Source organism: Pseudomonas sp. OV226, assembly GCF_003148705.1.
GTDB lineage: Bacteria > Pseudomonadota > Gammaproteobacteria > Pseudomonadales > Pseudomonadaceae > Aquipseudomonas.
On sequence record NZ_QGGS01000021.1, the window covers coordinates 56,195 to 113,491 of the forward strand.

At 59.5% G+C, this 57,297-nt stretch carries 51 protein-coding genes and 1 tRNA gene (1 of these 52 running past the window's edge); 40 read left to right on the forward strand and 12 right to left on the reverse strand.

Annotated features, from left to right (window positions below):
• Positions 1–46: 46 nt before the first annotated feature.
• Positions 47–1,024, reverse strand: a complete 978-nt coding sequence (locus tag C7534_RS25280) for a Bug family tripartite tricarboxylate transporter substrate binding protein (protein WP_046029492.1) — start codon at positions 1,022–1,024, stop codon at positions 47–49.
• 39 nt (positions 1,025–1,063) lie between these two features.
• Complete coding sequence (locus tag C7534_RS25285) at positions 1,064–2,353, reverse strand: OprD family porin (RefSeq protein WP_109787394.1); 1,290 nt, start codon at positions 2,351–2,353, stop codon at positions 1,064–1,066.
• A 237-nt stretch (positions 2,354–2,590) separates the two neighbouring features.
• Here C7534_RS25285 and C7534_RS25290 point away from each other — a divergent pair, with 237 nt between their 5' ends.
• Both C7534_RS25290 and C7534_RS25295 read left to right on the forward strand, forming a co-directional pair.
• The gene (locus tag C7534_RS25290) at positions 2,591–3,262 is read left to right on the forward strand and encodes a response regulator (RefSeq protein WP_007944085.1); all 672 of its coding nucleotides are present in this window, start codon (positions 2,591–2,593) and stop codon (positions 3,260–3,262) included.
• A complete protein-coding gene (locus C7534_RS25295; RefSeq protein WP_109787395.1) occupies positions 3,255–4,643 on the forward strand; it encodes a sensor histidine kinase in 1,389 nt (462 codons plus the stop codon). Before C7534_RS25290 ends, C7534_RS25295 begins: the two co-directional genes overlap by 8 nt.
• Before the next feature lie 56 nt (positions 4,644–4,699).
• On the opposite strand, the gene C7534_RS25300 is transcribed toward C7534_RS25295, so the two are convergent.
• Both C7534_RS25300 and ygfZ read right to left on the reverse strand, forming a co-directional pair.
• Entirely contained in the window at positions 4,700–5,521 is an 822-nt protein-coding gene (locus tag C7534_RS25300; RefSeq protein ID WP_046029500.1) for an HDOD domain-containing protein, read from the reverse strand.
• Positions 5,522–5,556: 35 nt separating this feature from the next.
• Positions 5,557–6,498, reverse strand: coding sequence for a CAF17-like 4Fe-4S cluster assembly/insertion protein YgfZ (gene ygfZ, locus C7534_RS25305; RefSeq protein WP_046029503.1), 942 nt, complete (start codon positions 6,496–6,498; stop codon positions 5,557–5,559).
• A gap of 148 nt (positions 6,499–6,646) precedes the next feature.
• Between ygfZ and C7534_RS25310 the strand changes: the two genes are divergently transcribed.
• A complete protein-coding gene (locus C7534_RS25310; protein WP_046029504.1) occupies positions 6,647–6,901 on the forward strand; it encodes an FAD assembly factor SdhE in 255 nt (84 codons plus the stop codon).
• Complete coding sequence (locus C7534_RS25315; protein WP_109787397.1) at positions 6,885–7,337, forward strand: protein YgfX; 453 nt, start codon at positions 6,885–6,887, stop codon at positions 7,335–7,337. The genes C7534_RS25310 and C7534_RS25315 overlap by 17 nt, the downstream gene beginning before the upstream one ends.
• Here C7534_RS25315 and nadB read toward each other — a convergent pair.
• Entirely contained in the window at positions 7,306–8,922 is a 1,617-nt protein-coding gene (nadB, locus tag C7534_RS25320) for an L-aspartate oxidase (protein ID WP_109787398.1), read from the reverse strand. The two genes, C7534_RS25315 and nadB, sit on opposite strands and share 32 nt — an antisense overlap.
• A 561-nt stretch (positions 8,923–9,483) precedes the next feature.
• Between nadB and rpoE the strand changes: the two genes are divergently transcribed.
• The 4 genes from rpoE to C7534_RS25340 all read left to right on the forward strand — a co-directional run bounded on the left by rpoE (position 9,484) and on the right by C7534_RS25340 (position 13,255).
• Positions 9,484–10,065: an RNA polymerase sigma factor RpoE gene (gene rpoE / locus C7534_RS25325; protein ID WP_007944079.1), complete on the forward strand. Its 582-nt coding sequence runs from the start codon at positions 9,484–9,486 to the stop codon at positions 10,063–10,065.
• A gap of 30 nt (positions 10,066–10,095) precedes the next feature.
• Entirely contained in the window at positions 10,096–10,683 is a 588-nt protein-coding gene (locus C7534_RS25330) for a sigma-E factor negative regulatory protein (protein WP_046029509.1), read from the forward strand.
• An 8-nt stretch (positions 10,684–10,691) separates the two neighbouring features.
• Positions 10,692–11,648, forward strand: coding sequence for a MucB/RseB C-terminal domain-containing protein (locus C7534_RS25335; RefSeq protein WP_109787399.1), 957 nt, complete (start codon positions 10,692–10,694; stop codon positions 11,646–11,648).
• Between the two features lie 182 nt (positions 11,649–11,830).
• The gene (locus tag C7534_RS25340) at positions 11,831–13,255 is read left to right on the forward strand and encodes a DegQ family serine endoprotease (RefSeq protein ID WP_109787400.1); all 1,425 of its coding nucleotides are present in this window, start codon (positions 11,831–11,833) and stop codon (positions 13,253–13,255) included.
• A gap of 70 nt (positions 13,256–13,325) precedes the next feature.
• Here C7534_RS25340 and C7534_RS25345 read toward each other — a convergent pair whose 3' ends face one another.
• Entirely contained in the window at positions 13,326–14,759 is a 1,434-nt protein-coding gene (locus C7534_RS25345; protein WP_109787401.1) for a M48 family metalloprotease, read from the reverse strand.
• A gap of 98 nt (positions 14,760–14,857) precedes the next feature.
• On the opposite strand from C7534_RS25345, the gene C7534_RS25350 reads away from it, so the two are divergent.
• Both C7534_RS25350 and C7534_RS25355 read left to right on the forward strand, forming a co-directional pair.
• A complete protein-coding gene (locus tag C7534_RS25350; protein ID WP_046029515.1) occupies positions 14,858–15,097 on the forward strand; it encodes a sulfurtransferase TusA family protein in 240 nt (79 codons plus the stop codon).
• A 31-nt stretch (positions 15,098–15,128) separates the two neighbouring features.
• Positions 15,129–16,199 carry an AI-2E family transporter gene (locus C7534_RS25355; protein WP_046029516.1) on the forward strand — a complete coding sequence of 357 codons (1,071 nt, stop codon included), beginning with the start codon at positions 15,129–15,131 and terminating at the stop codon, positions 16,197–16,199.
• 133 nt (positions 16,200–16,332) lie between these two features.
• Here C7534_RS25355 and C7534_RS25360 read toward each other — a convergent pair whose 3' ends face one another.
• Together C7534_RS25360 and C7534_RS25365 are read right to left on the reverse strand one after the other, a co-directional pair.
• Entirely contained in the window at positions 16,333–16,806 is a 474-nt protein-coding gene (locus C7534_RS25360; RefSeq protein ID WP_046029517.1) for a peroxiredoxin, read from the reverse strand.
• Between the two features lie 10 nt (positions 16,807–16,816).
• Positions 16,817–17,377 carry a glycine cleavage system protein R gene (locus C7534_RS25365; protein ID WP_027925530.1) on the reverse strand — a complete coding sequence of 187 codons (561 nt, stop codon included), beginning with the start codon at positions 17,375–17,377 and terminating at the stop codon, positions 16,817–16,819.
• 328 nt (positions 17,378–17,705) lie between these two features.
• Here C7534_RS25365 and dapA point away from each other — a divergent pair, with 328 nt between their 5' ends.
• The 8 genes from dapA to C7534_RS25420 all read left to right on the forward strand — a co-directional run bounded on the left by dapA (position 17,706) and on the right by C7534_RS25420 (position 26,709).
• Entirely contained in the window at positions 17,706–18,584 is an 879-nt protein-coding gene (gene dapA, locus C7534_RS25375) for a 4-hydroxy-tetrahydrodipicolinate synthase (RefSeq protein ID WP_007979774.1), read from the forward strand.
• 17 nt (positions 18,585–18,601) lie between these two features.
• Positions 18,602–19,717: an outer membrane protein assembly factor BamC gene (gene bamC, locus C7534_RS25380; RefSeq protein ID WP_077430729.1), complete on the forward strand. Its 1,116-nt coding sequence runs from the start codon at positions 18,602–18,604 to the stop codon at positions 19,715–19,717.
• A gap of 4 nt (positions 19,718–19,721) precedes the next feature.
• Positions 19,722–20,480, forward strand: a complete 759-nt coding sequence (locus tag C7534_RS25385; RefSeq protein ID WP_077430728.1) for an MBL fold metallo-hydrolase — start codon at positions 19,722–19,724, stop codon at positions 20,478–20,480.
• Between the two features lie 28 nt (positions 20,481–20,508).
• Positions 20,509–21,222 (forward strand): phosphoribosylaminoimidazolesuccinocarboxamide synthase, encoded by a 714-nt coding sequence (gene purC / locus C7534_RS25390; protein ID WP_007944067.1) that lies wholly within the window; start codon positions 20,509–20,511, stop codon positions 21,220–21,222.
• A gap of 84 nt (positions 21,223–21,306) precedes the next feature.
• Positions 21,307–21,396 (forward strand) — tRNA-Ser (locus C7534_RS25395).
• Positions 21,397–22,141: 745 nt separating this feature from the next.
• Positions 22,142–24,361, forward strand: coding sequence for an EAL domain-containing protein (locus C7534_RS25405; protein WP_109787402.1), 2,220 nt, complete (start codon positions 22,142–22,144; stop codon positions 24,359–24,361).
• A 45-nt stretch (positions 24,362–24,406) separates the two neighbouring features.
• Positions 24,407–25,996 carry a methyl-accepting chemotaxis protein gene (locus tag C7534_RS25410; protein ID WP_109787403.1) on the forward strand — a complete coding sequence of 530 codons (1,590 nt, stop codon included), beginning with the start codon at positions 24,407–24,409 and terminating at the stop codon, positions 25,994–25,996.
• Positions 25,997–26,376: 380 nt separating this feature from the next.
• Positions 26,377–26,709, forward strand: coding sequence for a hypothetical protein (locus tag C7534_RS25420; RefSeq protein WP_046029554.1), 333 nt, complete (start codon positions 26,377–26,379; stop codon positions 26,707–26,709).
• Positions 26,710–26,730: 21 nt separating this feature from the next.
• On the opposite strand, the gene C7534_RS25425 is transcribed toward C7534_RS25420, so the two are convergent.
• A complete protein-coding gene (locus C7534_RS25425) occupies positions 26,731–27,330 on the reverse strand; it encodes a cupin domain-containing protein (protein WP_109787420.1) in 600 nt (199 codons plus the stop codon).
• Positions 27,331–27,396: 66 nt separating this feature from the next.
• Positions 27,397–29,358 (reverse strand): oxidoreductase, encoded by a 1,962-nt coding sequence (locus C7534_RS25430; RefSeq protein WP_109787404.1) that lies wholly within the window; start codon positions 29,356–29,358, stop codon positions 27,397–27,399.
• 216 nt (positions 29,359–29,574) lie between these two features.
• On the opposite strand from C7534_RS25430, the gene C7534_RS25435 reads away from it, so the two are divergent.
• From C7534_RS25435 to C7534_RS25500, 14 genes are all read left to right on the forward strand, one after another.
• Positions 29,575–30,624, forward strand: a complete 1,050-nt coding sequence (locus C7534_RS25435; protein ID WP_046029562.1) for an ABC transporter substrate-binding protein — start codon at positions 29,575–29,577, stop codon at positions 30,622–30,624.
• A gap of 73 nt (positions 30,625–30,697) precedes the next feature.
• Entirely contained in the window at positions 30,698–31,480 is a 783-nt protein-coding gene (locus C7534_RS25440) for a class II aldolase/adducin family protein (protein ID WP_109787405.1), read from the forward strand.
• Between the two features lie 248 nt (positions 31,481–31,728).
• The gene (locus C7534_RS25445; protein ID WP_077430723.1) at positions 31,729–32,376 is read left to right on the forward strand and encodes a TetR family transcriptional regulator C-terminal domain-containing protein; all 648 of its coding nucleotides are present in this window, start codon (positions 31,729–31,731) and stop codon (positions 32,374–32,376) included.
• Between the two features lie 92 nt (positions 32,377–32,468).
• Positions 32,469–33,185: a response regulator gene (locus C7534_RS25450; RefSeq protein ID WP_077430722.1), complete on the forward strand. Its 717-nt coding sequence runs from the start codon at positions 32,469–32,471 to the stop codon at positions 33,183–33,185.
• Between the two features lie 5 nt (positions 33,186–33,190).
• Positions 33,191–33,964, forward strand: a complete 774-nt coding sequence (locus C7534_RS25455) for a substrate-binding periplasmic protein (protein ID WP_109787406.1) — start codon at positions 33,191–33,193, stop codon at positions 33,962–33,964.
• The gene (locus tag C7534_RS25460) at positions 33,961–36,222 is read left to right on the forward strand and encodes an ATP-binding protein (RefSeq protein WP_077430720.1); all 2,262 of its coding nucleotides are present in this window, start codon (positions 33,961–33,963) and stop codon (positions 36,220–36,222) included. The genes C7534_RS25455 and C7534_RS25460 overlap by 4 nt, the downstream gene beginning before the upstream one ends.
• A gap of 193 nt (positions 36,223–36,415) precedes the next feature.
• Positions 36,416–37,828, forward strand: a complete 1,413-nt coding sequence (locus tag C7534_RS25465) for an amino acid permease (RefSeq protein ID WP_109787407.1) — start codon at positions 36,416–36,418, stop codon at positions 37,826–37,828.
• Positions 37,829–38,171: 343 nt separating this feature from the next.
• Complete coding sequence (locus C7534_RS25470) at positions 38,172–38,963, forward strand: enoyl-CoA hydratase/isomerase family protein (protein ID WP_109787408.1); 792 nt, start codon at positions 38,172–38,174, stop codon at positions 38,961–38,963.
• Positions 38,964–39,004: 41 nt separating this feature from the next.
• Positions 39,005–40,165 (forward strand): acyl-CoA dehydrogenase family protein, encoded by a 1,161-nt coding sequence (locus tag C7534_RS25475; RefSeq protein ID WP_077430717.1) that lies wholly within the window; start codon positions 39,005–39,007, stop codon positions 40,163–40,165.
• An 18-nt stretch (positions 40,166–40,183) separates the two neighbouring features.
• The gene (locus C7534_RS25480) at positions 40,184–42,283 is read left to right on the forward strand and encodes an acetate--CoA ligase family protein (RefSeq protein WP_109787409.1); all 2,100 of its coding nucleotides are present in this window, start codon (positions 40,184–40,186) and stop codon (positions 42,281–42,283) included.
• A 10-nt stretch (positions 42,284–42,293) separates the two neighbouring features.
• Positions 42,294–43,901, forward strand: coding sequence for a 5-guanidino-2-oxopentanoate decarboxylase (locus tag C7534_RS25485; RefSeq protein WP_109787410.1), 1,608 nt, complete (start codon positions 42,294–42,296; stop codon positions 43,899–43,901).
• Positions 43,902–43,928: 27 nt separating this feature from the next.
• Positions 43,929–45,119 (forward strand): pyridoxal phosphate-dependent aminotransferase, encoded by a 1,191-nt coding sequence (locus C7534_RS25490; RefSeq protein ID WP_077430714.1) that lies wholly within the window; start codon positions 43,929–43,931, stop codon positions 45,117–45,119.
• Entirely contained in the window at positions 45,112–46,527 is a 1,416-nt protein-coding gene (locus tag C7534_RS25495) for an aldehyde dehydrogenase family protein (protein ID WP_109787411.1), read from the forward strand. Before C7534_RS25490 ends, C7534_RS25495 begins: the two co-directional genes overlap by 8 nt.
• Before the next feature lie 65 nt (positions 46,528–46,592).
• Entirely contained in the window at positions 46,593–47,297 is a 705-nt protein-coding gene (locus C7534_RS25500) for an NAD(P)H-dependent oxidoreductase (RefSeq protein WP_046029594.1), read from the forward strand.
• Between the two features lie 185 nt (positions 47,298–47,482).
• Here C7534_RS25500 and C7534_RS25505 read toward each other — a convergent pair whose 3' ends face one another.
• On the reverse strand, positions 47,483–47,674 hold the full coding sequence (locus C7534_RS25505; RefSeq protein ID WP_046029596.1) for a YegP family protein: 192 nt from the start codon (positions 47,672–47,674) through the stop codon (positions 47,483–47,485).
• A 231-nt stretch (positions 47,675–47,905) separates the two neighbouring features.
• On the opposite strand from C7534_RS25505, the gene C7534_RS25510 reads away from it, so the two are divergent.
• From C7534_RS25510 to C7534_RS25535, 6 genes are all read left to right on the forward strand, one after another.
• Entirely contained in the window at positions 47,906–48,919 is a 1,014-nt protein-coding gene (locus tag C7534_RS25510) for a glycosyltransferase family 2 protein (RefSeq protein WP_109787412.1), read from the forward strand.
• Positions 48,920–48,922: 3 nt separating this feature from the next.
• Positions 48,923–49,633: a class I SAM-dependent methyltransferase gene (locus tag C7534_RS25515; RefSeq protein WP_109787413.1), complete on the forward strand. Its 711-nt coding sequence runs from the start codon at positions 48,923–48,925 to the stop codon at positions 49,631–49,633.
• Entirely contained in the window at positions 49,630–50,016 is a 387-nt protein-coding gene (locus C7534_RS25520) for a GtrA family protein (RefSeq protein WP_109787414.1), read from the forward strand. Before C7534_RS25515 ends, C7534_RS25520 begins: the two co-directional genes overlap by 4 nt.
• On the forward strand, positions 50,013–52,139 hold the full coding sequence (locus C7534_RS25525) for a DUF6311 domain-containing protein (protein ID WP_109787415.1): 2,127 nt from the start codon (positions 50,013–50,015) through the stop codon (positions 52,137–52,139). Before C7534_RS25520 ends, C7534_RS25525 begins: the two co-directional genes overlap by 4 nt.
• A gap of 72 nt (positions 52,140–52,211) precedes the next feature.
• Complete coding sequence (locus tag C7534_RS25530; protein WP_046029608.1) at positions 52,212–53,138, forward strand: LysR substrate-binding domain-containing protein; 927 nt, start codon at positions 52,212–52,214, stop codon at positions 53,136–53,138.
• Positions 53,139–53,213: 75 nt separating this feature from the next.
• Positions 53,214–53,579 carry a 5-carboxymethyl-2-hydroxymuconate Delta-isomerase gene (locus C7534_RS25535; protein ID WP_109787416.1) on the forward strand — a complete coding sequence of 122 codons (366 nt, stop codon included), beginning with the start codon at positions 53,214–53,216 and terminating at the stop codon, positions 53,577–53,579.
• A 3-nt stretch (positions 53,580–53,582) separates the two neighbouring features.
• Here the strand turns inward: C7534_RS25535 and C7534_RS25540 are convergent, their stop codons facing one another.
• Complete coding sequence (locus C7534_RS25540) at positions 53,583–54,518, reverse strand: LysR family transcriptional regulator (RefSeq protein ID WP_109787417.1); 936 nt, start codon at positions 54,516–54,518, stop codon at positions 53,583–53,585.
• 413 nt (positions 54,519–54,931) lie between these two features.
• On the opposite strand from C7534_RS25540, the gene C7534_RS25545 reads away from it, so the two are divergent.
• Positions 54,932–56,314 carry a glutamine synthetase family protein gene (locus tag C7534_RS25545; RefSeq protein WP_077430711.1) on the forward strand — a complete coding sequence of 461 codons (1,383 nt, stop codon included), beginning with the start codon at positions 54,932–54,934 and terminating at the stop codon, positions 56,312–56,314.
• A gap of 168 nt (positions 56,315–56,482) precedes the next feature.
• A protein-coding gene (locus C7534_RS25550) for a phosphoethanolamine transferase (RefSeq protein ID WP_077430710.1) crosses the window boundary here: on the forward strand, positions 56,483–57,297 show its beginning. Its footprint extends 835 nt past the window's final position; 815 of the gene's 1,650 nt are visible here — the first part of the coding sequence; it begins with the start codon at positions 56,483–56,485; its stop codon lies off the right edge, out of view.

The following is a 57,297-nucleotide window of genomic DNA, read 5'->3' on the forward strand; positions in this document are numbered from 1 at the left end:
TGCCGCGACCCCGCGAAACGGGGCCGCAGCCGCTAGACAGAGGCGATCACTGGATCAGGCCGAACTCTTTGGCCAGCACTTTGTAGTCCGCAACCTGCTTCTTCACGTAGGTGTCCAGCTCCGGGCCGGTCATGGCGAACGGGAACAGTTCACGCTGATCGCGCAGCTTGGCGAAGTCTTCGGAAGCCAGGAGCTTGTCGAAGGCAGCTTTCCACCAGGCGTAGTCTTCGTCGCTGACTTTCGGCCCGAGGTAGAAGCCGCGAACCACTGGCCAGACAATGTCGTAGCCTTGTTCTTTGGCGGTCGGGATGTCTTTCATTTCCGGCTCGTCCAGACGCTTTTCGGCGAACACGGCCAGCAGGCGCATGTCGCCGCTCTGGATGTGCGGCATGGAGTCGGAGATGTCGGTGCTGCCGACCTGGATGTGGCCGCCGAGCAGGGCGGTGGCGATTTCACCGCCGCCTTCGAGCGCCACGTAACGCAGGTCACGCGGGTTGATCCCGGCGGCCTTGGCGATCAGTGCGGTTTGCATCCAGTCCTGGCTGCCGACGGTGCCGCCGGAACCGATCACCACTTTGCTCGGATCTTTTTTCAGCGCCTGAACGAGGTCGTCCAGAGTCTTGTAAGGCGAATCGCTTTTAACCGCGATGGCGCCATAGCTGGTGCCAACGGCGGCGAGCCAGCGCACGTTGGTTTCATCAAAACGCCCGAACTTGCCTTGGGCCAGGTTCAGCAACGAACCGCTGGACCAGGCCACCAGCGTGCCGGCATCGGCGGGACGCTGGGCGACCACCGCGTTGTACGCTACCGCGCCGACACCGCCGGGCATGTAGGTCACGCGCATCGGTTTGGTCAGCAGCTTTTCGTTGACCAGCGCGCTCTGCGCCAGTTTGCACGTGAGGTCGAAACCACCGCCCGGCGAGGCCGGGGCGATGCATTCCGGACGCTTGGGTTCGGCCATCAATTGACCGGCAAACAGCATGCAACTGGCGGCGAGAGCAACTTTACGCATTGATAGGTTCATTCAAGTCTCCTTGGGAGTTGTTGTTATGGACGTGCTGAATTACCAAAGGGCAACGCTATAGCTCACCAGCAGACGCACTTCGTCGGCATCGCGAGCGGAGTAGTTGGAGCGGTAGGTGGCATTACGCAGGCGCACGGCGACATCCTTGAGAGCGCCGCTTTGTACTACATATTTAATCTCGGAGTTGCGTTCCCACTCTTTGCCTTCGTCACCGTTCTTGAGCTTGATGTTGTCACCGCTCACGTAACGGCTCATGAAGGTCAGGCCGGGAATGCCGAGCCTGACGAAGTCGAAGTCATAACGTGCTTGCCAGGAGCGTTCTTCGGCACCGGCAAAGTCGTTGATCTGTACAAAGTTGACCAGGTAAGGGTCGGCGCCATCGACATAAGGGAACGCGCTGTCACCGGACATGTGCTGATAACCGGCGCTGAACTTGTGCCCACTCAAGGCGTAGCTCACCAGGCCATTGAGGGAGGTGTTGTCGATCTTGCCGCCACGGGCTTCGCCGTCATCATCACTGATGGCCAGGCGCAGGTCGGTGCCAAAAGTGCCGGGGCCGAATTTTTCCGAGGCCACCATGCCGAGGAAGTGCTGGCTGTAGACGTTATCGAGTTGCGCGAAGTAGTAACTGCCGGTGATTTTGTCGGTGAGCTTGTAGTCCACGCCGCCAAAGTCGAAGTGGTTGCCGGTGACGGTGCCGGCAAAACGGCTGTTCTTGTTGTTGAGGGCGATGTCCTGGTAGTCAGTGCTGTCGCGATCCTTGGCTTTGTCGAGACGCCCGCCGGTGAAGCTCAGGTTCTTCAGCTCTTTGGAGTTCAGCAGCCCGCCTTCAAAGGTCTGCGGCAGGATGCGCCCGTCGTTGGGCTTGAGGATCGGCATTTCCGGAATCAGGCTGCCGATTTTCAGTTCCGTGGCGGAGATTTTCACTTTGCCGGTCAGGCCCAGCTTGGAGTACTCGCCAACCGCGCGCCCGTCATCGGTCGGCAGCAGGCCGGTGCCGGTACGGTCGGGGCTCGAATCGAGCTTGATCCCCAGCATGCCCAATGCATCCACCCCGAACCCTACGGTGCCATCGGTGTAGCCCGATTGCAGATTGAGCATGAAGCCTTGTGCCCATTCGTCTCGCTTGGATTGCTGGGCGCTGGTGCCATCGCGAAAGTCGCGGTTGAAATACATGTTGCGGGTTTCAAGTGTTGCCGTACTGTCTTCGAAGAAGGCAGCCTGGCTCAACGGCGAAAAGCCGGCAAGAGCGGCGGCACTGGCAAGCGCGGTGTGGCTGAAACGGGAGAGGCGGGCAGGCGCAAGAGCCTGGGTCTGCAAGGACTGCATGGGTGTCGTACTCCGTTTATTGTTCTTATTTGTCGAAAACGCTTCGAGGCGTTTTTCGGATCGCTGTGTGGCAGCAGCGACGGCAGTCGAAACTGTCCGTGACTCGACTCTAACGGGCTAACCTTTCGCTAGCCTTTCAGCAGACTTTCACGGTTTTCGGGCTTCACAGCAGCGGTTGCGGCTGTAAACTCCGCGCCAAAGAATGGCGTCGACCATCCCTGAATGAGGAAAAGATCCATGCGTGTTCTGCTCGTCGAAGACCATTTGCAGTTAGCCGAAAGTGTCGCCCAGGCGCTCAAGAGCACAGGGCTGACCGTGGATGTGCTGCACGATGGCGTGGCCGCAGACCTGGCCTTGAGCAGCGAGGAGTACGCCATGGCCATTCTCGATGTCGGCCTGCCGCGCATGGATGGTTTTGAAGTGCTCGCGCGCTTGCGTTCGCGGGGGAAAAACCTGCCGGTGCTGATGTTGACCGCTCGCAGTGACGTCAAGGATCGGGTTCATGGCCTGAACCTTGGCGCTGACGATTACCTCGCCAAACCCTTTGAACTGACTGAGCTCGAAGCGCGGGTCAAAGCCCTGTTGCGCCGCAGTGTGCTGGGCGGTGAGCGTCAGCAGCGTTGCGGTGTGCTGGCCTATGACCTGGACACCCGGCGTTTCACGCTGGGCGAAGAGTTGCTGACCCTGACCTCGCGTGAACAGGCTGTCCTGGAAGCGTTGATTGCCCGGCCGGGTCGGGTGATGAGCAAAGAGCAGTTGGCCTCCCAGGTGTTTGGTCTGGACGAAGAAGCCAGCCCGGACGCCATCGAAATCTATGTGCATCGCTTGCGCAAGAAACTCGATGGCCAGCCGGTCGCCATCGTGACCTTCCGTGGTCTTGGCTACTTGCTGGAAAGCCGCGATGCATAAGCCCAGCAGCCTGCGCTGGCGGTTGCTGTGGAACCTTGCGCTGTTGCTGGTGGTGTTAATGCTGGCCAGCGGCTTGAGTGCGTACTGGAATGGTCGCGAAGCGGCCGACACCGCCTATGACCGTACGTTGCTGGCGTCGGCGCGAACGATCGCGGCAGGTGTCTCCCAGCGTGATGGAACGCTTAGCGCCGACGTGCCTTACGTGGCGTTGGATACGTTTGCCTACGACAGTGCCGGGCGCATTTTTTACCTGGTCAATGACATCCACCAGAATTTGATTTCCGGTTACGAGAACCTGCCCGCGCCGCCTCCGGGAACGCCTCGCACTGATGACTACCCGGCGCTGGCACGTTTTTACAACGCCACGTATCGGGGGCAGAACGTGCGGGTGGTCAGCCTGCTCAAGCCGGTCAGCGAGCCGAACATGAATGGCATGGCGGAAATTCGTGTGGCGGAAACCGATGAGGCGCGGGTCAGCATGGCGCGCAGTCTGGCCGCCGACACGTTGCTGCGCCTTGGCATGCTGGCGATTGGTGCGCTGCTGTTGGTTTGGTTTGCGGTGAGTGCGGCGTTGCGTCCGCTGGAGCGCTTGCGCACGGCCGTGGAGGAGCGCCAGCCCGACGATTTGCGACCGTTGCCGTTGGTGGAAGTGCAGCGCGAGTTGTGGCCGCTGGTGCGCGGGCTCAATCACTTTACCGAGCGGTTGCGCGAGCAGTTTGAGCGCCAGGCCCAGTTCATCGCCGATGCCGCCCATGAGCTGCGTACGCCGCTGGCGGCGCTCAAGGCGCGCCTTGAGCTTGGCCTGCGCACGAATGAACCTGAAACCTGGCGCAGCACCCTGGAAAGCGCCGCCCAGGGCACGGATCGCCTGACTCACCTTGCCAACCAATTGCTCTCGTTGGCTCGGGTCGAAAACGGTGCCCGGGCGATTGCCGAGGGCGGTGCCCAGTTGCTGGATTTGAGTCAGTTGGCGCGCGAATTGGGCATGGCCATGGCGCCGTTGGCCCACGCGCGCGGTGTTGCCCTGGCACTGGAAGCGGACGAGCCGGTGTGGCTGCGCGGTGAGCCGACGCTGTTGAACGAGCTGCTGAGTAATCTGCTGGATAACGCCCTGGCTCATACGCCGTCGGGCGGCAATGTGATTTTGCGGGTCATGACGCCGGCGGTGCTGGAGGTCGAAGATGATGGCCCGGGGATTCCGGTCGATGAGCGGGATCGAGTGTTCGAGCGCTTTTACCGGCGCAATCAGCAGGTGGCCGGGTCGGGGCTGGGCCTGGCGATTGTCGGCGAGATCTGCCGTGCGCATTTGGCGCAGATCAGCCTGCACGATGGTGAACCGTCAGGATTGAAGGTTCGGGTGAGTTTTATTGCAGGAGAGTGAACACATCGTGTGTGGTGAAGGGGAGCAATGGAGGTAAGCCCCCCTCGCTATATAGGCTAGTAAAACATCGAACGCGACTCTTCCAGTTCCTTGCACATCGCCTCGTTCTGCGGATCAATCCCAAGCTTCTTGAATGAAGGCACGTTGAACGCATCGATTTTTGCGAGTGGATGGTCGGTGTCCTTGTGGCAGTACAGGCTGGCCACTTGCACCAGATCGACATAATCGACCTGCCCGGATTGACGGTTGAAGTCCAGGTACATCCCCGGCAGCTTCGCCAGCAATTCCGGAAACTCCCAGACCTTGAGCAGTTTTACGCCGATCAAAGGGTGAATGTGGTCGATCACATGGTTGAGGCTGACCGGGTCGGACAGCAGTTCATAGTGATCTTCGGCGTACGTCAAAATCGGCAACACGCCAATCTGATGCACCAGGCCGCCGAGTGCCGCCTGGTCGGGTTTGAGTTGTGTGTAACTGCGGCACAGCGCATAGCTGACCCCGGCGATTTCCAGGCTTTTGCGCCAGACATCGCGCATTTTCTGTGCGACCACCTCGGAGCGGGCGTGGAAAATCTGTTCCATCACCAGGCCGATCGCCAGATTGCTGCTGTAATTGATGCCCAGCCGCGTGATGGCGGTGTGCAGGTCGTTCACTTCCTGAGTGGCGCGCAGCAGCGGGCTGTTGACCACTTTGATCAGGCGCGCCGACAGCGCCGTATCGCGGCCAATTACTTTGCTCAGGGTGCTGACACTGATTTCCGGGTCTTCAGCGGCCTTGCGAATCTGCAGGGCCACTTCCGGTAATGTTGGCAGAACCAGGTCATCGTTATCGATGGCCTCAACCAAATCCTGTTGGACCTTTTCCGCCAGATCGCTCATTTCTTTTCTCTAGGGTGTTGCAACAAATGCTGCGGTTAGCGCTGGATTTCTAGATCGCGATCCAGTGAGTAAGGCAGGTCGAGCAAGTTCAGTGCAGGTCCTTCCAGGGCACCGAGATGAATGTCCCCGCCCTCGGCCGCTTCGGCTTGCAGCACGGCCAGGAGTTCAATGGTGTGTTCAGCATTGGCAGCCAGGACTACTTCGCCGATGGAACTGCCGTGGCTCGGGGAAAACAACGGCGTGCCAGGGGCCGGCAGTTCGCTGGCCTCCAGGGTCAGACGATACAAGCGACGCTTGAGTTTGCCCAGGTACTGCATGCGCGCGACGATTTCCTGGCCGGTGTAGCAGCCTTTCTTGAAGCTCACGCCGCCGACGGCTTGCAGATTGAGCATCTGCGGAATGAACAGCTCGCGTGTTTCCGGCATGACCTGACCGATCCCTGCGCGGATCTGGCCCAGCAGCCATTGGTTCAGATTGCCTTCGGCCAACAGGGTGGACAGCTTGCCTTTGATTGCGTCGGCTTGATCGGCGGCGACCCACAGTTCAGCGCGATCCGGCGAGACGCGGATGGCGATCAGGCCTTCGTGACGCACGACACTGTCGGTGTCTGCCGGTAATTCAAGACCGAGACTGCTCAGCGCGGTATCGCCATGGTCGATCCCGAAACGGACCCAGGCGGCGCTTTCGTCGGTCAATTTGGATTTGGAGAACACGGCGTACTTTTTCAGGTCAGCCAACTGCGGTTCCAGCAGTTCGGTAGCCATGGCCAGCACAACGCCGTCGCTTTCCAGCAGGATGCGGAAACTCGACTGCATCCGGCCTTTTTGCGTGCAGCGTGCGCCAAGGCTGGCCTGGGTATCGCTCAAGTAATTGAGGTTGCAGGTCAATTGGCCTTGCAGGAATTTACCAGCATCCACGCCGCGGACCGCGAGAACGCCTTCGTGAGACAGGGTGCAGAAAAAAGCAGAATCGGCCATGAGTCATCGCAGGGTAAAGAGTCTGGGGGACATCATAAGGTGGCGCCCTGGAAATGGGTAGTTCACAAAAGGAGGTGGTGCCCGACCAAAGCCGACTGTTCGACGCTGTCCGGGGCTGTATACTTGCCGCCTATTTGAGGAGCGCTCCATGGTCGAAGATGTTGAACTGAATCGCCTCTACTGGCACAGCCGCCGCGGCATGCTTGAGCTGGACGTGTTGCTGGTGCCGTTTGTGAAAGAAGTTTATGCGCACCTCAACGAAGTAGATCGTGCCTGTTACGTCCGGCTGCTCGAATGCGAAGATCAGGACATGTTCGGCTGGTTCATGGAACGCACCGAATCGGAAGATCCAGAGCTTCAGCGCATGGTTCGCATGATCCTGGACCGTGTCCAGCCCAAGTAATATGTTCGAATGCCGCTGGCATGCCTCTCGGCAGTTGCTGGCGGCGTATGGTGTGGCCCAGCTGTTCGCGCTGGGTTCGTTGATTCTTCTATCCATACCGGCCTGGGCCAGCCTGCTCGGCATTGCGCTGTGCGCGGCTCACGGTTTTTGGGTGTTACCCAGACAGATCTTGCTCAAACACCCACAGGCCTTCTGCGGCTTGCGCCGGGTCGCCGATGGCTGGCAATTGTGGAATCGGGCCGCGGGTTGGCAAGCCGTGCAGTTGCGCCCGGACAGCTTGGCGCTGCCATTGATCGTGGTGCTGCGGTTTCGCCTGCGTGGCGAACGGCGGATCAGGTCGATCTGCGTACCCCGCGACTCGCAGGCGGCGGATGTGCACCGACGCCTGCGGGTTCGCCTCACGTTCAGTCGGCGTAGGTGGGCGGCACCAGAATAGTGTCCAGGGCAACCGGGAGCATGTTGGGGTAGTCGAGGGTGTAATGCAGGCCCCGGCTTTCCTTGCGCGCCATGGCTGACTGGATCATCAGTTCCGCTACCTGAGCCAGGTTACGCAATTCGATCAAATCACGGCTGACCTTGTAGTTGCTGTAGAACTCGTCAATTTCGTCCAGCAATAGCTGCACACGGTGCTGGGCTCGTTGCAAGCGCTTGTTGGTGCGCACGATGCCGACGTAGTCCCACATGAATCGCCGCAGTTCATCCCAGTTGTGCGCGATGATCACGTCTTCATCGGAATCGGTCACCTGGCTCGCATCCCAAATGGGCAGGGCGACTGGAATCGACACGTGCGGCAACTGCTCAAGAATGTCCGCTGCCGCCGAACGGGCATAAACGAAGCACTCCAGCAACGAGTTGCTGGCCATGCGGTTGGCGCCGTGCAGTCCGGTAAAACTGGTTTCGCCAATGGCATACAGCCCCGGTACGTCGGTGCGACCGTTTTGATCAACCATCACGCCGCCACAGGTGTAGTGCGCCGCTGGCACTACCGGAATCGGTTGCTTGGTGATGTCGATGGAAAACTCGAGGCAGCGTTCGTATACCGTCGGGAAGTGGGTCTTGATGAACGCTTCGGGCTTGTGGCTGATGTCCAGATAGACACAATCGACACCCAGGCGCTTCATTTCATGGTCGATGGCCCGGGCCACGATGTCCCGTGGTGCCAGTTCTGCGCGCGGGTCGAAGCGTTGCATGAAGCGATCGCCATTGGGCAGCTTCAAGTGCGCACCTTCGCCGCGCAGGGCTTCGGTGACCAAGAAGCTTTTTGCCTGCGGATGGTAAAGGCAGGTGGGGTGAAACTGGTTGAATTCCAGGTTCGCCACCCGGCAGCCAGAGCGCCAGGCCATGGCGATGCCGTCGCCGCAGGCTCCGTCGGGGTTGCTGGTATACAGGTAGACTTTGGCCGCGCCGCCGGAGGCGAGGATGACGAAGCGCGCGCCGTAGGTATCGACTTCGCCGGTCCCGCGATTGAGGACATAGGCGCCGAGGCAGCGGTCGCCCTCAAGGCCGAGACGTTTTTCGGTGATCAGGTCCACCGCGACCCGCTGTTCCAGCAATTCGATGTTCGGGCGTTGCCTGGCTTGGGCCAGTAGTGTTCTGAATATCGCAGCACCCGTTGCATCCGCAGCATGAATAATGCGCCGATGACTGTGGCCACCCTCGCGGGTCAGGTGAAACTCGAAGCCGCCGTCTTCGGTGCCGGATTGTTCATCGCGGGTAAAGGGCACGCCTTGGTCGATCAACCATTGGATCGCCTCTTTACTGTGCTCGACGGTAAAACGCACAGCGTCTTCATGGCACAGGCCACCGCCGGCGTTGAGGGTGTCATCGACGTGGGACTCGACGGTATCGGAGTCATCCAGAACGGCTGCAACGCCGCCCTGGGCCCAGAATGTCGAGCCGTTGGCGAGGTCGCCTTTGCTCAGTACCGCAATGCGCAAATGACCAGGCAAGGTCAGAGCAAGGCTCAAACCGGCAGCACCGCTGCCAATGACCAGAACATCGTGTTGAAACTGTTGGCTCATTTCAGGATTCCGCTCAAAGCGACCCGGGTCGGGGTTGGCGCGAGACTGCTGTAACGGCGAGTCAGGGCGGCCACACAGCCCACTAGTATATAGAGGGGTGGGGCGGCACAATACCCGTGCACACATGGCATTGTGAAACTACTGTGACGGGAAAAACCTGACGCTTCGTCGGATGGTTTTTTGAACGGTTCGACGACAAGACGACTGTATCGTCGATTTAACAGTATTTTTCTATTCACGGTTGCACAATGTCGGTGCCGTCTGGTTATAAATATTTGGAACTTTTGCCAAGGGCTCAAGATCAATAGACGGTTGCCTGATTCAAGGGACAGTGTCGGCTTCAGGTGCAGGATCTGCGGGTTGGATCCTTGCCGGCGAATCCGATGACAAGATTATTCGCGCAGCCGGGGAATCTCGCGCTGCGTTTTTCGTGCGTGCCGAATCAGAGCGCGCAGGAAACTTGCTTGGAGGGGGAGAACTTTTGCGAAAAGCCCGAGTCTATGTTTGCAAGTCCGGTCGTTTAGTAATGCAAGCCTCCTCCGAGCTTATCGAGGAGTGTTCATGCTAACCCAGGAAGAGGATCAGCAGCTGGTCGAGCGCGTTCAACGCGGCGACAAGCGTGCTTTCGATCTGCTAGTGCTGAAATACCAGCACAAAATTCTCGGGTTGATCGTGCGTTTCGTGCACGACACCCATGAAGCCCAGGATGTGGCACAAGAAGCCTTTATCAAGGCATACCGTGCACTTGGAAATTTTCGCGGGGACAGCGCGTTTTACACGTGGCTTTACCGCATCGCCATTAACACGGCGAAAAACTATCTGGTTTCACGCGGCCGCCGGCCGCCGGATAGCGATGTCAGTTCCGAGGATGCAGAGTTCTACGATGGCGATCATGGCCTCAAGGATCTCGAGTCGCCAGAACGCGCGTTGCTGCGGGATGAGATCGAAGGCACCGTCCATCGAACCATCCAGCAACTGCCAGAAGATTTACGTACGGCATTAACTTTACGTGAATTCGATGGTCTGAGTTACGAGGACATTGCGGCGGTCATGCAGTGTCCGGTGGGTACCGTGCGCTCCCGGATTTTCCGCGCCCGGGAGGCCATCGATAAAGCCCTGCAGCCGTTGTTGCAGGAAAACTGAGACAGCGGCGATAGCCAAGAGAGGAACGCCATGAGTCGTGAAGCCCTGCAGGAATCGCTGTCCGCAGTGATGGATAACGAAGCGGACGAACTGGAATTGCGTCGGGTACTGAATGCCTTTGACGATGTTGAAACCCGTGAAACCTGGGCTCGTTACCAAATCGCTCGGGCAGTCATGCACAAGGACTTGTTGCTTCCACGCCTGGATATCGCTGCGGCAGTATCGGCTGCATTGGCCGATGAAGCCGTGCCGGCAAAAGCTTCCCGTGGTCCTTGGCGCAGCCTGGGTCGTCTGGCAGTCGCTGCATCGGTAACACTTGCTGTGCTGGCTGGCGTTCGTTTGTACAATCAGGACGAGATCGCTGGTGTAGAACTGGCTCAGCAATCCAATCAACCGGGTCTGGCCGTTCCTCAGGTCAAGGGTCCAGCTGTATTGGCAGGCTACAATGAGAGTTCGGAAGCCACTGGCCCTATGGCCAACGGCGTATTGCAAGGTCAGCCAGGCTGGCACGATCAGCGTCTGCCAAGCTACTTGCGCCAACATGCTCAACAGGCTGCATTGAAAGGCACTGAAAGTGCGCTGCCTTATGCTCGTGCAGCAAGCCTGGAAAACCGTTAAGGAGGATCATGCGCTCCATACCTCTACTTTCGCTTCTGCTCGCAGGCTGGATTGTTGTTCCAGCCCACGCTGATGAAGCCCAGGACTGGTTGACCCGCTTGGGTCAGGCCGAGCAACAGCAAAGCTTTCACGGCACATTCGTTTACGAGCGTAACGGTAGTTTTTCTACCCATAACATCTGGCATCGCGTCCAGGATGGCAAAGTCCGAGAGCGTTTACTCCAGCTTGACGGCTCCGCACAGGAAGTCGTACGCATTGATGGGCATACTCAATGCGTTAGCGGCACCCTGATAGCAGGACTTGGGGATACTCCCAACTCCGCTGCTCGTGCACTGGATCCCCAAAAGTTAAAGAATTGGTATGACCTTGCCGTCATTGGCAAGTCGCGTGTGGCTGGGCGTGCCGCGGTGATTGTTTCACTGACGCCACGTGATCAGCACCGATACGGTTTTGAGCTTCATTTGGATAAAGAGACCGGCCTGCCGCTCAAGTCATTGCTACTCAATGACAAAGGGCAGTTGCTGGAGCGATTCCAGTTCACGCAACTGGACACCGCCGAAGTGCCATCAGACCAGGATTTACAGCCCGGCGCCGAATGTAAGGCCATCACTTTTGACAGTGACAAGGCTTCCGCCGTTAAAGTGGCTCAAGTCTGGCATTCGGACTGGTTACCACCCGGTTTCGAGTTGACCAGCAGCAGTGCTAGAAAGGATCCGCAGACCAAGACCCAGGTCAATAGCCTGATGTATGACGACGGTCTGGCGCGGTTCTCGGTATTTCTCGAGCCATTGAATGGCGCAACTGTGACGGACACTCGCACACAATTGGGACCAACCGTTGCTGTATCCCGGCGCCTGACCACGCCTCAAGGCGAAATGATGGTGACCGTGGTCGGTGAGATTCCGATTGGCACAGCTGAACGGATCGCGCTCTCCATGCGCAACGATGCCACTGCAACCCAGTAGTGAGCCGATTTCGAAATGTTTGGTGAGCATTTCAAGTTGCAAACAAACCAGAATTTTTCTATAGGTCAGAGCCTCACGGCTCTGGCCTTGTTTTGTTGTTCCCGGAACAAAAATACCGGCGTATTGTTCCCGGTGTTCCTTGCTCCATATCGCTTAACCATGCTCGTCGTAACGGGAGCCGTATGTCGATACCACGCTTGAAGTCTTACCTTTCCATTTTTGCCACCGTGTTGGTCCTCGGTCAGGCGGCTGCTGTTCAAGCAGTCGAGTTGCCTGATTTCACCCAGCTCGTCGAGCAGGCCTCGCCTGCCGTGGTGAATATCAGTACCACCCAGAAACTGCCGGACCGCAAAGTGTCCGGGCAAATGCCGGACCTTGAAGGCCTGCCACCAGCGCTTCGCGAGTTCTTCGAGCGGGGCATGCCTCAGCCGCGCTCCCCTCGCGGTGATCGCCAGCGTGAGGCGCAGTCTCTGGGCTCGGGTTTCATCATCTCGCCTGATGGCTACATTCTGACCAACAACCATGTGATCGCCGATGCCGACGAAATCCTCGTCCGTCTGGCTGATCGCAGTGAGCTGAAGGCCAAACTGGTCGGCACTGATCCGCGCTCCGACGTGGCGCTGCTGAAAATCGAAGGCAAAGACCTGCCGGTCCTTAAACTCGGTAAATCCCAGGACCTGAAAGCCGGTCAGTGGGTTGTCGCCATCGGTTCGCCGTTTGGTTTCGACCACACCGTGACCCAAGGCATCGTCAGCGCCATCGGGCGCAGCCTGCCGAACGAAAACTATGTGCCGTTCATCCAGACCGACGTGCCGATCAACCCGGGTAACTCCGGTGGTCCGCTGTTCAACCTGAATGGCGAAGTGGTCGGGATCAACTCGCAGATCTACACCCGCTCCGGGGGCTTCATGGGGGTATCGTTCGCGATCCCTATCGATGTCGCGATGGATGTTTCCAACCAGTTGAAAGACGGCGGCAAAGTCAGCCGAGGCTGGTTGGGTGTGGTGATTCAGGAAGTGAACAAGGACCTGGCCGAGTCGTTTGGTCTAGAGAAACCGGCCGGTGCGCTGGTGGCTCAAATCCAGGATGACGGCCCGGCGGCCAAGGGTGGTCTGCAAGTCGGCGACGTCATTCTGAGCATGAACGGTCAGCCGATCATCATGTCGGCCGATCTGCCACACTTGGTGGGTGCGCTGAAGGCGGGCGCCAAGGCGAATCTTGAAGTCATTCGCGAAGGTAAGCGCAAAAACGTCGAGCTGACGGTTGGCGCGATTCCTGACGAAGGCAAAGAGCTGGATGCAACGCCTAAATCGGGCGTTGAAATCAGCAGTAATCGTTTGGGTGTTTCCGTCGCCGAGCTGTCTGATGAGCAGAAGAAAACCTACGACCTCAAAGGTGGTGTGGTGATCAAGGAAGTGCAGGAAGGCCCTGCCTCCCTGATTGGCTTGCAACCGGGTGACATCATCACTCACCTGAACAACCAGGCCATCGGCTCCAGTAAGGAGTTCACCGAGATTGCCAAGGCACTGCCGAAGAACCGTTCGGTATCGATGCGGGTTCTGCGTCAAGGTCGTGCCAGCTTCATCACCTTCAAACTGGCTGAATAAACCGGTTGTCGACTGAATAAAAAACCGCCTCGAAAGAGGCGGTTTTTTTGTGCCTGGATTTTGCTGAGCGTCAGCCCATCATGTCCTTGATCATGCGCTCCTGTTCCATCAGCTCGCGTTGACGTGCATCGATACGCGAAGAAAGCGGGAAGTTGCTGCCGGCCTTACGCTTGGCGAAATCGAGCTGTTGAATGGCCTGGCGATAGTCGCCAACCAGCGCAAAGTACTCTGCGCGAGCCTGATGCAAGCCGATGATGTTGCCCGACAGGCCGCGAGTCTCCGCCACCTGATACCAAACATCCGGATCGTCCGGGCGCGACTTGAGCAGGCCTTCCAGGGCCTTCTCAGCATCGGCGGTGCGGTTCTGTTTCAGCAGCAAATCGACACGTATCTGATTCAGCGGGTAGTTGCCGGGGTATTGCGTGAGCATCCGGTCGACGCGTGATTGAGCGTCCGGCAGTCGATTGTTGGTGATGTCCAAATCGACCTGCGCCAGATTGTAGATGATCTCATTCGGTGATTTTGCCAGTAGCAGCTTGAGGTTCTCCCGAGCTTCATTGAGCTGGCCACCCTTGATTTGCGCGATCGCCAAACCGTAGCGCGCGACATCGTTTTTCGGGTTTTCCTCAAGCAAGGCACGGAAGCGCTTGGCGCCCAGGCCTGGGGTTTCTTCATAAATCAACTGGACCCGCGCACGAATCAGCTGATAACGCATCGTGTCTTCAATGCCGCCCTGTGGGGCTTGTTCGGCACGGTTGCGGGTGTCGGCGATCCGCGATTCGGTAACCGGGTGAGTCAGCAGAAATTCTGGTGGCTTGGCGTCATAGCGGTATTGGCGCCCCAGGCGCTCGAACATGCTCGGCATTGAGCGTGGGTCGTAACCGGCTTTTTCCAGATTGAGGATACCGATCCGGTCGGCTTCCTGTTCATTCTGACGCGAGAAACGCCGCTGTTCCTGAATCGCCGCCGCTTGCGTACCGGCAATGGTCGCAATCCCCGCATCGCCAGCACCGGCCGCCGCAATCACGATCCCGGCCAGCAGGGCGGCCATCATCGGCACCTGCATACGCTTTTGGGCTTCAACGCCACGGGCAAAGTGGCGTTGCGACAAGTGAGCCAATTCGTGAGCCAGTACTGACGCGTATTCGCCCTCGGTCTGCGCATTGAGGAACAAGCCGCCATTGACCCCGACAATCCCGCCGGGCGCCGCGAAGGCGTTGAGCTGTGGACTGTTGATCAGGATGAACTCCAGGCGCCGGTCATTGACCTGGCTGGTTTCCACCAGTCGGTAAACGCTGGATTCGACGTAATCCTTGAGTTGTGGGTCGTTGAGCTGCGCGACCTGGCTGCGCAACAGCGCCAGCCAGGCACGGCCCAACTGATATTCCTGTTGCGGCGAGACGATGGCAGAACTGGCGTCGCCGAGTGACGGCAGGTCGTCGGCAAAGCCCGGTGAGGCGAGCAGGCAAGCGAGCGTCAGCAGGGTAGGGCGCAAAAAAGTCATGCACAAAGCCTTAGTCGACAAAGACCTTACTGTAGCCGGACACTTGGCTTGCGACCAGATATTCTAGGCAACTCAACCACCAGACCCGGAGTGAAGCAATGACTGACACAGTAGCCCATGACGCCGAACTGGACGCCAGCGGCCTGAATTGTCCATTGCCGCTGCTCAAGGCCAAGATGGAGCTCAATCGCCTGGCCAGCGGCGCGGTGCTCAAGGTCATCGCCACGGATGCAGGTTCTCAGCGCGATTTTCGCACCTTTGCCCGATTGGCCGGTCATACGCTGCTTCGCGAAGAAGATGAGGCGGGTGTTTACCGCTACTGGTTAAAAAAAGCCTGAAACCGGCTGCGTTCGTTTCTAAGGAATATCGATGTTCAAGGTGTTACGCGACTGGATTCAGCGCTATTTTTCCGATGAAGAAGCCGTGGTGCTGGCCGTGCTGCTGGTTCTGGCATTCACGGCTGTCCTCACCTTGGGTGGCATGCTCGCGCCGGTGCTCGCCGGGATGGTGCTGTCGTATCTCATGCAAGGTCTGGTGGTCACCCTCGAACGTCTGCGTATACCCGGCGCCGTGGCGGTGGGGCTGGTCTTTGCGCTGTTCATGGGGGTGTTGCTGGTTTTCATTGTTGTCGTCGTGCCGCTGCTCTGGCATCAACTGATCACGCTGTTCAACGAGTTGCCCGGCATGCTCGTCAAGTGGCAGTCGCTGTTATTGCTGCTACCCGAGCGCTATCCGCATCTGGTGTCCGATGAGCAGGTGTTGCGGGCCATTGAAGTGGCGCGCGGCGAAATCGGCAAATTCGGCCAGTGGGCGCTGACGTTCTCTCTGTCGAGTTTGCCGCTGCTGGTCAACATCATGATCTACCTCGTCCTGGTGCCGATCCTGGTGTTCTTCTTCTTGAAGGACCGGGAGATGATCGGCCAGTGGGTGCGGGGCTACCTGCCCCGTGAACGGGCGCTGATCACCCGCGTCGCTCACGAAATGAACCGGCAAATCGCCAATTACATTCGCGGCAAGGTCATCGAGATTTTCATTTGCGGGGGCGTGACCTACATCGGTTTTGTGGTTCTTGGGCTGAACTACGCAGCGCTGTTGGCCTTGTTGGTGGGCGTGTCGGTGGTGGTGCCGTACGTCGGTGCCGTGGTGGTGACTGTGCCGGTCATGCTGATTGCCCTGTTCCAGTGGGGCTGGAGTGATCAGTTCATCTACTTGATGGCGGTCTACGGGATTATCCAGACGCTGGACGGCAACGTGCTGGTGCCGTTGCTGTTTTCGGAAGCGGTCAACCTGCACCCGGTTGCAATCATTTGTGCGGTGCTGTTGTTTGGTGGGTTGTGGGGGTTTTGGGGGGTGTTCTTCGCGATTCCGCTGGCGACGCTGTTCAAAGCCGTGCTGGATGCGTGGCCACGCAAAGAGCCGGAAGTCGCGCCGCTGCTTTAATTCTTTAGTGAGGCTGATGGCCTCTTCGCGAGCCGGCTCGCTCCCACATTAGATCGCGTCAGTCAAAACAACTCGGCCAACTAATGTAGGAGTGAGCCTGCTCGCGATAGCGTCGGAACAGGCGCCAGATGAATCAGGCCTTGTTCAGCGCTTGAGCAGCAGCCAGCACGGCATCCACATGCCCCGGCACCTTTACGCCGCGCCATTCCTGACGCAGCACGCCGTCCTTGTCGATCAGGAACGTGCTGCGATCAACGCCCATGTACTCCTTGCCATAAAGCTTTTTCAGTTTGATCACGTCAAACAGTTGGCAAAGCGCTTCTTCCTTGTCGCTGATCAGCTCGAAGGTGAACGCCTGCTTGGCCTTGAAGTTTTCATGGGATTTGAGGCTGTCACGCGACACACCGAACACTTCGGTGTTGGCCGTTTTGAACGCTTCAAGCTGATCGCGAAAGCCCTGGCCTTCAGTGGTGCAACCCGGCGTGCTGTCCTTCGGATAGAAGTAAATCACCACCTGCTTGCCTTTCAGGCCCGCGAGGCTGACGGTCTGCCCATTGGTGGCGGGTGCTTCGAAGTCGGCAACCGGTTGGTCGATGGCAACGGCCATGAAAGCTTCCTTACATTGGGTTTTGTGGGCGCCACGGCTCGATCAGGGCATCCAGGTTCAGCGCGTCGGCGAAATCCAGGAACTGATCGCGCAACCAGCTGATCTGCACGCCGGCCGGCAAGGTTACGGTAAACGTGGCGTTGAGCATGGTGCCACCGGTTTGCGGTGCCTGGTACGTGTCACAGGTCAGGTTTTCCAGCTCGACGTTGTGGTCCATGAAGAATTGGCACAGCTCGTTAATGATGTCCGAGCGATAGGCCGAGCTGACATAAGCCACGTAAGGCAAGGCCTGAGGACGGTTCTCCAGGGCAGCGCTGCGCACCACGTTGACGGTGAACGCATGCTTTTTGGAGAGGCTCGGCAAACTGCCTTCCAGGCGCGCCAGGGCGTCCCAGCTACCGGAGATCTCGAGGATCAACGCACTGCACTCGCCATGACGGGTCAGGCGGGACGTGACTACGGCGCAGCGGTTTTCATGGCTGGCGCGGCACAGGACGTTAGTCAGCTCCATGGGGTTGGCGCCGAGGGCACTGATGACAAGGAATTGTTCGCGAACTGTGGGGGTGGACATGCAGCATTCCTAAAGCGATGAGCGGTCGATACGTCCAAGAGGGTTTTTACCGGGAACGAGCCTGCGAATGCGAATTCAAAAGGCCCGGGCCCAAGGTTGCAATATGCTCCAGTGTGGCAGGAGCGCGGGGCGGCAACGCTGGATCGGGGCTTGTGATGTCGTAACTGGAGGCTGGAATCTGGCGTACGACCTTAGTCAGTACCGATCAAAGTCTGAAGGGTAGCGAAAAGCAACGCCAAGGGGAATGGCGGCAGCGCAGTACTTTGCTTGTGCAAGCATCTTGGCGCCAGTACCATTACGGCTCTCTTTTTCCGGCAGGAGCGGTTTCATGATTGCGGGCAGTATGGTGGCACTGGTCACACCCATGGATGCACAAGGGCGTCTTGACTGGGACAGCCTCAGCAAACTCGTGGACTTCCACCTTGAAAACGGCACTCATGCCATTGTCGCGGTCGGTACGACCGGCGAGTCGGCAACCCTTGATGTCGATGAACACATCGCTGTCATCAAGGCAGTGGTCAAGCAGGTCAACGGTCGCATTCCGGTTATCGCCGGCACCGGCGCCAATTCGACCCGCGAAGCCGTCGAACTGACCCGCAATGCCAAAGAAGCCGGCGCCGACGCCTGCCTGCTGGTCGTTCCGTACTACAACAAGCCGACCCAGGAAGGCTTGTACCTGCACTTCAAGCACATCGCTGAAGCGGTCGACATTCCACAGATCCTCTATAACGTTCCAGGCCGCACCTCCTGCGACATGCAGGCCGAGACCGTGATTCGCCTGTCTACCGTGCCGAATATCATTGGTATCAAGGAAGCCACCGGCGACCTGAAGCGTGCCAAGGCAATCCTTGATGGCGTGAGCAAGGACTTCATCGTGCTGTCCGGCGATGATCCGACTGCTGTCGAGCTGATCCTGATGGGCGGCAAGGGCAACATCTCCGTCACCGCCAACGTCGCACCGCGCGAAATGGCCGACCTGTGCGAGGCCGCGCTCAAGGGCGACGCCGAAACCGCACGGGCTATCAACGAAAAATTGATGCCGCTGCACAAGGACCTGTTCATTGAAGCCAACCCGATTCCGGTGAAGTGGGCTTTGGTGGAGATGGGCCTGATGCACGAAGGCATTCGCCTGCCGCTGACCTGGCTGAGCGCACCTTGTCATGAAACGCTTCGCACGGCCCTGCGCCAGTGCAGCGTCCTGGTTTAATTGAGGAAGTACAACGCATGAAGCGAATGGCCGGACTTTCCGCACTTGCCTTGATTATCTCCAGCACCAGTGGCTGTGGATGGGTCTGGGGCCCGGAAGGTTATTTCCGTGACCGTGGTAGCGATTACCTGGAAGCGCAACAGACTGCACCAATGCAATTGCCACCGAATATCACCGACGCCAAACGCTTGGATCCGCTGCTGCCGATCCCGCGTAACGTGGCCGATGACACCGTCAAGGGCGAATACATTGTTCCTCGTCCGCAGCCGTTGTCGGCCTCTGTCGAAGCCAGTGCCTACACCTTGCAGAAAACCGGCGATTCGCGCTCTATCCTGGCGCAGAACCCGCCGGCTGAAGTCTGGCCAGTGGCAGTGCAGTTCTTCCAGGACAACGGTTTCCGTCTGGATGAACAGCGTCCACAAACCGGCGAATTTACTACCACCTGGCAACATTCCGACGAACTGTCCGCCGCGATGGCCAAGCGTCTGAGCGCAGCCGGTGTCAGCACCGAAAGCCAAACCCGCGTGCGGGTGCGTATCGAGCCGGGCGTGCAGCGCAACACCAGTGAAGTCTATGTGGTCAGCGCCGAGCGTCCTGCCGGCAGCACGGCCGACGTGGACTTCACCAACCGTTCGGTCAACACCGGCCTGGACGCGGCGCTGGTCGACGACATGCTCGCCAGCATGAGCCGCATCTCGGAGAAGGGCGGTTCGGTCTCGATGCTGGCTTCGCGTGATTTCGATACACCGAGTCGCGTCAGCCTGAGCGAAGACGGCAGCGGTAACCCGGTGCTGAACGTCGGCAAAGACCTGGATCGTGCCTGGTCGAGCGTCGGTCGTGCGCTGGAACAGGGCGAATGGCGTGTTGAAGACATCAACCGCAGCCTGGGCCTGTACTACATCAACCTGTCCGAGAAAGCCGATAAGAAAGACGAGAAGCCCGGCTTCTTCAGCAGCCTGTTCGGCAGCGCGCCGAGCAAGGAAGAAGTTGAAGCCCGTGCCGAGCGTTATCAGGTTCGCCTGAGCAAGGTCGGTGAAAACGTCCAGGTCACCGTCGAGAAAAACATCAACACCGTGGCGCCGGCAGACGTGGCGCGTAAAGTGTTGAGTGAGATTCAGGACAAACTGGGCTGATCACATGCGTTTTGCCGTTCTCGGCAGCGGTAGCCAAGGGAACGGCACGCTGGTAGCCAGCGATGACACGTACGTGCTGGTGGATTGTGGTTTTTCCTTGAGAGAAACCGAAAAACGCCTGCTGCGCCTGGGTGTGAATCCGGCGCAGTTGAGCGCGATACTCGTGACCCACGAACATGCCGACCACGTGCATGGCGTGGGTTTGCTGTCTCGGCGCTACAATCTGCCTGTCTACCTCAGTCGCGGGACCCTGCGCGGGATGCGCAAACCAATTGAACCGGCGGGCCTTCTGGCTGGCGGCGAGCAACTGCAGATCGGCGCACTGAGCATCGGCGTCATTGCCGTGGCCCACGATGCACAGGAACCGACGCAGTACGTCTTCAGCGACGGTGAGCGGCGCTTCGGCCTGTTGACCGACCTGGGTTCGTATTGCAACAAGGTGCTGGACGGCTATCGTGACCTCGATGCGTTGATGATCGAGTCCAACCATTGCCGTGACATGCTGGCTCGCGGTCACTACCCGTACTTTCTCAAGCAGCGGGTGGGCGGTGAACTGGGACATTTGAACAACCACCAGGCGGCATTCCTGGTGTCTGAGTTGGGCTGGCAAGGCCTGCAACACCTGGTCCTGGCCCATCTGAGCAGCAAGAACAACCTGCCGCAGCTGGCCCGGCAATGTTTTGTCGACACCCTCGGGTGCGACCCGGACTGGCTGCAACTGGCCGATCAAGATTCAGGGCTCGACTGGCGACACATCGCCTAGCCCACCTACTTAGCAAGCGGAGCCCATCATGGAAAAACGTGAAGAACTCTACCGCGGCAAAGCCAAATCGGTTTACAAGACCGACGACGCTAACCGCTTGATCCTGCTGTTTCGCAACGACACCTCGGCGTTCGACGGCAAGCGCATCGAGCAGCTCGACCGCAAAGGCATGGTGAACAACAAGTTCAACGCCTTCATCATGCAGAAACTCGAAGCCGCCGGCGTGCCGACCCAGTTCGACAAACTGCTGGGCGACAACGAATGCCTGGTGAAAAAACTCGATATGATCCCGGTCGAGTGCGTCGTGCGTAACTACGCCGCCGGCAGCCTGGTCAAGCGCCTGGGCGTCGAAGAGGGCATGAAGCTCAACCCTTACACTTTCGAACTGTTCCTGAAGGACGACGCCAAGGGCGACCCGTTCATCAACGAATCCCACGTTGTGGCTTTCGGTTGGGGCACCGCCGAGCAACTGGTTCGCATGAAAGAACTGTCGCTCAAGGTCAACGAAGTCCTGAGCAAACTGTTCGACGACGCCGGCCTGCTGCTGGTCGACTTCAAACTCGAATTCGGCGTATTCCACGACGGCTCCATCGTCCTGGGCGACGAATTCAGCCCGGACGGCTGCCGCCTGTGGGACAAGGCCACCGGCAAGAAAATGGACAAGGACCGCTTCCGTCAGGGCCTCGGTGACGTCATCGAAGCCTACGAAGAAGTCGCCAATCGTCTGGGCGTACCGCTTTAATCGACGCAAGCATCTGATAGCACGGAAAAAAATCGCAAAAGGGGGTTCGCTTCCGGCGAAAGTGTTGTTATGATGCGCGCCGTTGGAGAGATGCCAGAGTGGCCGAATGGGACGGATTCGAAATCCGTTGTACCTTCACCGGTACCTAGGGTTCGAATCCCTATCTCTCCGCCATTACATATACGAAAAAGCCCTGATTATTCAGGGCTTTTTCGTTTCTGTGTTTCTGAAAAAATCCCGGCCCCTACTTTTTTGGACCAGCATGGCTTTGTGCTTTCGCGGACTCCCCTCCCGGCTCCCTGAATGGAATGAAGAGTGATGAGTTTCACAGGGTAAATAGAGAATCCAAAGCAACGGCTACAACATTGATTTTAGTCAATAAAATGACAAGAACAGTGCTGTAAACAGCACATCAACCTTATGGGGATGATGTGTTATGTACGAGTCCAACCAGACAGCCAGAGTTATCTGCAATGATCGTGAACTAGCCGATCAATTGCGCCCTCTCTTGGTTCAGATAGCGCCAGATTGCGAGGTGCTGAGCGCGCCGGGTAATTGCACTGCCGCGCCGTTTTGCCGCTGGCTCGGTGAAGGGCAATTGGGACCAACCGGGCGGATACAGTCCGCTTTGCTCGAAGCTACAGAGGTTTTAGAGCAGACAAGACATGCCTTCAAATCTCGCGAACTGGGGTTGCTACGACGACGATTGCAGGCATTGCTAGATAAATTGTCAGACAGCCCAGAATGATGTAAATATGCCATTAGTAGGTTCCGCCCAAGGCGGGGGCCGGCTTTGCCGAGCAGGACAATGGGCCTGGAAGACGAAGCGCCGTGACAACCAGTTCTGGTCAAGAACTGGTTGTCACGGCGTTTTTTTTTGTCAGTAAAAAGTCATCCGTACAAACACCGGGGAGTGAGAATGAAGGTGACACAAGATCTGACGGAGTTGCTCAGGCGCATCCGTCTCGATCACGAGGAGATCGTCGAGCGTTTCCGCTTTCTCGACTGGAGTGCCGAAGATGGCGAACGTCTCGGCGCAGCAGCCCCGCATATGGCCTCGGCTCAGCAGGCTTTCGTTGATCATTTGTACGGTCACTTGGCGAAATTTCCTACTCCGTCTGTGCTGCTTCGCGCACCGGACGTCACCGCCCGACTGAAGCACAGCCAGGTCGAGTATTACCAGTGTTTGTGGGGCGGGCCTTACGATGACGAGTACGTCAACGGCCGTCTGCGCATCGGTGTGATCCACCAGCAGGTCGGCCTGGAGTTGAAGTGGTATCTGGGCGCCTATCGTCTATACCTCAACGACATGCTTGCAAGTGTGTTCGGCGACTGCCAAAACACCACGCTCTATTCAAGTCTGTTGAAAGCGGTTTTTTTCGACATGACTCTGGCCATCGACACTTACAGTGCGGCCCAGCACAAGGCTCTGGAGGACAGTGAGGCTCGCTTCGCCCGAGCGCTACGCGGTGCCAACGACGGTATCTGGGATTGGCATGTCGATCTGGATCGACTGTATGTTTCCGAACGCTGGGCCAACATGCTCGGCCTCAGCCGCGACAGCGTCGGCGAGAGTAGCGCCAGTTGGTTCGGTCGTGTGCATCCGGACGACTTGCCGGATTTTCGCCAAGCCATCGATGCCCATTTACAGGGGCAGACTTCCTTTGTTCACCATGAGTACCGCATCCGCCAAAACAACGGTGGCTATATTTGGGTACTGGTGCGTGGGGTCGCCGAAGCGACGACGCCGGGCCAACTGCGCATGGCCGGTTCACAGACCGATATCAGTGCAAAAAAGGATGTCGAGCAGCGCCTTAAACATGCCGCCCACCATGACCCGCTGACCGGCTTGGCCAACCGAACGCGCCTTGATGAGCAAATGCAGAAAACCTTCATGAAACAGCGCAAGGGAGGTGTCCAGGAGGCGCTGCTGTTCATCGACCTCGACCGCTTCAAGTTGATCAACGATAGCCTTGGCCACAACGTCGGTGATCGAGTGCTGGTAGAAGTGGCACAGCGCTTGAGAGACTCTCTGCGCCCCAGTGATCAGCTATTCCGCTTCGGTGGAGATGAATTCATCGTATTGCTTCATGAACTCACTTGCGGCCGCGACGCCGAGCAAATATCCCAGCGCATTCTCGACAACCTGCATCAACCGCTGCACATGGACGGTAGGACCCTGGTGGTCAGTGCCAGCATCGGGATCGCGCCATTACATGATAACGGCAAGGCGCTGGATGTCCTCCAGGCCGCCGACCTGGCCCTCTACAGAGCCAAGTCTGCCGGCAAGGCGCGGTTCGCCCACTACAGCGAGGCGTTGCAAGACACCGCACAGCACCATCTGGAGTTGGAGTCCGCTCTGGGCCAGGCGCTGAAACACAATGAATTCGAACTGCACTACCAGCCGATCTATCGTCTTGATCAAGGGGCACCCCTCGTGTCAGGGGTCGAAGCGCTGTTGCGGTGGCGCCATGGCGAACGCTTGATCTCACCACTGGAGTTCATCCCGGCGCTGGAGGAGTCGGGGGAAATCATCCCCGTCGGCGAATGGGTATTGCGCCAAGCCTGTCAGCAGACCCGCCTCTGGCAACTGGCCGGTCATGAAAGCCTGCGTTGTTCGGTCAACATCTCCAGCCTCCAATTGCAACAAGTCGACTTCATCCTCCGGCTAATCGACATCTTGCAAGAAAGCGGCCTGCCACCCGCCAGCCTGATCCTGGAGATTACTGAAAGCCAACTGATGCACGACGACGAGGACACATTGGCCTGTCTGAACGAATTGGCCAGCCTTGGCGTGTTGTTGGCGCTGGACGATTTTGGCACCGGTTACTCCTCGCTTGGCTATCTCACGCGCTTTCCGCTGCACATCCTCAAGCTGGATAAAAGCTTCATCGGCGGCATCCCGTACGACCACAAAAAGAGCTCGATCAGCCAGGCGATCATCGGCCTCGGCTGTAGCCTGGGCCTGGAAGTGGTGGCTGAGGGCATCGAGAGCCCGGCACAACTCGACTTTGTGATCAGTGAAGGCTGCCACTACGGCCAAGGCTACTGGTTCAGCCGAGCACGACCGGCTGCGCAGATGCAACGGTTATTCAGCGGCGAAGACAGTTTCGAGGGGCTTGGGTGCCCGTTGCAGTAAGTACAGCAGGCACCCAGCGGTATCCATCAGCTAAGGAGGCAAATAATGAAAATCAATCTTCCGGTCAGTGGTCGTGCTGTCGAGTTCAGCGTCGATGCGAACATTATTTCAACAACCAATCCCAAGGGCGCCCTCACATACGTCAATCCGGATTTCATCAACATCAGCGGTTTCAGTGAGGCCGAGTTGGTCGGCGTCAATCACAACATCGTGCGTCATCCGGATATGCCGCCAGAAGCCTTCGCACACCTGTGGCAGACCCTCAAGGCCGGACGCTCGTGGATGGGCCTTGTAAAAAATCGTTGTAAAAACGGTGACCACTACTGGGTCAACGCCTACGTCACGCCGATGCAGCGCAATGGTGAAATAGTAGAGTACCAGTCGGTTCGAACGCTCCCGCCGAAAGCACTGGTAGTCGCCGCCGAACATCTCTATGCACAGTTGCGCAACGGTAAAAAAATACGCTACCTGACGCCGTCACGACTGTCTGTCGGCATGCGCGTAGCACTCGCCGGCACTGGGCTGAACCTACTCGGTTTTACCGTCCTTGGCATGGTCGGTGCCCTCGCCTGGAACATGGTGGTTATCGCTGCGCCACTACTCAGTTTGTTGCTCGCAGGCATGCTGCGCTACAGCCTGCGCCCCTTGGACGCCCTTGCCAGAAAAGCTAAAAATATCGCCGATAACCCACTAAGCCAAATGCTCTACAGCGGCCGCAGCGACCAATTTGGACAGATCGATTTCACCCTGAAAATGCTTGAAGCCGAGACGCTGGCAGTCGTCGGCCGCATTGCCGACTCGGCCCGTCAGCTGAACAAAGAAGCCGAAGAGCTCGTCGCCGCAGTGGACAACAACAACTGCGCGACCCTACAGCAGCAAGGGGAAACTGCTCAGGTGTCCAGCGCCATAACCCAGATGGCCAGCAGTGTGCAGGAAGTGGCGCGCAACGCTCAGCTCACCGCCAGCGCCGCGAGTTTGGCCAATCAAGAAACCGACCGAGGTCGACAACTGGTCGAGCAAACCCGCCAGCACATCGACAGCCTCGCCAGCGAGGTGCAACAGAGCGGCGCAGTGATTTATCAACTGGAACAACATAGCCAGGAAATCAACCGTGTAGTCGAGGTCATCCAAAGCATCGCCGAACAGACAAACCTGCTCGCCCTCAACGCCGCTATCGAGGCCGCTCGCGCCGGCGAGGCTGGGCGTGGTTTCGCCGTGGTCGCCGACGAGGTGCGCGGGCTGGCTACGCGCACCCAGCAATCCACCGCAGAAATCCAGGGAACCATCAATACCTTACGGCGTTCCACGGGGGATGCGGTGGTCGCGATGCAGCGTAGCCACAGCAAGGCCGAAACCAGTGTTGAACAGGCACTGTTTGCCGCCCGGGCGCTGGATGGGATCACCCAACGAGTCGGTGAAATAAGCGACATGAGTGTGCAAATAGCCACCGCCGTGGAGGAGCAGAGCGCGGTAGGTGACAGTATCCAGTGCAACCTGAAAAGTATCAGTCAAGCCACCCAAAGTAACGTGCTTGCCAGTAGCCAGAGCCACACGACTGCTGCCCATGTCGCCAAACTGGCCGAGCGCCTTCAACTGCTGGCGGCGCAATTCTGGGGACGTTCACGCAATGAATGACGAGTTCGAGTTGGCTGAAAAGCTCCCACCGCCAAGACTGACAGGGCTAGATAACCAAGTATTGAAGTTTTCCCGTCACTGGTATTTGAGTGGTGTCTATCTGCGCTGTACGTCCTGTGGCAGCGGGCAAAAAGCCAGTGAAGCCAACTTGCCATTCCCCCATGAGAGCAGTTGTCTTCGCGCGGACCCCCAGCACTACCCGTGGCATGATCTTGCCCGCATCCTGCATTGGGTACCGAGCGAAGATGTCGTTTATATCTAGGGCTAACCCGGGACGTTCCAGATCGTGAGGCGCATGCCTGACGACAACAGAAACAAGACACCTCCACGTCATTAGCTATCATGCACACAGAGCAAATCACCGGATAGCGGGGGAGTGCATGAACAAATGGCAACGGTTTTGGTTGGGAGTGAAGCTGGCTGCAGCCGTAGCGGCCTGTGCGGCTGCTGGTTTCCAGGCTTTTTACTACATGCTGGACAGCCCTGACGCCACGGGAATACATCCGTTGAGCATTCTGGTGACCGGGCTGATCTTCGGCTTCATCATTTTTGGATTCCTTTCACTGATTGAAAGGACGGTGAAGCGTTTAGTGGCCCGTTTTGTCCCTGCCAAGCCCGCGCCTCAAGCGGAGCATGAGAACGATGTGGCGCTGACTGAGGAACAAACGTTGATACTGCCCGCTGGTGATTCAACCCAGCAGAAACAACGGTGAGAGGGTGTTATTCAGCCCCTCTCAAAACGTCGGCGGCGTCACCACCCAAATCACCACCGCATCCACATCTCCAGGGTTCCCATACCGATGCGGTTCCTGGCTGGAAAAGCTGAAACTATCGCCTTCACCCAGCAAAAAGTGCCGCTCCCCGACCCACAACTCAAAACTCCCCGACAGCAAATACCCCGCTTCTTCCCCTTCATGGCTATAACTCTGCTGGCTATAAGTCCCAGGGGGAAACCGCGAATGCAGCATTTCCAATTGTCGATTCGGCTGTGGTGTCAGCAGGTGATCAACGATGCCGTCTTCGTAATGCACGCTCATCCGGGAGTTTTTACGCACCACGATGCCGTCATCCTCCGGCGCCGTTTGCGTTTCGCTGGCAAAGAACCATTGAATGGTCACGCCCAGACTCCGGGCGATGTTGAACAGGGCCGGAATGGAAGGGTAGGCGAGGTTGCGTTCGAGCTGGCTGATGTACCCCGCCGTCAATTCGCTCATCTGCGCCAATTCGGCCAGGGTCATGCCCCGGCGTTTACGCAACCCACGAATTCGCGTGCCGAGGAAGTGCGGCTCAGCGCTGGCGCTGTCCGGTGTGGACGCGCCGGTGGCAGGCTGCATCTTGCTGCTGTTGCTCATGGCGTGCTCCAAACCGGGATCTGTCAAAACCCCGGAGTATAAACAGCCTTAAAGCTCCCAGGCGACTTTCAAACCTTCGTAAATGGCTTCTTCGGCGGTACGCGGGGCGAGGCAGTCGCCGATGCGTCGAAACTCCACCAGGCCTTGCAGTTCTGCGCCGAGGGTGTCGACCGGTTGATGGCCCTGGCAGAGCACCAGGGTGTCGATGTTTTCGAAGATCATCGGTTCGCCGCTGGCGGTGTGTTGCAGGTAGACGGTGTTGTCGTCGCAGCCATACAGGCGGGCGTAGGGGGTGATCGGGATGCCAAGTTTGTGCAGTTCGCCGGCCAGTTGATCGCGCACGTACAGCGGCAGGTTTTCCCCGCAATGGGTGCCGTTGACCGCCAGTTGCACTTGATGCCCGGCGCGTACCAAGCGTTCGGCGATGCCGGGGCCGATCCAGTCGCAGCGCCAGTCGACCACCACCACGGAGCGGCCGATTGGCACTTCCTCGCGCAGCACTTGCCAGGCGTCGACCACCTGCAATTCGCCGCCGCGCTCGAACGCGGGCCAGTACGGCTCGGCGCCGGTGGCGACGATCACTACGTCCGGCCGTTCGCGTTCCACCAGAGCGCGGTCGACGCGGGTGTTGCGCACGATGCGCACGCCGGCCAGTTCCATTTCACGTTGCAGGTTGGTGCTGGCGCCGCCGAATTCGCTGCGCCGGGGCAGCAGTTGCGCGAGCAATACCTGGCCGCCGAGTTGCGAACTGGCTTCGTAAAGGGTCACGTCATGTCCGCGCTGAGCGGCCACGGCAGCGGCTTTCATCCCGGCTGGGCCGCCGCCGGCGATCATGATGCGTTTACGTTGCCCCGTCATTTGCCGTTGGCCGAAAATCAGCTCGCGCCCGGTTTCCGGGTGCTGGATGCAGGAGATCGGCAAGCCTTTGTGGAAGTGACCGATGCACGCCTGATTGCAGGCGATGCAGGCGCGCACATCTTCGAGGTGGCCGGTGTCGGTCTTGTTGGGCATTTGCGGGTCGCAGATCAGGGCGCGGGTCATGCCGCAAACGTCGGCCTGACCGCGGGACAGAATCAACTCGGCCTCCTGCGGCTGGTTGATGCGCCCGGTCACGAACAGCGGAATCGACAGGCCGGCCTTGAACGTTCCGGCTTCCTTCGCCAGATACGCGGCCTCGATCGCCATCGGCGGCACGATATGCACCGCGCCCCCCAAGGATGCCGAGGTGCCCGCGACGATGTGCACGTAATCCAAACTCGGTTGCAGCAATTGCACGGCCGACAAGGACTCGTCTTCAGTCAGCCCCTCGGGATCGCGCTCATCGGCGGAGATGCGCAGACCGATAATGAAGTGTTCATCGGTGCTGGCGCGCACGGCGGCAATCACTTCGCGCAAAAAGCGCAGGCGCTGCTCCAGGTCGCCGTTGTAGCCATCGGTGCGACGGTTGACCCGCGGGTTGATGAACTGCGCCGGCAGGTAACCATGGCTGGCGACCACTTCCACTCCGTCGATCCCGGCCTGATGCAAACGCCGGGCGGCGGCGGCATAACCGGCGACAATCTCGTCGATCATCGCCTGATCCAGCGCACGCGGCATCACCCGGAATCGTTCGTTAGGCACCGCCGAAGCCGAGTAGGCGACCGCCAGCAGACCATCGCTAGACTCCATGATTTCCCGACCCGGATGGAAGATCTGCGACAGCACCACGGTGCCATGTGCATGGCAACGCTCAGCGATTTTGCGATATCCCTCGATGCAGGCATCGTCAGTGGCCATCAGCACGTGCGAGGTGTACCGCGCACTGTCATGCACCCCGGCCACTTGCAACACGATCAGCCCGACACCGCCTTCGGCTCGCGCCTGGTGATAGGCGATCAGTTGCTCATTGACCAGGTTGTCGGTGGGCATCGAGGTGTCGTGACCGCTGGACATGATGCGGTTTTTCAGGCGTTTGCCCCGCAACTGCAAGGGTTCGAACAGGTGTGCAAAAGCGGCGGAAGAGGACGGCATGGTGCGGTTACTCCAGGCTGGCTGAAGCCGAAAGGCCGGGTTTTCGGCGTTGTTATTATTTGCCTATAGAAATTTACCTTCAGTAAAAAATCAACTTGTTTTTTTACTGGTGCTCGCAGTAGATTCATTTGGCGCCCGCACCTGGGGCGAACCTCACAACAATAAAAATGGGTCACGGCGGCGTGGGTCGCGTGGCACCTGCAAGAGGAACCACCGATGAAATCGAATACGCTCAAGCACGGTTTTTATCCTTTGGTCCTGTCCCTCGCCATGGGGCTCGGTAGCGCTCAGGCCGCCCCGGACATGGTCGTGGTGGGTTACGGCGGCGCCGGCCAGAAAGCCCAGGATGTGGCGTTTTTCCAGCCGTTCAGCGTCGCGGATCACAGCAAGCTGATCCAGAGCGAATACAACGGCGAGATGGCCCGGATCAAAGTGATGGTCGACACCGGCAATGCCGATTGGGACGTGGTGCAGATCGAAGGCCCGGACTTGATGCGCGGGTGCGATGAGGGCATGTACGAGAAACTCGACTGGAGCAAACTCGGCCGCGTCGAGCAATTGATTCCCGATGCGGCACAAGCGTGCGGTTCGGCGGCGCTGGTGTGGAGCGTGGCGATTGCCTACGACACGCAGAAGCTGGCGCAGGCCCCGACGTCATGGGCGGATTTCTGGGACGTGCAGAAAATCCCCGGCAAGCGCGGGCTGCGTAAACGCGCGGTGTACAACCTGGAATTCGCCTTGCTGGCCGACGGCGTGAAAGTCGAGGACGTGTATTCCGTGCTGAACACTCCGCAAGGCGTCGACCGTGCATTCACCAAACTCACAGAACTCAAGCCTTACATCCAGTGGTGGGAGGCCGGCGCGCAACCGGCGCAATGGTTGACCGCCGGGGATGTGGTAATGACTTCAACCTACAGCGGACGGGTGGCCGCCGCCGCGCAAAGCGGCAGTCACCTCGGGCTGGTCTGGCCGGGCAGCCTGTATGGCATGGATTACTGGGCGATCATCAAGGGCTCCAAACATGTCGATCAGGCCAAGCGCTTTATCGCCTTCGCCAATCAGCCGGACGCTCAGGTCAAGTACGTCGAGCAGATTCCTTACGGCCCGACCAATACCGAAGCGGCCGCCAAACTCGATAGCCAACTCGCGCAATGGGTGCCCACCGCGCCGCAAAACCTGAAGGGCGCGCTGTCGATGGACGTGGCGTTCTGGGTCGATCATGGCGAAGAACTTGAGGAGCGCTTCAACGCCTGGGCCAGCAAGTAGTCGCACGCGGCTGGACGCCTCAAGGCGTCCAGCCTTACTGTCTGCGCAGCCGATCAGCCTGGAGACTAAAACAATGAACGATATCGCCACGTTTTCTCAGCGCAGCGCCACCGAGCAGCGCCTGCGCGAGGAGTTGGCCGCCTGTTATCGATTGATCGCGCACTTTCGCATGACCGATCTGATCTTCACTCACATCTCGGTGCGCATACCGGGGCCTGAGCATCACTTCCTGATCAATCCGTACGGGTTGATGTTCGATGAAATTACCGCGTCCAATCTGGTGAAAATCGGCCTCGATGGCCGGGCCGTCGAGGCGTCGCCGTACCCGGTTAACCCGGCGGGGTTTGTGATTCACAGCGCGATTCACGGGGCTCGTGAAGACGCGCAGTGCGTGCTGCACACTCATACCAAATCCGGATGTGCGGTCGCTGCGTTGAAGTGCGGATTGTTGCCGGTGAACCAGATTTCCATGGAGTTTTATGGCCGGGTCGCTTACCACGACTACGAAGGCGTGGCGCTGGACATGAGCGAGCAACAGCGCTTGGTGCAGGACCTCGGCGACAAACCGGTATTGATGCTGCGCAACCACGGTTTGCTGACCGTGGGTGAAACCGTCAGCCAGGCGTTTTTGCGTATGTATTACCTGGAGAAAGCTTGCGAAATTCAGCTCGCCGCGCAAGCTGCCGGTGAGTTGGTGTTGCCGCCGGCGGAGGTTTGCGAATATACCGAGCGTCAGTTCAACGACCCAGGCCGGCCGCTGGAAGAAGGCGAGTTGAGCGACCCGGACGCCGTGCAATTGGCTTGGGCTGCGATGTTGCGATTGCTTGATCGGGTGGCGCCGGGTTATCGCGACTGACCTGTGGGTCTTTGTTGATCGACTGGCGTCATCGCGGGCAAGCCATGCTCCCACAGGGTTGTGTGTTGGATGCAAACAATGAAAACACACAGATAAACTGTGGGAGCATGGCTTGCCCGCGATGGCCACAACTCGGTCCCCCTTGCGTGCAACTGACTGGAGACTTGCCACCCTCTTGCTGTACAGTCGTTCAGCGCGCGGCTTAGCCAGCCGCATCCCCAACGATTGATCCACAGAGAGTGTCGCGCATGAGTCAGGAAGCCCGTTTTTCCCGCATGGAGCCGGAGTTGCGCAAGGCCAATCTGATCGAGGCGACGCTGGTATGCCTCAAGCGCCATGGTTTTCAGGGTGCCTCGATCCGCAAGATTTCCGCCGAGGCGGGCGTCTCGGTCGGGCTGATCAGCCATCACTATTCCGGCAAGGATGAACTGGTGGCCGAGGCCTACCGGGCGATTACCGGTCGGGTCATGAACCTGTTGCGCGAGTCCATGGCGCAGGCGGCTCCGACTGCTCGCGAGCGATTGTCGGCGTTCTTCCGGGGCTCGTTTTCCGCCGAATTGCTCGACCCGCAATTGATCGATGCCTGGCTGGCGTTCTGGGGCGCGGTACGCACGGCGGAGTCGATCAACCTTGCGCACGAGCATTCCTATGGCGAGTACCGCGGCATTTTGCGCAAGGTGCTGACCGAATTGGCGCAGGAAGAAAGCTGGGAAAACTTCGACGCCGATCTGGCCGCCATCAGCCTCAGCGCCTTGCTCGACGGCTTGTGGCTGGAGTCGGGGCTCAACCCCGGTACGTTCACCCCGGAACAGGGCATCCAGATTTGCGAAGCCTGGGTCGACGGATTGCAGGCGGGCGGCCGGCAACGGTTTTGCGTCCAGACGACGGGCTGTTGATCGGTCGTTCAGCTGTCGATACTCTCTGGCGCCAAAGCAGTAAAACACTCTAATAAGAAACACGCCTTCGGGCATACGCGGGACACCATGCGATGACTCCTCGGGTATTGATCGTCGACGACGATCCGCTGATACGCGAACTGCTGCAGGCCTACTTGTCCCAAGAGGGTTATGAGGTGCATTGCGCCGCCACGGCGGAGCTGGCCGAAACCTTCCTGGCGAGCCAGGCGGTCGACCTGGTGATGCTCGATATCCGCCTGCCGGGCAAGGACGGCCTGACCCTGACCCGGGAGCTGCGGGTCCGTTCGGAAGTCGGGATCATTCTGATCACCGGGCGCAACGACGAAATCGACCGCATCGTCGGCCTTGAATGCGGCGCCGATGACTACGTGATCAAACCGCTCAACCCACGCGAATTGGTGTCACGGGCGAAAAACCTGATACGCCGGGTTCGCCACGCGCAGACACCGCAACCTGCAGCGGCCATCGCCAAACCGGTCAAGCAATTCGCCGCCTGGGCGCTGGACACTGACCGTCGACGGTTGATCGACCAGACCGGCGCCGAAACCCTGCTGACCCACGGCGAGTACCAGTTGCTCAGCGTGTTCCTGCGCAACAGCGGCCACACCTTGAGCCGCGATCAACTGATGGATCAGATCCGCAACCGCGAATGGGTGCCCAATGATCGCTCCATCGACGTGCTGGTCGGACGCTTGCGTCGCAAGTTGCACGACGACCCGGCCGAACCGCAATTGATCATTACCATTCACGGTGCCGGTTACCTGTTCACCGCCAGCGTGGCGGCCTGAATACCATGCGGCGGGTGTTTGGCCTGCTGTTGGCGCTGGTCGCGAACGGTACGATGGCGGCGGAAAAAGTTCGCTACTGCGATTACCCGGTGTATCCGCCGATTTCCTGGAGCGACGGCAAACAGGTTCGCGGCCTCGCCCCCAGCGTCGTTAAAAACCTCTTCGGGCGTTTGGGTTACGACGTCGACATCGTCGTGCTCGGCAACTGGAAACGTTGCCTGCTCGACGCCGCCGAAGGCCGGGTCGATGTGGTGCTGGCCTACAGCACCGCGCAACGCGAGCAGAGCATGGTGTTTTCGACGGTGCCGGTGTTGCGCGAGGAGGTGGCGTTATTCATCAACCGTCAGCGCCCGGTGAAATTCGAGCGCCTGGAAGACCTGGCAAATTACCGCGGCGGGCTGTTGTTCGGCGAAAGTTACGGCGTGGATTTCGACCGCTTGGTGGCCGAGCATCAGAACATTGAATGGGTGTCTGACAGTGGCCAGAATTTCGGCAAACTGATTCGCGGGCGCATCGATTTCATCACCTCGGAACGCCGCACCGGGCAGCTTTACGTCGAGAACCTGCCGGGCGCGCAAGACATCGTCGCGCTACCCAATGCCTTGAGCGTCGACTATTTGCGAGTGGCCGTCTCGCGCAAATCCTCCTTGGCCACGCGCATGCCGCAGATCGACGCGCAATTGAAGCGCATGGTCGATTCCGGGGAGGTCGATCGTTTACTCAGCGAAAGCGAGGTCACGTACCGCGACATGATCAACCTGCCGGCGAACTCGAAATGATCCGCGCCCGACCCGGTGGACTGTTACGGCGTCTGTTGCTGTTCATTCTGTTGTTCAGCCTGTGCTTTACCGTGCTGGCGAGCACCGTGCAGCTGTACTTCGAATACCGCCGCGAAATGCGCGACATCGATTCGCGCATGGAGCTGATTCGGGCCGGTTACCTGGCCAGTCTGGAGCGCAGTCTTTGGGACTTGAACCAGGAACAATTGAACGTTCAGCTGCGAGGGCTGGTGGACTTTTCCGACGTGGCGCGGGTTCATCTGATCAGCCCCGATTTCGATCTGCTGCACGGCAGTTCGGACCCGGTCGGGCCGTTGCGCATCGAGCGTTTTGAACTGGATTATCAGCCACCGACCGGGCCTTCACGGCACTTGGGGCAGTTGGAAGTCAGCACTGATTTGGGCGCAGTGCATCAGCGCCTGTTCGCCACCGGTTTGACCAGCCTGCTGTGGATGAGTGTGTTTCTGTGCGGTCTGGCGGTGGCGTTGTCGGGGCTGTTTTACCGCTTGGTCACGCGGCACCTGCAAGTGATGGCCGAGTTTGCCCGGCGCATCGCCGCCGGTGACTGGCACGAGCCCCTGCACCTGGACAAGCGCCGCCACGCCCAGCAAGACGAAATCGACACCGTGGCGCATGCACTGGACGACATGCGCCGGGCGATTCTCAGCGACATTGACCGTCGCGAAACCGATCGGCTGGCCCTGCAAGACAATCGCGACGAGTTGCTCAGGCTGGTCGAACGCCGCACCGCCAGCCTGATGCGCGCCAAGGATGAAGCCGAGGCCGCCAACCTTGCCAAGTCGCGTTTTCTGGCGACCATGAGCCACGAGTTGCGCACCCCGCTCAACGGCATTCTCGGCATGGCCGAACTGCTGCGCGGCGCGAGTCTGGATGAGCGCGACGGCAAACGTCTGGATGCGCTGTACAAGGCCGGCGAAGGCTTGCTGTCGATTCTCAACGAAGTGCTGTATTTCGCCCGACTGGAAGAGGGCGTCAGCCACCCGGAACCGGTGGACTTTTCAATCCGGCAACTGCTCGACGAAGTGCTGACACTGCTGGAACCGCGCGCGCTGAGCAACGACACGACGCTGCGCTGTCGAATCGATCCGCACGTCGCCGAGCGCCATCACGGCGCCGAACAATTCCTGCGTCAGGTGCTGAGCAACTTGCTGGCCAATGCGATCAAGTTCACTGAGGGCGGCGACGTCAATGTGGAAATAACGCTGCTGGCTCACGCTGCGAAACAGACCGGGCAACACGTGCGCGTGAGCGTGACGGACAACGGCATCGGCATCGCTCCTGCCATGCAGGCAAAGATCTTCGAGCGCTTCACCCAGGCCAGCGAAGAAGTGGCGCAACGCTTCGGCGGCACCGGGCTTGGCCTTGCGATCAGCAAACATCTGGTCGAGCAGTTGGGCGGGCAAATTGGCGTCGACAGTGACGTCGGGCGCGGCAGTTGTTTCTGGTTCGAGTTGACGTTGCAGCCGGCAATCGGCGTGGCGGCGAGTGCGCTGAGCAGCGCGCCGGGTGAGGCGTTGAAGGTGTTGGTGGTCGAGGATGTGGCGCTGAACCGCGAAGTGGTCAGCGGCTTGTTGCAGCGTGACGGGCATCAGGTCTGGCTCGCTGAAGAAGGCGAGCAGGCGCTGGCGCAATGTGCCGAACAGACCTTTGATTTGATCCTGCTCGATGTGCACCTGCCGGGTATCAGCGGCGTCGAGCTGTGCAAACTGATCCGGCGCAACAACGGGCCGAACCGTCACACCCGCATCTTCGCCCTGACCGCCAGCGTACAGCCGGCCTTGATGCGCGGTTATCTGGATGCCGGGATGGATGGCATTCTCGCCAAGCCTCTGAAACTCGAAAACTTGCGACAAGCGTTGGCCGGGCAGTTGCCGGTATCCGCGCCACAGCCGGATGACGAGGCCATGGATTGGCCGTTGCTAGAGACCCATCGCACGTTGCTGGGTGAACAGAAACTTCGGGGCTTGTTGCGAGTGCTGCTCGACTCGATCAGTCAGCATCGCGAAGCACTCACCGAAGCCATCGAAGCCGACGACTGCACCGAAGTCGCACAGCTGGCCCATCGACTGGCCGGCAGCAGCGATTCATTGGGCTTTCGCGCGTTGGCCAATGTGTTGCGGGCCCTGGAGGAGGCCGCGCTGGTCAACGACGAGTCGGCATTGCGCGCCATGGCGCCGAAGGTTCAGGCGCAACTGCACAACGCGCAACAGACGCTGGCGGACCTTTTGCGCAGCTGACGTACAAGTTCGTTACGACTTTTTACATCTTTGATCTTTACGGTCAACGGGACCTTACAAGGTCTTCCAATAATCGAGGCAACCGCCACAGCGCGGTCTTCGAAGCTTATTGGAGATAATAATAATGAACTGCCGTAAAGCTGATCCTTCCTCGCGCCATGCCGCGCACCTTGCTGACTATTGAGGTGCGCACATGAGCGAATCTATCGAACGTAAAGGCATCCAACTGACCCGCGCCCTGAAGAGCCGGCACATTTTCATGTTGTCGCTGGGCGGCGTGATCGGTACCGGGCTGTTCATGGGCTCCGGTGTGACCATCAATCAGGGCGGGCCGGTGGGAGCAATCCTGGCGTATCTGGTGGCCGGTTTCCTGATGTACCTGGTGATGGTTTGCCTGGGTGAACTGTCCGTGCAAATGCCCGTGTCCGGTTCGTTTCAGACCCACGCCACCAAGTTCATCGGCCCGGCCACCGGGTTCATGATCGGCTGGGTGTACTGGATGAGCTGGGCGACCACCGTGGGCCTGGAGTTCACGGCAGCGGGCATGTTGATGACACGCTGGTTTCCGGCGGTGCCGATCTGGTATTGGTCGGCGCTGTTTGTGGTGGTGCTGTTCGGTTTGAACGCACTGGCGACTCGCGCCTTCGGTGAGGCCGAATACTGGTTCTCCGGGATCAAGGTGGCGGCGATTCTTGGCTTTATCGTGGTCGGCGTGCTGGTGATCTTCGGCGCGATCCCGCTGACCAGCGGCGCACCGGCGCCGATGATGAGCAATCTGATCGGCGATTCACTGTTCCCCAACGGCCTGTCAGCGGTGTTCGCGGTAATGATGACCGTGGTCTACGCCTTCCAGGGCTGCGAGATCATGGGCGTGGCTGCCGGCGAAACCGATCAGCCGGAAAAAAGCATCCCGCGCGCGGTGCGCAACGTGGTGTTTCGCGTGTTGATTTTCTATGTGCTGGCGATCGTGGTGCTCTCGGCGATCGTGCCGTGGCAGCAGGCCGGGTTGATGGAAAGTCCGTTCGTTCAGGTGTTCGACATGGTCGGCATTCCGTACGCCGCCGACCTGATGAACTTCGTGATCCTCACGGCGATTCTGTCGGTGGGCAACTCCGGCCTGTATGCCTCGACGCGCATTCTGTGGGCGATGTCGAAAACCGGCATGGCACCGAAAAGCCTGTCGCCGTTGAGCAAGCGCGGCGTACCGCTGCGGGCACTGAGCATCACGTTGTGTTTTGCGCTGGTGTCGCTGATGACCAGCTTCGTCGCGGCAGACACGCTGTTCATGGTGTTGATGGCGGTGAGCGGCATGTCGGGCACCGTGACCTGGATTGTCATCGCGCTGGCCCAGTACAAATTCCGCAAGGCGTATCTGCGTGATGGCGGCAAGCTCAGCGATCTGAAATACCGCGCGCCATGGTTCCCGCTGCTGCCGCTGACGTGCATCGCGTTGTGCTGCTCGTTGTTCGTATTCCTGGCGCTGGATGAAACGCAACGGCCTTCGTTGTACTGGGGGTTTGGCTTTATCGCGCTGTGCTATGGCGCGTACTTCCTGATTCATCGCAAGCGCGAAGCGGTGCTGGCACCGAGCTTGCCGACTGCGTAACTACTCCAGCTAACCACTGATCGTTCCCGCGCTCCGCGTGGGAATGCCTCTAGGGACGCTTTGCGTCCAGTGACGCGGAGCGTCATGGGCTGCATTCCCACGCGGAGCGTGGGAACGATCAATGCGCTGCACGACTCATCCTGTAGGCAGTTGTTCGAAGTTGTAACAGCGCAATCCTCGCCGTTCTGGTCTCGTCGAATAAATCCTTCAAATACAGTTAGTTAGACTTATTTTTCAACTGTTACAGCTGATTCCACCACCAATTGCCGCCTTACTGAACACTCGTTTAGTATGGCCTCAAGTCGCATCACCTCAGACCAATCAAAATAATTCGAGGATTCGCATGACTACTCAATCTTCTCTGCTCAGTCAGGTCGAAGCCGGCGTTGCCTGGATCACCCTCAATCGCACCGCCCAGCGCAATGCGCTGGACATTCCGACCCTGAAAAACCTCCACGCGTTGCTGGATGATTTCAGCGCCGACCCCGCCGTGCGAGTGGTGGTCCTGACCGGCAGCGGTCGCAGCTTCTGCGCCGGCGCCGACCTCGCCGAGTGGGCCGACGCTGAAGCCCGTGGCGCCCTCGAAACCTACGGCTGGACGGAAACGGCTCACGCCTTGATGAGCCGTTTGTACAGCCTGGAAAAACCCACCATCGCCGCCATCAACGGCACCGCCGTCGGCGCCGGGATGGACCTGACCTTGTGCTGCGATCTGCGCATCGCTGCGCAATCAGCTCGCTTCAAGGCCGGCTACACCAGCATGGCCTACTCGCCGGACGCCGGTGCCAGTTGGCACCTGCCACGGCTGATCGGTACCGAACAAGCCAAACGCCTGTTGTTCCTTGACGAGTTGTGGGGCGCCGATCGCGCGTTGGCCGCAGGCCTGGTCGGCGAAGTCTGCGCCGATGAGCAACTGCTCGACGTCACCACAGAACTGGCCTCCCGCCTGGCCAACGGCCCGACCTTCGCGTTTGCCCAGACCAAAAAACTCATGCGTGAAGGCGCCCAGCGCAGCCTGCCCGAACAACTGCAAGCCGAGCTCGCCGCCGGCCTGCTGTGCGGTCGCAGCGAAGACGGCAACGAAGCCCTGCGCGCCTCCATTGAAAAACGCCCGGCCCGTTTCATCGGCCGCTAAGCCCGAACACCACCTTCAGCACACGAACAACAGGTAGCCCCATGAATTTCCAACTGACCCAAGAACAAGAAATGTTGGTGGACGCGGTACGCAGCTTTGTCGCCAAGGAACTGCTGCCTCATGAGGAAGCGGTCGACCGTGCCGACGAAGTCTCCCCAGAGCTGGCGGCACAGATTCGCGGCAAGGCCATCGCCGCCGGTTTCTATGCCTTCAACATGCCGGAGGAGGTGGGCGGTGGCGGTCTGGACTACCTGTCCCAGGCGCTGATCGAGCGTGAGCTGTCGAAGGTTTCCTGGGCGCTGCACGTGTTCGTCGCTCGCCCGTCGAAAATCCTCATGGCCTGCACCGGCGACCAGATCAACGATTACCTGTTGCCGTGCATTCAGGGCGAGAAGATTGATTGCTTCGCACTGACCGAACCGGGCGCCGGCTCCGACGCCAATGCGATCAAGACCCGCGCCGTGCGCGAGGGCGATGACTTCATTCTCAACGGCAGCAAGCACTTCATCAGCCACGCCGGCCACGCCGATTTCGCCATCGTCTTCGCCGTCACTGACACCTACGAACACAACGGCAAAAAGCGTAACGCCGTGACCTCGTTCCTGGTCGATCGCAACACGCCGGGCATGACCATTCGCCGTGGTCCGAAATGCGTGAGCAATCGCGGTTATCACACCTTCGAAATGTTCTTCGACGATTGCCGCGTACCGGCTTCCAAAGTGTTGGGCGAAGTCGGCAAGGGCTGGGACGTGGCCAACGCCTGGCTCACCGCCGGGCGGGTGATGGTCGCCGCCAACTGCGTCGGTCAGGCGCAACGCGCGCTGGATGTGTCGCTGCAATGGGCGGCGGATCGCAAGCAGTTCGGCCAGCCGATCGGCACCTATCAGGGCATCTCGTTCAAGCTCGCGGACATGGTCACGCAGATCCGCGCGGCCGAACTGCTGACCCTGCACACCGCCTGGAAAATGGACCAGGGCACCATGACCGATGGCGAGGCCGGCATGGCCAAGCTGTTCGCCAGTGAGGTGCTCGGCAAAGTCGCCGATGAAGCGGTGCAGATTTTCGGCGGCATGGGCCTGATGGATGAATGCCCGGTGGAACGCATCTGGCGTAACGCCCGGATCGAGCGCGTCTGGGAAGGCACCTCGGAGATCCAGCGGCACATCATTTCCCGCGAATTACTGCGGCCGCTGCTGCGCTGATCGCCCCGGAGAATTTCTATGTCGCAGACGATTCGTGACAACCTCAAACGCCTGCTCGCGCCGCGTCATCTGGCGTTTGTCGGTGGCCGCAGCATGGCCCGCGCGCTCAAGCGTTGCGCCGAAGGTGGCTACCAGGGGCAGATGTGGCTGGTGAACCCGCAGCATGAAAGCCTTGAAGGTGTGCCGTGTGTGCGCAGCATCGCCGAACTGCCGTGCGGCCCGGACGCGGTGTTCATCGCCACCAACCGTGAACTGACCCTGACCTGCGTGGCCGAACTGGCCGCCAAAGGCGCGGGCGGCGCGATCTGCTACGCCTCCGGGTTTGCCGAAACCGGCGCCGAAGGCCAGGCCTTGCAGCAGCAGTTGCTGAAAGCGGCCGGCAGCATGGCCTTGCTCGGCCCTAACTGCTACGGCTTGCTCGATTACCTGCACAGCTCCGCGTTGTGGCCGGTGGCCCATGGCGGCAAACCGGTGGAGAAGGGCGTCGCCGTCCTGACCCAGAGCGGCAACTTCGCCTACAACCTGTCGATGAGCGACCGCTCGCTGCCGGTGGCCTACATGGCGTCGGTCGGTAATCAGGCGCAATTGGGCATCGCCGAATTGATGGACGTGCTGCTCGATGAACCGCGCGTCACCGCCATCGGCTTGCACCTCGAAGGCCTGAAAAACGTGCCGGGTTTCGCCCGCGCCGCGCACAAGGCGTTGGAGAAGGGCATTCCGATCATCGCCCTGAAAACCGGCGTGTCGCAGATCGGCGCCGAACTGGCGCTCAGCCACACCAGTTCGCTGTCCGGTTCCGATGCGCTGTATGACAGCCTGTTTGCGCGTCTGGGCGTGATCCGCGTCAGTGGCCCGGTGAGTTTTGTCGAAACCCTCAAGGCTGCTGCGTGCGGCAAGCTACCAGCAGGCAACAGCCTGATTGCGCTCGCCTGTTCTGGCGGCGATGCCGGGCTGATTGCTGACTATGCCGAACGCAATGACCTGAGCTTGCCCAAGCTCGATGCCGGTCAAATCAACGAACTGGCGCAGGTGCTGCCCAGCTACGCCAACCTGGTCAATCCGCTGGATTTCACCACTGCAATTTGGGGTGATGGCGAAGCGTTGAACCGCATGCTCGACAGCGCCCTGCGCACCGAAGCGGACGCGGCGATGCTGGTGCTGGATTACCCGTCTGAATCCACCGGCGAACGCAAAGAATGTGACCTGCTGCTGGAGCTGTTTTGCGCCGCGTTGGTTCGCCACGGCAAGACCGGTTTCGTCACCTCGGCGTTTCCCGAACTGCTGCCGGCCCACGCCCGTGAGCGTCTGCATGCGCAAGGCGTGGCGGCGTTGCAAGGGGTGGAGGACGGCTTGGCGGCATGGGGACGAATCGCCGGTTATCAGCGCAATCGTCAAGCCTTGTTGGCGCTCGGTGAATCGGCGCTGGTGCCGCATTGTCCGCACGCCTTGGTTGGCGAAGGACGCCTGCTCAACGAGTGGGAATCCAAAACGGCATTGCGCGCCTTTGGCCTGCCGACGCCCAACGGTGTCTTGAGCACGCCAGCCAACGCTCTGACGGATGCCAATGCACTGGGTTACCCCTTGGTGCTCAAAGCGGTCAGCGCGCAACTGCCCCACAAAACCGAAGCCGGTGCCGTGGCGCTGAACCTCAAGGACGGCGCGGCCCTGAGCGCCGCGCTGGAAAAAATGCGTGCGAGCATTGCCGATTACGCGCCGCACGTGCCGTTCGATCAGGTGCTGCTGGAACCAATGGCCAAGCCACCGTTGGCCGAATTGATCGTCGGCATCAAACGCGAAAACGACTTCGGCCTCGCCTTGGTCATCGGCGCGGGCGGGATACTGGTGGAGTTGCTCAAGGACAGTCGCAGCCTGCTGCTGCCGACCACCGACGGCGCCATTCGCAAGGCCGTGTCGAGCCTGCGCAGTGCTGCATTGCTGCAAGGGTTTCGCGGGCGCGAAACAGCGGACCTGGACTCGCTGGTCGCGGCGATCCGCGCGGTGGCCGATTACGCCTGTGAGAACGCCGGTCAACTGCTGGAACTCGATGTGAACCCATTGTTGGTCGGTGCCGCTGGCACGACTGCGGTCGATGCGTTGATTCGCCTTGGCCACGAGTGAGGATGTGAACATGCAAACCACAACATTGACGGGCGGCCAGGCACTGGTGCGATTGCTGGCCAACTACGGCGTCGACACCGTGTTCGGGATTCCCGGCGTGCACACGCTGGAGTTGTATCGCGGCTTGCCCGGCAGTGGCATTCGCCATGTGCTGACCCGCCACGAGCAAGGCGCCAGTTTCATGGCCGACGGCTACGCCCGGGTCAGTGGCAAACCGGGCGTGTGCTTCATCATCACCGGTCCCGGTGTGACCAACGCCGCGACCGGTATTGGCCAAGCGTATGCCGACTCGATTCCGATGCTGGTGATTTCCAGCGTCAACCACACCGCCAGCCTCGGCAAGGGCTGGGGCTGCCTGCACGAAACCCAGGATCAACGCGCGATGACCGCGCCGATCACCGCCTTCTCGGCGGTGGCGCTGAGCACTGACGATCTGCCTGAATTGATCGCCCGTGCCTACGCGGTGTTCGACAGCGAACGTCCGCGCCCGGTGCACATTTCGGTGCCGCTGGACGTGCTGTCAGCAAAAATAAGCCGCGACTGGAGTAGCGACGTGGTCCGTCGTCCCGGTCGTGGCGCCGCCTCAACCACCGCGCTGGAAGAAGCCGTGGCCAAGCTGCAAAACGCCAAGCGGCCGATGATCATTGCGGGCGGTGGCGCATTGAACGCGCAGCAAGCAGTGCAAGACATCAGCAACCGACTCGCCGCGCCACTGTTCACCAGCGTCGCCGGCAAAGGCTTGTTGCCGCCGGATGCACCGCTCAATGCGGGCTCGACCCTGTGCGTCGAGCCCGGCTGGAACCTGATCGCCGAGGCCGACGTGGTGTTGGCGGTTGGCACCGAAATGGCCGACACCGATTTCTGGCGAGAGCGTCTGCCACTGAATGCCGAACTGCTGCGGGTGGACATCGACCCACGCAAATTCAACGACTTTTACCCTTGTGCGGTGGCGTTGCACGGTGACGCGCAACAAACCCTTGCAGCGTTGCTGGAACGCCTGCCGCCCGCCACGCGCGATGCCAGCGCGGCGATTGCCGCCGTCGCGGCAATGCGTGAAGCGGTGAAGCAGGGCCACGGCCCGTTGCAGTCGATTCACCAGGCGATACTCGAACGTATCGCCGCAGAGCTGCCGGACGACGCGTTCATCAGCACCGACATGACCCAGCTGGCCTACACCGGCAACTACGCCTTCAACAGCCTGGCAACCCGCAGCTGGTTGCACCCGACCGGCTACGGCACGTTGGGGTATGGCTTGCCGGCGGGCATCGGCGCCAAGTTCGGCGCGCCGCAGCGGCCGGGTCTGGTGCTGGTCGGCGACGGCGGTTTCCTCTACACCGCGCAAGAACTGGCGACCGCCGTCGAAGAACTCGACAGTCCGCTGGTGGTGCTGCTGTGGAACAACGACGCGCTGGGGCAGATTCGCGACGACATGCTCGGGCTCGACATCGAACCGATTGGCGTACTGCCGCGCAACCCGGACTTCGCCGCCCTCGGTCGCGCGTTCGGCTGCACAGTGAGCCAGCCGCAAAGCCTGGCCGAGCTGCAAACCGATTTGCGCCACGGCTTCAAGCGCAACGGCGTGACCCTGATCGAACTCAAGCATGCGTGCGCGCACTGATTTTCATTTTTTGGCAGAGGTATCGCCATGCGCTTTTCTGATCTGACACAACGCATCGCCGGAGACGGCGCTGCCGCCTGGGACATTCATTACCGCGCGCTGGCGCTGCAGGAGCAGGGTGAAGATATCCTGCTGCTGTCGGTCGGCGACCCGGATTTCGATACGCCGGCGCCGATTGTGCAAGCCGCCATCGACAGCCTGTTGTCCGGCCATACTCACTACGCCGACGTGCGTGGCAAGCGTGCCCTGCGTGAAAGCATCGCCCGGCACTACGGGCGCCGCAGCGGCCAACAGGTTTCGGCCGATCAAGTCATCGTGCTGGCCGGCGCGCAATGCGCGTTGTTCAGCGTTGCCCAATGCGTGCTCAACCCCGGTGATGAAGTGATTGTCGCCGAACCGATGTACGTGACGTATGAAGCCGTGTTTGGTGCGTGTGGCGCGGTGGTGGTGCCGGTGCCGGTGCGTTCCGAAAACGGTTTTCGCGTGTTGCCTGAAGACGTCGCCGCCCGCATCACGCCGCGCACTCGGGCCTTGGCACTGAACAGCCCGCACAATCCGTCCGGGGCCAGTTTATCGCGGGCCACCTGGCAAGCGCTGGCAGACCTGTGCATCGCCCACGACCTGTGGCTGATTTCCGATGAGGTCTACAGCGAATTGTTGTTTGACGGCGAGCATGTCAGCCCGGCGAGTTTGCCGGGCATGGCCGAGCGCACCGCGACACTCAACAGTTTGTCGAAATCCCACGCCATGACCGGTTGGCGAATCGGCTGGGCTGTCGTACCACCGGCCCTGGCGGCACATCTGGAAAACCTTGCGCTGTGCATGCTGTACGGCTTGCCGGACTTCGTGCAGGACGCCGCCGTCGTCGCCCTCGAAAGCCATTTGCCGGAACTGGACGCGATGCGCGAAGCCTATCGCCAACGCCGTGATCTGGTCTGCGAATGCCTGGCTGATTGCCCCGGCGTGCGCGCCTTGAAACCCGATGGCGGCATGTTCGTGATGGTCGACATTCGTGACACAGGCCTCAGTGCCCAGGCGTTTGCTGACCGCTTGCTCGACCGCCATGGCGTATCAGTTTTGGCCGGTGAAGCCTTCGGTCCGAGCGCCGCAGGGCACATTCGACTGGGCCTGGTGTTGGGTGCGGAGCCGTTGCGTGACGCCTGCCAGCGCATTACCCGCTGCGCCATTGAACTGCTGGAGTCCCCCATTCATGCATAACCACACCACGCTGTTTATCGATGGTCGCTGGCAAACCCCGTCGGGGCGGGGCATTGCCGAAGTGATCAACCCGGCCACAGAAGAAGTCGCAGGCTCGGTGCCGCTGGGCGATGAGCGCGATGTCGACAGCGCGGTGGCCGCCGCACGCAAGGCGTTCAATTCATGGTCACGCATGCCGTCGAGCGTGCGTGCCGGTTATATCCGCGCCATCGCCGAGCAGTTGCGCGCGCGGGCTGACGAGATGGCTTCGGTCATTACCGCTGAACTGGGCATGCCGGTGCAATGGTGCCGCTCGGTGCAAGTCGACGGGCCGATCATCGGGCTGGAGCACTACGTCGAGCTCGCAGGCCTGATGGACGAAGTGCGTGAGGTCGGCAACTCGCTGGTGATTCGCGAAGCGGTGGGCGTGTGCGCCTTCATCAACCCGTGGAATTACCCGCTGCATCAATTGATCGGCAAGCTCGCCCCGGCGCTGGCCGCTGGTTGCACCGTGGTGGTCAAACCCAGTCAGGAAACCCCGCTGCACGCCTTTTTGCTGGCGCAGATGATCGAAGCCATCGGCTTGCCGGCCGGTGTGTTCAACCTGGTCAGCGGGCCCGGCTCGAAGGTCGGTGAAGCGCTGGCCAAACACCCGGACGTCGACATGGTCTCGTTCACCGGCTCGACCGGTGCCGGCGTTCGCGTGGCGCAAGCGGCCGCGCCGTCGGTAAAACGAGTGTGCCTGGAACTCGGCGGCAAGTCGCCGCTGCTGATTGCCGAAGACGCGGACCTCGCCGCCGCCGTGCGTTACGGCGTGCAGGATGTGATGATCAACTCCGGCCAGACCTGCACCGCGTTGACCCGCATGTTGCTGCCGGCCAGTCGTTACGCCGAAGCCGTGGAACTGGCCATCGCCGAAACCCGGAACCTGCACATGGGCGATCCTCTGGACCCGAACAGTTTCCTCGGGCCCATGTGCTCGGCAGCGCAACGTCGTACCGTGCTTGATTACATTAAGGTCGGCCAGCAGGAGGGCGCACGGTTGGTGTATGGCGGGGACACGGCGGGCGAGTTCGAGCGTGGTTTCTACGTCCCCCCGACGCTGTTCGCCGATGTCGACAACCGTATGCGCATCGCTCAGGAAGAAATCTTCGGCCCGGTGCTGTGCCTGATTCCCTACACCGATGAAGCGCAGGCAATCCAGATCGCCAATGATTCACCGTTCGGCCTGTCCAGCGGCGTCTGGGCCGGCAGCGCCGAGCGCGCCTTGCAGCTTGGGCGGCAACTGCGTGCCGGGCAGTGCTTCCTCAACGGCGCTGTCTTCAATTATCAGGCGCCGTTCGGTGGCTACAAACAATCGGGCAATGGCCGGGAATGGGGCGAGGAAGGGCTCAACGAGTTCGTTGAAGTGAAGGCGATTCAGGTGTAATCGTCCAATGACCCCGCGCGTTACCGCCTTCAAATTCAACGTGTGTAAACGTTTAAGGAATTGCCATGAAAGTACTGATCGTCCACGCCCACCCGGAGCCGAAGTCCTTCACCGCCGCGTTGCGTGACCAGGCTGTCGCAACCCTGCAAGCCCAGGGGCATGAAGTTCAGGTCAGCGATTTGTACGCGATGAACTGGAACCCGGTGGCAAGCGCCGATGACTTTTCTTCGCGAGAGAATCCGGAGTATCTGGTGTATGCGCTGGAGCAACGTCTTGGGGTGAAGAGCCAGTCATTGGCGCCGGACATCCAGCAAGAACTCGACAAACTGCTGTGGGCTGACCTGCTGATCCTCAATTTCCCGATTTTCTGGTTCTCGGCCCCGGCCATGCTCAAGGGCTGGATTGACCGGGTGCTGGTGTCGGGGATCTGCTACGGCGGCAAACGCTTTTACGACCAGGGCGGCTTGAGCGGCAAGAAAGCGCTGGTGACCGTTACCCTGGGCGGGCGCGAGCACATGTTCGGTGACGGCGCGATTCACGGTCCGCTGGAAGACATGCTGCGACCGATTCTGCGCGGCACGCTGGCGTATGTCGGCTTCGAGGTGCTGGAACCGTTCGTGGCCTGGCATGTGCCGTACATCAGCGACGAAGCGCGCAAGGAGTTCCTGCAGGGTTATCAGCAGCGTCTGGAACACTTGAGCGATGACCTGCCGATGCAGTTTCCGCGCTTGTCGCAGTTTGATGAGGCGCTGAATCCGTTGCCTGTCTGACGCGGATTGTTACCCAGGAATTTGATGGTGCATTTTCGGGCTCCATCGCGGGCAAGCCCGCTCCCACAGTGGATTGCATTCTTCCTGAACGAATGCAATCCACTGTGGGAGCGGGCTTGCCCGCGATGAGGCCAGTGAAATCAGCCCAAGAATCAGCTATCTGCCTCGGGCACTGGCTACCAGGCCTAGATTTCTTTCACCGGCGTTTCACCCTCGACCCCTTTGATCAACCCGATGACGTGCAGGCAATCGGCTTTGTTCACATACGACTCACCACTGGCAATCGTCTCGTGATTCCCCGCCCTCAACCGCCAGCGCCATTGTCCTTTGCCGGTGCTCGGGGTGCCTTTGGACTGCCTGTAGATCTCGAAATACATACTGCTCGCTCCATGCGATGGGTTATAGCGACAACCAGTGTGACGCATCGGGGGCAAGCCTAGCGGAGCTGGCTTTTTTGGCCATCCAGCATTTGTTTCCAGGCATTTGAAAATATTTCTGCCGGCGCCAGCGGGCCGGTGGGAATGGCCAATTCCCCCTCGGATTCGCCCTTGCATCACCTTCCTCGGTCCTGCTTAATACGATTCGGTTCATGCGTCGAGCACCTGTCGATGCCCCCGGATTGTCGTAAAACCACTATAAAAAAGAGCAATCAATTGACTCATCAGCACGGAACGCATCTGACCGGGCCTCTGGCGTTGTCGCTCGTCATCCCGGTGTTCAATGAAGCAGCGACCGTCGATTTGTTCATCGCGCGGATCAATGACGTCTTCAACCAAGAGACGCTGATTGGTCTGGAGCTGGTTTTCGTCAACGACGGCAGCACCGACGCCACACTGGACCTGCTGCTGGAACGCCAGCAGACAGATCCACGCCTGCGCATCGTCGACCTGAGTCGTAATTTCGGCAAGGAAGCGGCGCTGACTGCGGGTTTACAGACGGCTACCGGACAGGTCGTGGTGCCGATCGATGTCGATTTGCAGGACCCGCCTGAAGTCATTCTTGAAATGATCGCCCGCTGGCGTGAAGGCTATGAAGTGGTGCTGGGCCATCGTGTGAGTCGCAACACCGACTCCTGGGCCAAACAGACCTCGGCCAACTGGTTCTACCGCCTGCACAACAAGATTGCCGAACAACACCTGCCGGAAAACGTCGGTGATTTCCGGCTCATGGACCGTTGCGTGGTCGATGCCTTGCAGACACTGCCCGAGTCCCGACGCTTCATGAAAGGCCTGTTCGCCTGGGTCGGATTTCGCACCACTTACGTGAACTACGAGCGCCCCGAACGGGTGGCGGGGGCGACCAAGTTCAACGGCTGGCGCTTGTGGAATTTCGCCCTGGAAGGCATCACCAGTTTCAGCACTGAACCGCTGCGGGTCTGGACCTACCTTGGTCTGGTTGTTTCGCTGATTTCTTTCGCGTTCGCCATTTTCATCATCCTGCGCACCTTGATTTCCGGAATTGACCTGCCGGGTTACGCCTCGCTGATGGTCGCCGTGACTTTTCTGGGTGGCTTGCAATTGATCGGCATCGGCGTGCTGGGTGAATACCTGGGCCGGACCTACATCGAATCCAAGCGCCGCCCGGTTTTCTTGGTGCGTCGTGTCTACGACCCCAAGGACTGAAGCATGGACCTCAAGGAAACCGACATCCTCGGTTCGAGCATCGACCAGCATTGGTATTACGCCTCCAAAGCGGCTGCGACCATGCGCTTGTTGGGCAACACACCTTTCACAAAGATTCTCGATGTGGGCGCAGGCTCCGGGTTCTTTACTCACCACTTGCTAAAGCATTCACCGGCCACCGAGGCGTGGTGCGTAGACATTAGTTATGAAGCTGACTCGGACACGACCACCGCCGCAAAACCCGTGCATTACCGACGCGCAGTCGACGCGCTGGATGCCGACCTGGTGCTGCTGATGGACGTGCTGGAGCATGTCGATGACGACGTCGGTTTGCTCAAGGCGTATGTGGATAAAGTCCCGTCCGGCAGTCGATTCCTGATGACGGTGCCCGCGTTTCAGTTTCTGTGGAGCGGACACGATGACTTTCTTGAACACAAACGCCGATACACCTTGGCTCAGCTGGAAACGGTGGCGCGCGATGCCGGGCTGACGGTGAAGCAGGGTGCTTACTACTTCGGCCTGGTGTTCCCGATAGCAGCCACATTGCGGCTGCTGCCCAAAGGCGCGCAACCGTCACCGCCGCGCTCGCAACTCAAGCGACATCACCCGTTGGTCAATTCGATCCTGAAGACGCTGTGCCGCCTCGAATTGCCGCTTATGGGCGCCAATCGCTGGGCGGGTCTGACGGTGTTTGTGCTGGCGCAGAAGCCGTGACGTCGGCCGAAAAATCCGCCCTGATCAAGCGTGGCCTGCGTTTTGCCGTGACCGGATTGTTCGTCACGGCGCTGCATGCGCTGGTGGCCGTGCTGTTCATCAATTTCGTGGTGGCGCAGCCACCACTGGCCAACGGCGTGGCTTTTGCCGTGGCGACGGTGGTGTCTTACGTGATCAACACCACCTGGAGTTTTTCCGCACGGTTGCACGGCCGAACGCTGCTGCGTTTCATGATGGTGTCCGGTGCCGGTTTTCTGCTGGCGATGCTGGTGGCGTGGGCCGCGCAATTGGCCGGGCTGCATTATTTGCTGGGGATTGGCGCGGTGGCGCTGACTATTCCGGCATTTACCTTTGTACTGCATAACTTCTGGACGTATCGATGAAGGACTTGGTTAAGCAGTTGCCGATCAACCTGTTGCCTGTGTTGATCGGTGTTCTGGCCTTTTTCATCGTCGTTGGGCCAAGGGCGCTGAACCCTCAAAACATTGCATGGCTGGGTAATGGTGATCCGGCGACGCATTATCTGGGCTGGGTGTTTTTCCGACAGTCGCCCTGGACCTTTCCCATTGGACTCAATCCTTCCTATGGGCTGGAATTGAGCAATGGCATCATTTTCTCTGACTCCAATCCACTGCTGGCATTCTTGTTCAAACCGTTCGCCTCTCTGTTGCCAACGCCTTTCCAGTATTTCGGACTCTGGTTCCTGGCCTGCTTCGTTTTACAGGCCTGGTTTGCCTGGAAACTGGTAGGGCTGGTGTCGACCCACGTGGGTGTGCGTGCCGTGAGTACGGCGTTGTTCCTGTTTGTTCCGCCCATGCTCATGCGCATGCCTTTCCATTTGTCCCTGGGTGGGCATTTTCTGGTGTTGGCCTCGTTGTATCTGGCGCTGCACCCGCAATTGCGTCGTCGACGCCTGGTCTGGGGGGCGTTGCTAGCGGCGGCCGCGTTGATCCATGCGTATTTTTTGGCGATGGTTGCAGTGATCTGGATCGCCGATCTCACGAGCGGCTATTTCAAGAAAAAACTGACGCTGCAGTCTGCTGCCATCGAATTGATCGGGCTGTTTTCGCTGGTCACTGTTTGCTGCTGGCAGGCGGGCTATTTTTCGGTGGGCAGCGAGGGTGCGATATCGGCCGGTTTTGGTCTGTACGCCATGAACCTGCTGTCGCTGATCGATCCGGGGAACTGGGCGGGGCAGTGGTCCTATGTGCTGAAGGATTTACCCGGTGTTCAAGGGCTCGGTGAGGTTGAAGGATTTCTTTTCCTTGGCCTTGGGCTGATGACGCTGGGCATTTGCGCACTGGTGGGGTTACTTCAAGGCCGTACAGGTTTTTTCCAGCGACTGCGGCGCTGGCCGTTATTGCTGGTAGCGTTGGTGGGACTGGGCCTGTTCTCGATTTCCAACCATGTGGCTTTAGGCTCGCTCGATATAACCTTTCCACTGCCGCCTTGGGTGATTTCAATCGCCAACGTCTTCCGTGCTTCCGGGCGGATGTTCTGGCCGCTGTACTACGCGTTTATCTTCGCCATGATTTTCCTGGTGATCCGCGCCAATACCTCCCGCACCGCCGTGAGTCTGTTGTCCCTGGCATTGCTGATACAGGTGCTGGACACCCATGCCGGCTGGGCCGGCGTTCGCAAGCAGTTGATGGTTGAACCCGCATCGAAGTGGGCCTCGCCCATGGTCGATCCCTTCTGGAACAGTGCAGCGGCTCATTACCGGAACATTCGTTGGGTGGTTCCGCAAAACCAGTCCCCAAACTGGATGGCAGTGGCTGATTTTGCCAGCGCCCATGGCCTTGCCACGAATGCCGTTTACCTGGGGCGGGTGGACACGGGCAATTGGATAAAATCCGGGCAGGACACCGCGCGTGAAATGGCGTCGGGCAAGTACGACGCTGATTCGTTGTACCTGTTCGATGACCGTGCCTGGATGCAGGCCGTGAGAAACGTGAATACCCCAACGGATCTGTTCGCCAGGATTGACGGGTTCACGGTGCTTGCTCCGGGCTGGAAACAGTGCAGCGCCTGCACACAGGCTACCTCGCAAATCAATCCGCTGGAGTTGGTTCCATCGCTGGAGCCCGGACAAAAAACGCTGTTCAACACCGGCAGCAAAGGCGGGGCGCTGCTGGCCAAGGGGTGGTCCGATACCGAACTTTGGGGGACCTGGTCCAAGGAGCCTGAAGCTGAAGTCATGTTCCGGGTCCCGGCGCCCGTGCATTCCTTGCGTCTGGAGGCCACGGCGTTCCTTCCTCCCGGGCATGCTCGCCAACGTGTCGCCATCAGCATCAATGACCTGCCGGCCATGAATACTCTGCTTGAGCAGGCCGATGGCAATGTTATCGAAATGCCGCTCACCACCGAGATGCAAGCGCGGGTAGCGAGTCAGGGTGTACTGAGGCTGCAATTTCAGTTTGCCGATGCCGTCAGTCCAAAACAGTTCGCAATGGGCCAGGACGTGCGACAACTCGCACTCGGATTGAAGGCCTTGACGGTCAATTGATGGCCGTTGCACGTAGACGCTCCCCTCGCGCCTTTCTACACTGCCGTGAGTGTCGGGGACCGGGGGCAATGAATGAATCGCAATGAACTGCGCAAGGCGGACATCAACCTGATGGTGGTGTTCGAAACGTTGATGCTCGAGCGTAACGTGACGCGGGTTGCGGAGAAGCTGTTTCTCGGGCAGCCGACCATCAGTGCCGCGCTCAATCGCCTGCGCACGATGTTCAATGACCCGTTGTTCATTCGCGTCGGCCATCGCATGGAGCCGACGGCCCGCGCCGAGGAACTGATTCAGTACCTGTCGCCGGCGCTGGATTCGCTGTCGGTGGCCCTGAGCCTGACCCACGATTTCGACCCCGCCAGCAGCACCATGACCTTTCGCATCGGGTTGTCGGATGACGTCGAGTTCGGTCTGCTGCCGCCGCTGTTGCGGGCCTTGCGCCAGGAAGCTCCGAAGGTGGTGTTCGTGGTTCAGCACGTCGACTACTGGCGCATACCGGACTTGTTGGCGTCCGGCGACATCACCGTCGGCATCAGCCAGACCCGCGGCCTGCCAGCCAATGCCAAGCGCAAGCTGTTGCGGCACATTCAACCGAGCATCTTGCGCGCCGATGCGTCCGACACACCGCTGACGCTCGATGAATATTGCTCACGCCCTCATGTGCTGGTTTCCCACACCGCAAATGTCAGTGGTTACGCCGATGAGTGGCTGGCGGAGATTGGTCGCACGCGCCAGGTCGTCCTTTCCGTGCCGCAATACAGTGCGTTGCCGGCCTTGCTCGCCGGCACTGATTTGATTGCCAGCCTGCCGGATTACACCGCCGAAGCCATGGCCGCCTCTGGCTTGCTGTTCAAGGAACCCTTTCCGTTCAAGACCCCGACGCTGGACTTGTCGATGGTCTGGCTGAGCCATGTCGATACCGACCCCGCTGAACGCTGGTTGCGTTCGCGTCTGGAGGGGTTCATGAGTGAACGTTCGTCACTGCCGTTGGCCCAGTGAGTCGTCGGTCAACGCTGTGTTATACGTAGGACCTTTCTGCACACTCTTTCTGCACACCCTTTCTGGAGCCGCGTCATGCCACACCTGCACATGGAATACACCGCCAACCTGCCCGGGCTGAACGCCGACGTGGCGTTGATCCGGCTCAATAACACCCTGGTGGCTTCCGGTCAGTTTGCTGCGGAGTTCGACATCAAGAGCCGAGCGATGAAGGTCGAGACGTTCAAGGTGGGTACCGCGTTGGCTGAACGGGGGTTCGTCCATGTGAAGCTGGCGTTGTTGAGCGGTCGCTCGCCGCAGATCAAACAGCAACTGTCTGAAAACTTGCTGGCGGTGGTACAGGACCTTTGCGAGTGGCCGGCGGAGGTTGAAGTGCAACTGTGTGTCGAGATTCTCGACATTGATCGCGAGTCCTACGCCAAGACCGCCATCAGCCGCTGAGCTTCAAGCCATTGCCTGCTCGGCACAGACCTCGATCACCTGCTCGCGCAACCAGGTGTTGGCATTGTCCTGATCGGCACGTTGACTCCACTGCATGTCCAGGGTGAAACCCGGCAGCCCGTTGGGGGCTTCGCAGTGATTGAAGATCGCTTTGTTGGCCAGCAATTGCTGGATGCGACGGGGCAACGTCAGGATGAAGTCTGTGCCGGTGATGGTTTTCAGTGCCGCACTGTAGCTGTTGGCGCGCGCGACGACCTGCCGTTTGTGCGCCTGTTGCGCCAGCCAGCCGTCGACCCTGTTGGCGGTGGACGTCCATGGGGTCGGGAACACATGTCGGCGTTCGACAAAGGCTTGCAGGCTTAAACGCGGTTCCAGGGGTGTGGCGCGTTTGTCGAACACGCAGACCAAGTCATCTTCCAGCAACATTCGGGATTTGAAGCCGGTGTGGCTGCGATGGAAGTTTGGGCCGAAACAGATCACCAGATCGAGACTGCCATCGCGCAACTCTTCGACCGGAATATCGGTTTCGAATGTGTGCATGTTGACCATCACCGGCAGGTCGGCGAAGTCGAAGCGCTTCAACAGGCGCGGCAGAATCAGCTGCTCGAAATACTCCGGCGCGCAAATATTGAACGTCACCGCTTGCAAGGTCGGGTTAAACGCCGGGGCACTGACGTGACACAAGTTGATGCTTTCGAGAATTTTCTGCACATGCGCGTACATGGTGCTGGCTTTGTAGGTAGGGCGCATACCGGTGCGGGTATTGGTGAAGAGCTCGTCTTCAAAACTGATACGCAGCTTTTTCAGGCAGTAACTTACCGTGGACTGGCTGACGCAGAGTGCCGCCGACACACCGGTGACGCTGCTTTGCTCGTACACGGCGACAAATACCATGAGGTCTTGCATGTCGAGCTTTCTAAGCAAATTACTGTTCAGCATCCATTCTGACTCGCTGTGCTCCTTGCGCTGACAGTGCGCAAACGTGTGCGAACGATCCTAACGGAACGACCGTACCAGGAGAATGCCTTGTAGGAAGTTTCATTGAAAGGCGTGGGGTAGGGCGCGAATGATTGTTTAGCCAATCCGTAACCAAGGTTCTTCAAATCCAGATTTAAAGACATAACCGGCCGTGTGACGCTGCTGCTCATCTGTTCTCTGCGGTTTTTTCTATGGGCGATTGTCCCGTCGCACTTCCCTCCGAGTTGGCCTTCTGGGCGCTGTGGCATTGTCGTCACGCACGCCCACCGGATTCCTGCATTTCCCGTTGATTGTTCTGACAGGTCCCGCGCCCGGCGCTGGATCAAATCGGCGACGCCTGCGCGTTCGCCTGGCGCGGAAATAAGAGAATGCTCATGAGTAGTGCCACGACATCGTTCGCCACCTTGCAAGAAGCCCTGACCTTTCTCGAACAGAACCCGGATATCGAAATGTTCGAGCTGTTCATTCTCGACAACAACGGCGTGCCACGGGGCAAGTTGTTGCATCGCGATGAGCTGCTGGCGGTCTACGAAAGTGGCCGGCCATTGCCGAGTACCATTCTCGGCCTGACCATTAATGGCGATGACGTGGAAAACTCCGGACTGGTCTGGGATGTCGGCGATATTGACTGCCGCGCCTACCCGGTCAGCGGCAGCCTGACGCGCATGCCGTGGCGGCTGATTCCGACAGCGGCGGTGCAAGTCAGCATGCACCCCAAAGAAGGCATGCCGGCGACGATCGCTGATCCTCGGCACCTCCTGGCGAAAGTGATCGAAGACTTGCAGGCCGATGGCTATTACCCGGTCATGGCGGCAGAGCTGGAGTTTTATCTGCTGGACCAACAGCGCGACAGTCAGGGGCGACCGCAACCGGCGCGCGATGTCGACGGCGGGCGACCTCGCACGACTCAAGTCTACGGTTTGCGTGAACTGGAGCAGATCGAGCCGTTTCTGGCCGATCTCTACAGTGCCTGCAAGCTGCAAGGAATTCCGGCGCGCACGGCAATTTCCGAATATGCGCCGGGGCAAGTGGAAATTACCCTCGAACACCGCACCAATGCCCTACAGGCAATGGATGAAGCGGTGCGTTACAAACGGTTGGTCAAGGGCGTGGCCCATAAACACGGGATGACGGCGTGCTTCATGGCCAAACCCTTTGATGACCTGGCGGGCACCGGGATGCACATGCACGTCAGCCTGGCGGACAAAGAGGGCAACAACCTGTTCGCCAGCGAAGCGCCAGACGGCACACCACTGCTCAGACAAGCCGTCGGCGGGATGCTCAGCACCTTGCTCGATTCACTGCTGTTGTTCTGCCCGAATGCCAACTCCTATCGCCGATTCCAGACCAACAGCTACGCCCCCCTGGCGGCGACCTGGGGTGTGGACAACCGTACGGTGAGTTTGCGCGTGCCAGGCGGGCCTGCGTTTTCCCGGCACATCGAACACCGTATTTGCGGTGCCGACGCCAACCCGTACCTGGCCGCCGCGGCGATCCTGGCCGGCATCCATCGCGGTATCCGCGAACGATTGGACCCGGGTGCGCCGGTGGAAGGCAACGGGTACGCCCAGGCCACGGAGTTGTTGCCGACCGATTGGCTGACCACGTTACGTGCGCTTGAAGGTTCGACCTGGGCACGTGAAGCGTTCGGCGGCCCCTTCCTTGGCGTTTACCTGGCCGTAAAGCGCGCCGAGTACCGACAATTCATGGGCGAGGTCGGTGAACAGGATTGGCGCTGGTACCTGAACCAGGCCTGAAGCATTCTCAAATAATTGCGATGTGTGTCGCTGGTTTTCGAAGCCAACTATTCGTTGGCTTCTTTTTCACAAAAAATTGATGGTTGGGTACCTAACATAAGTGTTGTCACGGTCAATGAAATTTTCACATTTGCCGTAGGCACTTCTTTTTAGGAACAGCCGATCACCATGTTGAAGATTAAAGCCGTGCGCCCGGAATGGGTGACACTGATTGCCAGTGCCTTTTTGTTAGCCGCCTTCAATTTTGTGCTCTGGCAACACCTGTTTGAAATCACGACGTCCGACGGTAAAGGCATCGTCATGCGCGTGGCATTCGGGGCGATGATTCTGGCGGCGTTCAACATTGTGCTGACCTTGCTGGCGTTCAAACGTGTGTTGAAGCCGGTGCTGATGCTGATCTTCATGATCAGCGCCGGGGTGGCGTATTTCATGAGTCAATACGGTGTACTGATTGACACCGGCATGTTGCGTAACTTCGCACAAACCAATGCGACGGAAGTACGAGACTTACTCTCGTTGAAGTTGTTGGCTTATATCCTGTTCCTGGGTGTTTTGCCGTCATGGTTATTATGGAAAACCCCGGTTAATTATCGCCGTTGGCACCATGAGTTATTAAGTAAAGTTCTGGTGAGTGTTGTGTCGGCTACCGTCATCGGTGGTGTGGCACTGATTAACTATCAGGGCTTGTCCTCATTGTTCCGCAATCATCACGAGTTGCGCCTGATGGTCGTGCCGAGCAACTACATCGGTGCCTCCGCTGGCTATTTGCGCGAACAGGTTGCTTCGGCCCATCAACCCTTTGTCAAAATCGGCGAAGACGCGCAGAAGAATCCGACCTGGCAGGGCCGCGATCGCAAATCCCTGACGGTATTGGTGGTGGGCGAGAGCGCCCGGGCCGAGAACTTCGGCATCCTGGGCTATGACCGCGACACCACCCCGAAGCTGAGTAAAGAAGCCGGCCTGATCGCATTTACCGATGTGCA

What these genes read in the sequence shown, in the direction of transcription:
- C7534_RS25500 (WP_046029594.1), top strand. Translation starts at nt 46,593, where the DNA reads ATGAAAGTACTGATCGTCCACGCCCACCCGGAGCCGAAGTCCTTCACC.
- C7534_RS25385 (WP_077430728.1), top strand. Translation starts at nt 19,722, where the DNA reads ATGCGTTTTGCCGTTCTCGGCAGCGGTAGCCAAGGGAACGGCACGCTG.
- C7534_RS25285 (WP_109787394.1), bottom strand. Translation starts at nt 2,353, where the DNA reads ATGCAGTCCTTGCAGACCCAGGCTCTTGCGCCTGCCCGCCTCTCCCGT.
- purC (WP_007944067.1), top strand. Translation starts at nt 20,509, where the DNA reads ATGGAAAAACGTGAAGAACTCTACCGCGGCAAAGCCAAATCGGTTTAC.
- C7534_RS25355 (WP_046029516.1), top strand. Translation starts at nt 15,129, where the DNA reads ATGTTCAAGGTGTTACGCGACTGGATTCAGCGCTATTTTTCCGATGAA.
- C7534_RS25535 (WP_109787416.1), top strand. Translation starts at nt 53,214, where the DNA reads ATGCCACACCTGCACATGGAATACACCGCCAACCTGCCCGGGCTGAAC.
- ygfZ (WP_046029503.1), bottom strand. Translation starts at nt 6,498, where the DNA reads ATGGCCGATTCTGCTTTTTTCTGCACCCTGTCTCACGAAGGCGTTCTC.
- C7534_RS25360 (WP_046029517.1), bottom strand. Translation starts at nt 16,806, where the DNA reads ATGGCCGTTGCCATCGACCAACCGGTTGCCGACTTCGAAGCACCCGCC.
- C7534_RS25540 (WP_109787417.1), bottom strand. Translation starts at nt 54,518, where the DNA reads ATGCTGAACAGTAATTTGCTTAGAAAGCTCGACATGCAAGACCTCATG.
- C7534_RS25460 (WP_077430720.1), top strand. Translation starts at nt 33,961, where the DNA reads ATGATCCGCGCCCGACCCGGTGGACTGTTACGGCGTCTGTTGCTGTTC.
- C7534_RS25455 (WP_109787406.1), top strand. Translation starts at nt 33,191, where the DNA reads ATGCGGCGGGTGTTTGGCCTGCTGTTGGCGCTGGTCGCGAACGGTACG.
- C7534_RS25290 (WP_007944085.1), top strand. Translation starts at nt 2,591, where the DNA reads ATGCGTGTTCTGCTCGTCGAAGACCATTTGCAGTTAGCCGAAAGTGTC.
- C7534_RS25425 (WP_109787420.1), bottom strand. Translation starts at nt 27,330, where the DNA reads ATGCAGCCTGCCACCGGCGCGTCCACACCGGACAGCGCCAGCGCTGAG.
- C7534_RS25350 (WP_046029515.1), top strand. Translation starts at nt 14,858, where the DNA reads ATGACTGACACAGTAGCCCATGACGCCGAACTGGACGCCAGCGGCCTG.
- C7534_RS25530 (WP_046029608.1), top strand. Translation starts at nt 52,212, where the DNA reads ATGAATCGCAATGAACTGCGCAAGGCGGACATCAACCTGATGGTGGTG.
- C7534_RS25470 (WP_109787408.1), top strand. Translation starts at nt 38,172, where the DNA reads ATGACTACTCAATCTTCTCTGCTCAGTCAGGTCGAAGCCGGCGTTGCC.
- C7534_RS25310 (WP_046029504.1), top strand. Translation starts at nt 6,647, where the DNA reads ATGGTCGAAGATGTTGAACTGAATCGCCTCTACTGGCACAGCCGCCGC.
- nadB (WP_109787398.1), bottom strand. Translation starts at nt 8,922, where the DNA reads ATGAGCCAACAGTTTCAACACGATGTTCTGGTCATTGGCAGCGGTGCT.
- C7534_RS25430 (WP_109787404.1), bottom strand. Translation starts at nt 29,358, where the DNA reads ATGCCGTCCTCTTCCGCCGCTTTTGCACACCTGTTCGAACCCTTGCAG.
- bamC (WP_077430729.1), top strand. Translation starts at nt 18,602, where the DNA reads ATGAAGCGAATGGCCGGACTTTCCGCACTTGCCTTGATTATCTCCAGC.
- C7534_RS25295 (WP_109787395.1), top strand. Translation starts at nt 3,255, where the DNA reads ATGCATAAGCCCAGCAGCCTGCGCTGGCGGTTGCTGTGGAACCTTGCG.
- C7534_RS25440 (WP_109787405.1), top strand. Translation starts at nt 30,698, where the DNA reads ATGAACGATATCGCCACGTTTTCTCAGCGCAGCGCCACCGAGCAGCGC.
- C7534_RS25405 (WP_109787402.1), top strand. Translation starts at nt 22,142, where the DNA reads ATGAAGGTGACACAAGATCTGACGGAGTTGCTCAGGCGCATCCGTCTC.
- C7534_RS25525 (WP_109787415.1), top strand. Translation starts at nt 50,013, where the DNA reads ATGAAGGACTTGGTTAAGCAGTTGCCGATCAACCTGTTGCCTGTGTTG.
- C7534_RS25410 (WP_109787403.1), top strand. Translation starts at nt 24,407, where the DNA reads ATGAAAATCAATCTTCCGGTCAGTGGTCGTGCTGTCGAGTTCAGCGTC.
- C7534_RS25490 (WP_077430714.1), top strand. Translation starts at nt 43,929, where the DNA reads ATGCGCTTTTCTGATCTGACACAACGCATCGCCGGAGACGGCGCTGCC.
- C7534_RS25340 (WP_109787400.1), top strand. Translation starts at nt 11,831, where the DNA reads ATGTCGATACCACGCTTGAAGTCTTACCTTTCCATTTTTGCCACCGTG.
- C7534_RS25335 (WP_109787399.1), top strand. Translation starts at nt 10,692, where the DNA reads ATGCGCTCCATACCTCTACTTTCGCTTCTGCTCGCAGGCTGGATTGTT.
- C7534_RS25485 (WP_109787410.1), top strand. Translation starts at nt 42,294, where the DNA reads ATGCAAACCACAACATTGACGGGCGGCCAGGCACTGGTGCGATTGCTG.
- C7534_RS25365 (WP_027925530.1), bottom strand. Translation starts at nt 17,377, where the DNA reads ATGTCCACCCCCACAGTTCGCGAACAATTCCTTGTCATCAGTGCCCTC.
- C7534_RS25420 (WP_046029554.1), top strand. Translation starts at nt 26,377, where the DNA reads ATGAACAAATGGCAACGGTTTTGGTTGGGAGTGAAGCTGGCTGCAGCC.
- C7534_RS25280 (WP_046029492.1), bottom strand. Translation starts at nt 1,024, where the DNA reads ATGAACCTATCAATGCGTAAAGTTGCTCTCGCCGCCAGTTGCATGCTG.
- C7534_RS25505 (WP_046029596.1), bottom strand. Translation starts at nt 47,674, where the DNA reads ATGTATTTCGAGATCTACAGGCAGTCCAAAGGCACCCCGAGCACCGGC.
- C7534_RS25510 (WP_109787412.1), top strand. Translation starts at nt 47,906, where the DNA reads ATGCCCCCGGATTGTCGTAAAACCACTATAAAAAAGAGCAATCAATTG.
- C7534_RS25465 (WP_109787407.1), top strand. Translation starts at nt 36,416, where the DNA reads ATGAGCGAATCTATCGAACGTAAAGGCATCCAACTGACCCGCGCCCTG.
- C7534_RS25435 (WP_046029562.1), top strand. Translation starts at nt 29,575, where the DNA reads ATGAAATCGAATACGCTCAAGCACGGTTTTTATCCTTTGGTCCTGTCC.
- rpoE (WP_007944079.1), top strand. Translation starts at nt 9,484, where the DNA reads ATGCTAACCCAGGAAGAGGATCAGCAGCTGGTCGAGCGCGTTCAACGC.
- C7534_RS25445 (WP_077430723.1), top strand. Translation starts at nt 31,729, where the DNA reads ATGAGTCAGGAAGCCCGTTTTTCCCGCATGGAGCCGGAGTTGCGCAAG.
- C7534_RS25515 (WP_109787413.1), top strand. Translation starts at nt 48,923, where the DNA reads ATGGACCTCAAGGAAACCGACATCCTCGGTTCGAGCATCGACCAGCAT.
- C7534_RS25475 (WP_077430717.1), top strand. Translation starts at nt 39,005, where the DNA reads ATGAATTTCCAACTGACCCAAGAACAAGAAATGTTGGTGGACGCGGTA.
- C7534_RS25450 (WP_077430722.1), top strand. Translation starts at nt 32,469, where the DNA reads ATGACTCCTCGGGTATTGATCGTCGACGACGATCCGCTGATACGCGAA.
- C7534_RS25330 (WP_046029509.1), top strand. Translation starts at nt 10,096, where the DNA reads ATGAGTCGTGAAGCCCTGCAGGAATCGCTGTCCGCAGTGATGGATAAC.
- C7534_RS25480 (WP_109787409.1), top strand. Translation starts at nt 40,184, where the DNA reads ATGTCGCAGACGATTCGTGACAACCTCAAACGCCTGCTCGCGCCGCGT.
- C7534_RS25300 (WP_046029500.1), bottom strand. Translation starts at nt 5,521, where the DNA reads ATGAGCGATCTGGCGGAAAAGGTCCAACAGGATTTGGTTGAGGCCATC.
- C7534_RS25345 (WP_109787401.1), bottom strand. Translation starts at nt 14,759, where the DNA reads ATGACTTTTTTGCGCCCTACCCTGCTGACGCTCGCTTGCCTGCTCGCC.
- dapA (WP_007979774.1), top strand. Translation starts at nt 17,706, where the DNA reads ATGATTGCGGGCAGTATGGTGGCACTGGTCACACCCATGGATGCACAA.
- C7534_RS25495 (WP_109787411.1), top strand. Translation starts at nt 45,112, where the DNA reads ATGCATAACCACACCACGCTGTTTATCGATGGTCGCTGGCAAACCCCG.
- C7534_RS25545 (WP_077430711.1), top strand. Translation starts at nt 54,932, where the DNA reads ATGAGTAGTGCCACGACATCGTTCGCCACCTTGCAAGAAGCCCTGACC.